This window comes from Streptococcus infantis, assembly GCF_047465525.1.
Taxonomy (GTDB): domain Bacteria; phylum Bacillota; class Bacilli; order Lactobacillales; family Streptococcaceae; genus Streptococcus; species Streptococcus infantis_R.
The window spans coordinates 1-57,671 of record NZ_JASGZS010000006.1 but is presented as its reverse complement, the minus strand read 5'-3'; the positions used below and the strand labels follow the sequence as shown (position 1 = coordinate 57,671).

The following is a 57,671-nucleotide window of genomic DNA, read 5'->3' as shown; positions in this document are numbered from 1 at the left end:
TAAAACTGAGAGGGCTAGAGAAATTCCTAGGACAAAATCAAAACTAGAAATCCTTGGCAGAATCCCCACATAGAATAAAATCGTCTCAGCACCTTCACGGAATACGGCTAGAAAACTTAAAGCGAACATAGAAAGGAAAGATCCTGTTTTCGTGACAGTTTGCATTTGTGATTCCATAAAAGCATTCCATTTTTTAACAGAAGATTTGCTATGTAGCCAAATACCGATTAAAATCATCATGATAACCGCAAAAATCCCGACTGCACCTTCGATGATTTCACGGTTAGTTCCTGAGGTGACTGCTGGAAAGGCAATCTGTAGGATATAGGCAATTAAAAGACTGGCTACGATACCCGCAAACGCACCACCATAGACCCACTTGAGGCCCTTTCTCATCTTGGCAGCTTTCAAAGTTGTCACAAGCGCCATGACAATCAAGAGGGCTTCTATACCTTCTCGGAGCAAGATGAGCATGGCGTCAAATGCATTATAGGAAGCGCTAGTATCAATTTGAGATAGCTCTGCAATCAAGCTAGAAAGCTTTTCTTGATATTCCCTTTCCTTTCCCTTAACCATGATGACAGGACTTTCACTTTCAACCTTGGTATAAAGCGAAGGATTGGTTGTACTTACAGAACCCTCGATAGTTGGCCAAATAGTAATAAACTCCTTCATGGTTGCAGCTGCTTCGCTATCTTGATCAGCTTGAAATTGAGCCAAGGCCTTTTTTAAAAGATCAATTCCATCCTTTAGGGTCAGATTCGAAGATGTCGTCGCAACTTCTGTACCTTCAACAAAGTTAGTAATGGCTTTTTTCAAATCATCAAACGATGCCTGAATAGTATCAAAGTTAGTTGGTTCAGTCTCAATGCTACTACGCAAAAAGGAAATTGCTGTTTCCACTTGCCCATAATGAGCTGTACTATGGTCGCGAACCACTGCTTCATTGATGGTCCAGGTTGAATTCATTTTTTTATAGGCTTCTCTTACTGCTTCCAGATCTTGAGAAGCGATTGCCTTGTCTAAGGCTTCAAAACGAGGTTCTAATCGTGAAACAAGTTTCTCTTTTTCTGCATCTAGGTCGACTGGATTTTGCTCTTTCTCAAATGTCAAAATGGCTAAAGAAATCTGAGTTAGCTGGTCTTCAGTAATATCACCAGTTAAGGCTAACTTTTCTTGAACTTTACGTCCTGCTTCAGAGTCAGAATTCTCGACTTTCTCGAAATCTTTGGTCATTTCATCGATTAGTTTTCTTGCCTGATCTTGTTTACCTTCTTTAACAGCTTTAGTTGCATCAGTTATTTTGACAAAGTAGGGACTCAAATTTTCCTTAGCTCCTACCGGAAAAATCAACAGGAAGAAACAAACACATAGGAGGATAATACTTTTAAGGTTCCAATAATTTCTGCCCAATGTAACCTCCCTTCTCTACTCCACCAAAGCAGGCAAAAAGACCACTGCCTATATGGGTAACGTACTCATTCATTTTATCCGTAGCACCTAGATTGGTCTGAACTTTAACAAAGCTATCTGGATCCTTTTGAAAAGAAATAAAGAGTAAACCAGTGTCAAACTGACCAGTCTTTTCATCTATGCCATCAGAATAAGAATAAGAGCGACGCAGGAGAGGTTTATCCACTTCTTTTGCTAAGCGTACATGAGAATCGTCAGGAAGAAGACTCAAGTCCACCTCATCAAATTCGTTTTTCTTACCAAAAGGAGCTCCACTTTCCTTATAGCGCCCAAAGGTATTTTCTTGCTCCTCCAGATTGGTTCGGTCCCAAGTATCAAGGAACATCTGGATGCGACGAACGGCCATGTAGGAACCATTTTCCATCCAGTCCTTACTGTCTGCCCACACAACCTGATCAAATTCTTTCCCAGTAGTGACATTAGCAGTCCCGTCTTTAAAGCCAAAGAGATTTCGAGGAGTTTCCATACGATTACCGATAGCTGCAAAACCTGATTGACTCCAACGAAGAGTAACTGCATTTCTTCCCTTGCGAATAAGGTTACGAATAGCATGAAAGGCAACTTGCTCGTCATCTGCACAAGCTTGAATGACAATATCTCCACCCGTGTACTTTTCTCGTAACTGTTCCTTTGGAAATGGAGGTAAATCTCTAAAAAGTTTTGGACGTTTGTTCTCTAGTTTCATTTTTTCTAGGAAACTAGCCGAAACTCCAAAAGTCAGGGTCAAACGATGAGGATTAAGCCCAACTGTTTCTCCAGTATCACTTGGAGGCAAGAGGCTATTGTTACCATCTTTTTTAACCAATTCTCCCTCTACAAGTTTGGCACTATAATCTGTCCAATCCTTAAATAACTGGATGATTTTCTCTTTGTCAGTTGTATGCAAATCTAAAACCACAAAATAAATGTTTTTCTGCATGACAGTTGTAATGCCAGCTTGGTGTTTGCCATAGAAGGCTATCTTTTCATCCCCGTACGAGATTTTCTCCTGACCATCAAGCTTAGGTGCGAAAAAAGCAGAAGCACCGGAGAGACCAAGTGCGAGACCAGCACCTCCAATACCTGCTTTTTTTAGAAATTCTCGACGGTCCATTTTTCGTTCAAAAAATTTTTCGCCTTTGTTTGTCATATTACTTATTCTCCACCAAGAAATTTACCCATTTGTGATAATGGTTCACCAAGTTTTGTGACTGCTTCAGACAATTCTTTGGTATCCTCTTTCGTTAAGTCTGTATAGAGCTTATAGTGTTCCTTATCCGTCATGTGTTTGTCTAACAAACTATTGACATTTTTGAAATCTTCCTCTAGCTCTTTCACCAAGGATGCATCTGATTTTTCAAGCAAGGGCTTAAAGAGCTGGAAAATCTTTTCAGCACCTTGGATATTGGCACGAAAATCATACAAGTCAGTATGAGAATAAATCTCCTCTTCACCAGTAATCTTACTTGTCGCTACTTCATTTAAAAGGTCAACAGCCCCAGTTAGCATAATCTTGTAATCAACATCTACAGTCGCAATCTTAGCCTTCAATTCCTTGATATCATTTACCAGTTGGTCACCATAAGACTCAGTTCCTTTAGTTGTGTTTTCTTCCCAAAGGATGCGCTCAATACGGTGAAAACCTGACCAACCTTCTTCAGTCTTATTTTCATCTAAGTAGTCTGCCAAACGAAAGTCAATCTTCACATCGGATTCACCGAAACTCTCTGCAATTGGCTCTGAACGTTCATAAGACATACGGATTAAAGGGTAGGCCTTTTTAGCTTCTTCTAGCTTACCATCCTTCAAGAGTTGAACAAAACCTTCTGTATCCGTTAAAAGTTTATCAATCTGTTCTTCCACAAAGGTTTTGTAGTCGCTAGTTGCCTTATCCAATAGTTTTTGGTTATCTTCTGATAATTTTGCGACCTGAGATGAATCACTTGTAGTTGACGATTGTTCAAAACGAACTGCACAAGCAGATAACAACAATGCCGAAGATAAAAGGATAAAACCAAGTTTTTTCATATAACACTCCTATTAAATCATGGGAATCCCATTTTTAAAATTTATTATATCATAGTTTTTCTAATTATTCAATAAATTGTCAGAAAATTTAATGTTTACTCCTTTAAAATTAGAATAGACTTTTCTAGTTAAAATTGTTAAAATAATAGGGAAAATAAAAGAAAAGGAAGCTATTTACCACCATGATGAATATGCAAAACATGATGCGTCAAGCTCAAAAACTTCAAAAACAAATGGAGCAAAGTCAGGCTGAACTTGCTGCTACAGAATTCGTTGGAACTTCTGCCCAAAACCTTGTAACTGCTACACTAACAGGAGACAAGAAAGTTACAAAAATTGATTTCAATCCTGCGGTTGTTGACCCAGAAGATATTGAAACTCTATCAGATATGACTGTTCAAGCAGTCAATGCTGCTCTTGAACAAATTGATGAAGCAACTAAGAAGAAACTAGGTGCTTTTGCTGGTAAATTACCATTCTAATAGCATAAAAAGAGGCTGATGTTCAATTCAGCCTCTTTTGTCTTACCTAGAAAGTAAATATTTCTGCTGCTTTCTTGAGAAGCAAGTCCGTATACTCAGGATCTTCCTGAGCGGTCTCAAGCTCTTCTTTGATTCTTTCCAGATCATCTGTTATCATACCATCAACTCCCAAACGTAGGGACTTATCAAAGGATTCCGAACTATTGATTGTCCATACATAGAGTTTTTGTTTTGTATTCCAAAGCTTGGTTACAAAATATTCATCTAGGGTAGAATATTCCATGGTATAGCCTGTAGCATTCGTTCTTGGAAAAACGGAATTGTAGGGCAGAATGAAATAGACCGGAATTTCCTTATCATACTGAGTTACCTTCTCAATAACATGATAATCCAAAGATTGCATCTGATGCCCATAGACTTTAATCTTTGCCCCATATTGATCTAGAAAATGATCCATCATTTGGGCACTATCTTTTCGACTCGTTTTAATTTCGATCAGCAATTTCTGATGAAGGTCATTGGCACGATTTATATAATCATCAAAGCTGGAAATTTTGGTCTGATAACCATTTTCATAAATATCTAATTGCTTCAACTCATCTAAAGTTAAGTCTTGCGGTGTTACATTTAATCCCGCTAAACTTTTTAGGTTAGCATCATGCATCATGACAAACTGACCATCCTTGGTTTCCTGCACATCCATCTCAACTAAATCTGGTTTTAACTGAGCTGTTTTTTCTAAGGATTCAACTGTATTTTGGACACCATTTCCATTTGAGACACCTCTGTGAGAGATGACAAGTGGAGGATTGACTACGGGTGCTTCTAGATAAACATAACCCTCAATCGCAAAGAAGACACTGGCGCACCCCATTACACCCCATCTCATAATATGATCTTTCTTTCGTCTTGGCATAATATCCAACTCCTCACCAGTTAAAAAGGAGGTAAACTTAACCAAGAAGTAAGTCAAAGCCATATAGTGGATATTTTTAATCAATATATAGTTCGAAATAGCAAGAATCAAAGATTCTCGATGTGTGAGACCATCTACTAAAAACTGGCCAACCAATAGTGGGATTAGAAGTAAGTAAAAGAAAAGATTTGTTTTGACAACAATGAGAAAAAGATGCCAAGCGTAAAACCAAAAATGATTTCTGGTTTTTTCTAGACTGTAGACCACAGCATCCTTAACCGTCATCTTTTCAAAAAAGATTTTTGGTAGAACAAAAACCAACTTAACAGAAACGTATAGGAAGAAGATTGACAAGATGATAATACCAAGCCACCATATCCAATACTTGTCTTCCATGTAGGTCTGAATAAAATCAGGTATCACTATTTTATTAAAATAATAAATTTTAAAAATCTTCCTGATAAACGGAAAAATCATAGCGATATAAACGAAGATAAACAAGGCCTTGGAAAGAGTCAGACGTTTCATGAAGGCTATACTTTCACGAAATACCTTGCGACTATACTCAATCAAGGTTCGTTTTTCATGATAGAGAAGATGTCGAGCCCCAATGAAGAGGAGACTAATTTGAAAATAAGCCACTAAAAGGTTAATGGCTATTAAGATTAAAAAACCAAAGCTTACTAAAGGCGCATGTTTTAAAATTTCAAAAATATTGTTATAGGAAATAAACAAATAGCCCGTCTGATTTAGTAAAAAACCAGCTATCAATGAGTTCAGTGGCAACCAAATATAATCTACCAGCATGAAGATTAGAAAAAATAGAAAGAGGATTTTATCCAGATTCAGGTAAATCTTTTTAAATCCCAATTTTTTAGGTTTTTCAGGTTTCATAAAACCTCCTAATCAAACAGCTGTGATAAATCTAAACCACCGAAAGGATTAGAGTTTAGACTACTCTTGGAGTCCAGTAAGATTCTACTTTCATCAGATTCTAGGAAAGCTTCATAAACACGCGCAGTCATTCGCGCATCCTCTAAACTGTTATGAGATTGGCCCTTGAATCCTAGAAATTCAGCCACAGTCTGTAACTTGAGATTGGCAATACCATGAAGATCAGAACTACGTCGCTCAAAAGCTTCATCATAGAGATCGACTAGATATTGGCTACTATAATCCAAACCATGTTCCAACAAAATCGGTAAATCACTCTTGGCTGCATTATAGCCAACGATAGGCAATTGACCAATAAAGGCTTGAAAATCTTTGAGAACATCTTCCACCTTCGGAGCATCCTTCAAGGTTTCAGATGTGATACCCGTTAAACCGTTTATAAAACTTTTCAATGGTACATCCGTATGAACATATGAGTCAAATGCTCCTACTTCTTCACCATCTTTAAAACGGACTGCAGATACCTGAATCAAGTGAGTTTTATCTTGGTGTTTATTAAATTCCAAATCAAATGAAATATAATCTCTTAATTTTTCCATCTTATCCATTCCTTATTGTATTTGAAAAAGAAACTACTTGGTTATACCTAGAAACCAAGCAGTTTCTTTTTATCCTCCAAATAAGCGAGCAAAGAAGCCTTTCTTCGTTGCTTGTACTTCTTGCTTAGCCTGATCCAACTCCAACTGAAGGGTTTCTTGGTCCTTCATGGCTTGTAGGGTTAACTGTTGTTGTTGATCCAATTGCTTATCTTTTTCTGCGATTTGACGGTCTTTGACACGCATCTGTTCATCTTTTTCAGCTAACTGTTTGTCTTTGGCTTTTAATTGCTCATAAAGACGGATGATTTCAGCGTTCTTTTCATCAACAAGAATCTCCATCAACTCACGTTGCTTCACATCATCACTAACAGGTTCATCTTCAAAAATAGTTTTTTTGTAGATTTCTTCAAGCTTAATCAAGCCACTGCGAGTTACCACAGTGACTCCTTTATCATTTTTAGTCGTATCTTCTTCAGGTAATTCCTTGACACGGTTATTGATTGCTTGGCGGGACAAGCCCAAGACCTCAGCAATCTCACTAACAGTCATCTCAATACTCATAATATCCTCTGAAAGTTTTCTAGCTTTTCTTTATTTAAATATTATCATAAGCAAGCAAAACTGTCAAATATCACCGTGTTTTCAACCCTTTTTCAAAACAATCTCTCTTCTAAACTAAATTGTCTTTCAGCTTTTTCAAGTTAAACATTAGTCTGCAATTTTACCACCAGCTCTAATCAATTGAAAACCTTTCTTGGTTTATAAAGATAATCCCGTTTCTCTAAAATGGCTAATAACTTATCACCTTCAAAACCAGCCAATTCCTTCTCAGTTTGCTCCAATTCAATAAAGCGACCAAAACGCACTTCTTCTGCCTGTTCTGGAGTCAAATACACCTTAACTAAGTCACCTGTACCAATCTCTAAAGGATGAAGAAAGTCTAACTCACCAGTTTGAACCTTTTCCTCAATTTCATTCAAGGTCAAAGCATCATCTAACTGCAAGCCCGCAGCACTTGTTCGTGTTAAATGAGACATATGAGCTGCATAGCCAAGTTTTTCTCCCAAGTCAACTGACAAGGTACGGATATAAGTCCCTTTGCTACATTTTACACGAAAGCTAAATCGAGCAAGATTCTCCATATAGGAAATGGGACTGGTTCTTTCGAAACTATAAATCGTCACCTGACGTTCTGGACGCTCCACTTCCTGACCAGCACGCGCATATTCATAGAGTTTGCGACCATTGACCTTGACAGCCGAGTACATAGGTGGAATCTGAGTGATTGGACCTGTCAGACTGGCAATCGCTTGATCAACAATCTTTTCATCTAAAGGAGACAATACTGGTGTCTCTGCAACAACTTCACCACTAGCGTCTTCAGTTGTTGTAGAATATCCAAGAGTTATTTCTCCTTCATAGACTTTACCCTCGTCCTGCATAAACTCGACCATGCGGGTTGCCTTACCGACGGCAATGGGTAAAACACCGACAACATCAGGGTCTAAAGTCCCTCCATGACCAATCTTCTTAGTTCCTAAAATCCTACGCAGCTTGAAAACTGCATCATGCGAGGTCATCCCCGCCTCTTTTTTTAAGTTGATAATACCGTTCATTTATTAACTTTCTAAAAATACTAAAACTCTTTTTTGGAAATCCTTATTCTGTTCATAGAGTGCATGTCCACACCCTGGTAATATAATCAGTTGACTACCTCTGATATGATGATGCAATCCAAACGAATCATCTACGCCAAGAACATCATCTTTTTCTGCTCCAATGATTAACGTAGGGCAGTTGATTTTTTCCAAAAAATCTAGACTATCATGTTTCAAACAAGATACAGACTGAATATCAATACGTTGTTTATCTTTAATATGACCAAAAATTCCCATTATTCGATAAAGGTATTTAAATTTTCCAAAGGATTTAGTCGTGTAAGAATGACGAGCGATATCAATCATCAGATCTTTATAATTTCCTATTTGACTCAGGTTCAGCCAGCGACTAATTCTCTCCCCTGCCTAGATTACTTAGTTTTGCAGTGGTCACGGCTAAAATGAGCTTTTGAACCTTTTCTGGAAAGTTTACAGCTAGCCATTGGGCAATCATCCCACCTTGTGAAATCCCCATAACATAGGCACTGGTAATATTCAATACCACCATTGCTTCTGCAACATCTGCTGCCATATCCCGGGTGGTATAACCCTGCCTCAACTCATTGATTCGAGAAAAAACATAAATTTTGTAACGTTCGGCAAGTATACGGTATGTGATTGAAAAAGACATAGCCATACCTTTAACCGTTTGTAGTCCATCGCCCAATCCTGGTATAATTACCAGAGGTTGATTCCCTTTTCCAAAGGTCACATAATCCATGCTCTTATCGTTAAAATATAATGTTTTCCCTTTTGTTGAAGACATTACTTCGTTCCCTCTACTATTTTTTCATGATTTATTTATGTTGAGTTTTTAAATGCAAGGCAAAGCCGGCAGTCACTTTTTCAAATCCAACTGCCTGATAAAACTGATGTGCAGCATTTCGTTCAGCGGTTAATCCACTATTTAGAGCCAGTGCCTTAACTCCTTCTTTTACTGCTTGTTTTTTCAATTCATCAATTAGCCTACTAGCAATTCCTTGTCGTCTTGTTTCTTTTGCAACTGACAAAGCTAAAATACGATAATAAGATCCATCTGTTTCAAAAAAGAAGAGCTTTGCATAACCTAAGAAACCTAAAATTTCTCCGTTTCTTTCAGCTAGAAGACAGCCATAATGTGGTTGAGAAAGAATCATTTCTAAACGTCGAGACAGATTAGAAGCGGTCGTTGGATAGCCCAAGTCTTCGTATAAAGACAGTAGGGCTTCAGCATCTTTCATGGTTGCTTTTCGTATCTGCATAGGATCCTCCTAGTCTTCCTTCAAGGCTTCAAATTTTGCTTTCATAGTCGGATTCTTCCGAGTCAATTTTTTAACGGAAACATCATCCAATTTGTTGTTAGCAAGGCGGAGTTGGTTTTCTGATGTTGTTAGGAATTTCTTGACTTCTTCCATGCGTTTGATAGCCTTGTCAATTTCGTCAATGGCCTTACCAAAGTTAACAGAAGCTGAATTATAGTTCTTTGCAAAGGCTACCTTAAAGGCATCCAAATCTTCCTCGAAATGCGTAATGTCAATATTTTGCTCGCGAACCAAAGCCAATTCCTGCTTGTATTTGAGAGAATTCAGTGCAGCATTGCGCAAGAGTCCAATCAAATGGATAAAGAACTGGGGACGAATGACATACATCTTATCATATTCGTGACTAACATCGACAATCCCAGTATTGAAGTAGTCGTTATCAGCCTCAAGCATACTTACCAAAACTGCATACTCACAGTTTTTCTCACGACGATCCTTATCCAACTCTTTATAGAAGTCTGCATTTTTATGTTTCTTCTCTGTCCCGTCTGCTTCATTTTTCATCTCAAACATGATGGAAATGAATTCTAGTCCATTTTCATCAAAATCACGGAAGATAAAATCGCCCTTAGAACCACGTGCTGAAACCTTATTGTCCTTCTCAAAGTATGCATTTGGAAAGGCAAAGCTTCGAACCTTGTTAAACTCACTTTCTGCATAGTGTTCCAAACTTTCACCGATTGCCTTGGTTGATTGTTGGGCCTTGAAATTCTTGTAAAATTCAACCTGTTCACTAGCTGCCTTAAGCTGGGCTTCGTAGTTTTGTTTAACAGAAGCAAGAGAAAGTTCGTTTTCTTTTTCTTGTAAGAGGAGCTGATTTTTGACCTGATCACGTTCTTTTTCAAGATCAGAAAGAGTTTTTTGTAGTTGATTTTCATGCTCCAAGCGCAAGGTAGCCAATTGATTTTCGAGAGCTTGGACTTCTTTTTCTTTCTCTAGCAAGCTTTGACTAGCAGTTTGCTCTACTTCTCTTTTTGCCAATTCTTTTTCTGTATCAAAGTTGTTAATTTGACTTTGAAGCTGGGCAATTTCTTGGTCTTTTTGAGCCAGTTTTGCCTGTTGTTCATTTAAAGCTTTTTGCTCTACTAAAGTCAATTCTTGCTTGATCCGCTCATGTAATTCTTTGTCAAACTCTACAGTTCGAACTTGAGAAAGCAGTTCTGCATATTGACTTTCATTGACTGTAAATACTTCGCCACAATTGGGACATTTAATCTCGTTCATGTTATTCCTCTATATTTATCTATTCTACATTCATTATAGCATGGATAAACAAAAAGAAAAAGTTGGAATAAATCCAACTTTTAATCTACATATGTATCTTCGTTTTTGTTTAAGAAGGCGTAAGGCAATCCCATCAGTAGACCACCACCAATAAAGTTACCAATAAAGGTTACACCCCAGTGACGAAGAATATTTCCAATACCGAAGTTTGCGATTGAATCAGCAGCAACACTGAATTTCACGATAGCAAATGATGCAAAGTTTGCGGCGATGTGTTCATTTGTTAAGAATACAAACATGTAAATAGCTGAAAGAACTAACCAAAGTTTAGCTCCCCCATCTTTGACTAAAACAAATGAAAGAATTGCGATATTTACAAAGACATTAGCCAAGATAGCTTCAAGCAAGATAAGTTCATTTGAACGGCCCAACTTCATTTCCACAACTCCAGAAATAAAGCTATCATGGGTAAGGTTTGCATAAGCTGCTGAATGGGCGAATCCCCAACCTGCTATAAGAGCACCGATCAAATTAAAGAGTGTACAATATAGAAGAATTTCAGCTGTTTTTCTCCAGCTAATTTTTTTCAAAAAGCTACCAGCTGTCAAGAACATCATGTTAGATGTTACTAACTCAGCATTCAAGAAGACAATGTAAGCCAATCCCCAAGCGAAAACAAATGGGAAGAGGAAACGTCCACTACCAGGAGCAATCTTATTAATCAAGTCAGCTCCAACTGCACCAGCTGCTGTACTAAATGTTAAGAATGCACCAGCAAACATTGAACGGATAGCGTACTTGAATTTACTTTGACTGTAAAGACTTTCCTTTTTCTTACAAGCAAACTCAATTTTTGAGATAAATTCTGAAGAAACCATATAAACTCCTAAAACTTTTATTTGTGAATATTATAACATAAAATCGAAATTATGGGAAGGCTTTCTTAATTCTATTTACAATATTTTGATCACTTTTAGCAATCGTTTCCATTTACTTTGTATCAGCATCTTTAATGTTTTCAACTCTTTATCTTCAAATTCTCTACTCTATATATTTAATATACGTTTTTATTTTGTTCTATATGAATTTACAAAAGAGTCTCTTTATTTTTCAGCAAAAGTCCATGCACTAATAATTTGTTTGAATTTATAGACAGAGAAAATAACGTTTTTATCAAAAAGTTCTTTAGAAAAAAAATCGAGGTCTGGATTTTTAGTCCCGACCTCCTCTATTATTGATTTTCATTTTATTTAGTAAGAGCTAAGTGCTAATCAACATAAGTCTCTTCATTTTTATTAAGATAAGCGTATGGTAAACCTATTAGGAATCCTCCACCAATCAAGTTAGCAATGAAGGTAACACTCCAATGACGTAGGATATTTGGAATATCAAAGTTAGCAATTTGATCAGAAACAATGCTGAATTTAATAATGCTAAAAGATGAAAAGTTAGCTGCAATATGCTCGTTAGATAAGAAAACAAACATAGAAATAGCTGACAAGATAATCCAGAGTTTGGCATTGCTATCCTTAACCAAAATTGAAGATAGAATGGCAATATTTACGAACATATTTGCCAAAATCCCCTCCAACAAGACCAACTCACTAGGTCGTGCCAACTTCTTAGCTACAATCTTTGGAAGATAACTGTCGTGTGTCAGGTGTGAAAAAGCCGATGAGTTAGCAAAGCACCAACCTGCTAACAGAGCGCCAACTAAGTTGAAAAAGGCACAATAGAGTAAAATGATAAAGGCTTTTTTCCAATCAATCTTCTTCAAAAATGTTCCAGCTGTCAAGTACATCATATTTGACGTCACCAACTCGGCATTCAAGAAAACGATATAGGCAAGTCCCCATGCAAATACAAAGGGAAATAGGAAATAACCAGCACTTGGAACGATGCTATTGAGTAGATCAGCACCTATGGCCCCAGCGGCTGTACTAAAGGTTAAGAAAGCACCTGCAAACATCGAACGAATGGCATATTTAAACTTACTTTGGTCAAATAAACTTTCTTTCTTATGGCAATAATAATCAATCTTTGAAATAAATTCTGAAGAACTCATATAAACTCCTTAAAATATAATTGTTAATATTATAACATAAAATATTTTAAGTGGAAATAAATTTTTGTTCTTTACATTTGATTGTATTTAGTGCTAGCAAAAGCTACAATTTCTTCTGCAGTCAACCCTACCAGCTCTGAAACCCACAAGCCGACAATATCTGACAAAACAGAATCGCAGACATATTCATTCTCACCATGACCATATTTACAAGTAAATAGTGGAGTTCTTATCGCTGATTGATAAAAATTGAAGGCTAACTCTTGCAGTTTTTCTGGCTGAAATTCAAGTCCCAACTCTTGTGCAAGTAGAGTTCTCACTTTGTCCCACTTTTCGCCTTTTGACTGGTAATTTTGTCGTGCTTTGTTGATAAATCCCTGACAGAATTTTGCCAACAAATCCTTGTTTTGGTAGAGTAACCGACAAGAAAAGTCTGAGATAGAACCAGCATGAATTAAGAAAGTAAGCAAGTTATCAAGGCTTTCTGCTACCCGACCAACTTGGCCTTCACTCCCTATAAAGCCGATACTCTGATCTTCAAGAATTACATATTCTCCCCCGCTGCCGTCTTTAGCAAAGGCTATGTGCGAAAGAGAATAAACTTCATTGTTCTGAGAAAATTCAACCTCTTTCAACTGGTCATAAAAGAGAATATCGCATTCTTGCATCAATAAAATTCTTAGTTGTTTATCTTCTCTTATTACTTGTAGTTGAAGCATATTAGCTACTCTCCTGGCTTTGACAATTGTCACAAGTGACAACAATTCAATTTTAGCAATCGACTCTTAATAATAATAATAGATTTTAATATGGCACTTCTTGGCCACATTGGCAAGATTTTTCACTAACTCCTCGTTTCTTTTGCTTTTCCCAAAATGAAAAGTAAAAGATTTTCCATCTTTCCTTGTAAAGTACAGATGATACCTGTCCCCATTCATTCTTCTCCCTCGAACGTAATCAATATCAATCTGTCTAATTTCAGCTAGAGGAACAATCCTTTTTCTAAAAAGAATAATCGTGTGAATGTATAATCTTCCCTTTGCAATATGAAAAGGATCCAACATACTCCCACCACTTTTTAAAGATGTCTTAACTCTTTGGAAAAAAAGATAGAAATAAAATAGTGCTAAAAAAATTAACAAAAATCTAATGACCTGATTTTTCCAAAGGACTTCAAAAACTGAAATACGATAACCATACATATTAAAATAATCCCTTTTTTCTTTATTATACCACTTTTGTTGAGCTTCTAGGTTCATGGATAAAGAAAAAAACTGAACAAAGTTCAGCCATTTTCAATAATATTTCATGTGATATCTTTATCTAGTCAAATCAAGACGTTTACCGATTTTTCCGATAAGAATAGCACCAACAATGAGTGAAGCGAATTCTCCGATAGCAGTTGTAAACCAAGTTAAGAAGAAAGGTGCTTCTGCTACGATGTTCAATTCAGCAGCAATGGTGATCATTGAAATCGAAAAAAGAATTGAAAAGAAGAAATGATCTTTACGAATCAATCCATTAAAAAGATAGTCTTTTTTATATTTGCTAAACAACCATACGCCTAAACTTAGGAAGACAAGAGTTGATCCTCCACCAACCGCAACATCGATGATTCCAAAACTGAAGAAATTAGCAATCATACAGCCAAGAGTAACACCGATAATGTACTTAGGATTGTAAAAAGCAAGAAAATTCATCATTTCAGAAATACGGAACTGATAAGCACCGTAACTGATAGCATTAAGGGGTGGTGTGATTGTCAAAACCACATAAATTGCTGCGACAATGGCAATATCTGCCAAATCACGGACAGTAAGTTTTTTCATCTATTATTCTCCTTTAGCGATTAACCCGCGTATAATATGCTTGGTGAAAGAAGCTAAGCACCAAGGGTTGAACAAGTCAACCTTTCAAGTATAGCACATTTATATCCTTTATGCTATACTATTTTTATGAAAACTTCCATAAAAAAATTCTTCGACAATGAAATTCTGTCCTATTTATTTTTCGGTGTTGCAACCACTCTTGTTTCTATCATTGTTCGTATCACTATTTTTTACTTTTTCCAACAAGAATTATGGGCGACTGCTCTGGGAAATATAGCTGGAATTCTGTTTGCTTTTTTCACCAATGATACCATTGTTTTTAAACAGAAACGAAAACATTGGTTCAAGCGTCTGATAAAATTTACGACCGCAAGATTCATAACTTTCCTATTAGACCTGCTCCTGACCTTTATTTTTGTGACATGTTACCCTCATATTATCGGTCAATTTGTAGGTGATGATCCCAATACTATCAACACAATTGAGACTATTTTTGCACAGGTCACCATCATAGTCCTCAATTACATCTTCAGTAAAGTTTTTGTTTTTAAAAAACACTAAGCATATTTCTTGCATTCAACAGATGATTAAGTTATAATTTAGAATGTAAAATTACGAAAGGAAAAAGAAAATGTTAAAAGATCTTAAAGAATTTTTGCTCCGCGGTAATGTTGTAGACCTTGCTGTCGGTGTGATCATCGCTTCTGCTTTTGGTGCTATCGTAACTTCATTTGTTAATGATATCATCACTCCACTCCTATTGAACCCAGCCTTGGAAGCTGCGAAAGTACAAAACATCGCTGAGCTTGCATGGAATGGTGTTACATATGGTAAATTCTTGAGTGCTGTTATCAACTTCCTTGTAGTTGGTACTGTTCTATTCTTTGTGATTAAAGCTATGGAAAAAGCTCAAAACCTTCGTAAAAAAGAAGAGGTTGTTGAAGAAGTACCTGCTGGTCCAACTGAGTTGGAAGTTCTTCAAGAAATCAAAGCTCTTCTTGAGAAAAAATAATCATATAGAGGATTCGTTTCAATACTGAATCCTTTTTTTATTCACCTTTTGCTGAGTTTAGAAAAAACTTGAGTTCAGCTCTCTTTTTTGATATAATAATTAAAGTTTCCACCCTTAGTGTAATGGATATCACGTAAGATTCCGGTTCTTGAGATGGGGGTTCGATTCCCTCAGGGTGGATATTTTATAAAGAACTTATCAAAATTTGTAGATAAAGCTGTAAGGATTCAGGCTCTATAATATTTCTAGTGGATAAATTCCCTATAGATATTATGGAGTCTATTTTTATTGTTGAAAAGGTTTACTTTTACCTAGGCTTCAGTCTAGTTTTTTTATAATCGGAAAAGCTTCTGTAAGGACGTCTATCCCAAAATTAATTCCCTGTACTTGGTAGTGATAGATGGGGTCAGGATAAAACTTTTGAACTCTGTTTTTAAGGTGACTATCTATCATTTCAAGTAAAATCCCATCTGATAAACAGGGAAATTCTGGTCCGCTGAGTAAATCTTCTTCTAGTAAATTCAGGTCCCATCCCTGATCGATAGATCTGCAGAAAAGAATCTTACCAAAATCGATACAGTATTTTAGCTTTTGATTCTTTAAGCCCTCAAGAAAAATTTGTAGGTAATTTTCTTGAGAAAGTTGACACCGTAATTCATACCAATCATACTCTATTTCCTCTCCAATATGAACCCACTTCATCCTTGAACGACCTCTTCTATCCTTATATCACTCTCTTGATTTTTATAGAGAACTAAGTCAAAAACTAAATTCTTTGCACAAATACGAAAATGAACCAAGTCTTCTTCAGCCAAAACTCCACCCGCCCTATGAATCACTTCTGTAATCAGGCTACTGGTCTCTAGCTTACAAATAGGGGATTCAAACTCTGGCGAACTAGGAATCTGATGAAGAGTATCAAATAAGTTTCTATCTACGATTTGGTAAAAATGACAGAAGGGAAATTTCAATCGAATCAGATGTTTCTTACCCTTCAAAGTCATCGTAGAAATCTCGTAATGACTATTCTCACTAAAAGCTGCACTAGCTTCATATTCATCTTCTGGAATAATAAATTTCCACTCTAGCATTAAATCTCTCTCCACTATTTTCTCATCTCACACGCTTTCTCTATAAAAATCTAAAGTAGTTTGAAAAACGCAGTATTGATTTACTGTTAAATCCAGCCTTTTTCCTTAAATTCAGCAATACGAGCTAAATCCTCATCTGAAGGTTTATTGGAAACAATTTCTTTTGTAATAACCGAATACTCTTTGTTCCATTTTTTAAGAATTGCAATAATAGAATCTGAAATCCTGATATCTCTTTTCGAAATTGACTCTAAATTCCACTCTTGAATTTCAGAAAGTCCCATAACTTTTGTGATTTCGATTTTAGAAGCTGCATATTCTTTTTTCTTTTTAGCAAAGTAACAATTTCCTGCTATAATATTTAACTTCTTTTCAAATGGTAATTTATTGCCTATATGCTCGATTTTCTCTCGGATTTTATTATCTGATTCATCGATAAAGTAGTTAGTTTGCCACTTTTGAGGGAAAATATGCTCGATTTCCCATTTACTTGGTAATAATGAATCCTGATGTTTATAAGCAAGTGTTTTAAGCAACATTCTCACCACATTACGGTGAGGATTTTGGATTCCTGCTTCAAGTTGAGCTTGGTCTAGTTCTTTGAAATCAAATTTAGGAATATCTGATACAACAATTGCTGAATTTAATTTCAAAATATCACCTTTAACAGCATTGATAGTTGGAATAAGAATGTATTTTGTCATTAGTTCAGCGAGTAATTTGTTTAAGAATCTTGCAAATTTATCCTCAAAGTTTTTATCCTTACGATAACAAATATAATATATAATCACCGGATATTTCCAGAACTCATTAGGATATGAAGTAAGTGTATCTAATGTTTGTTTTATCTGTATATTTGATGACCAACTCTCATCTTCCAGCACTTCACCTTTATTAATTACTTTCCATAATTCGATCATTACGAATAAATTATCTAATAATTCAGATTGATAAAGGCGCTCAAATTTGTTACTCGAATAGTATTTTCTGACACCAGGTGTAGTACTTTTAGTATCTTTTTCCAAAGCTCTAAGATAGAACATATAGTAATAGAATAATTGTTGGATACTTTCATTAGCTGCTGTAGCTTGTTCATCAAGCTCTTTCCAGCGTTCAATAAATATTTCCTTATCTTTTCCCTCAAGATGGTTATAAATCTTAGCTTTAAATATATCAGCATCAGATAGCGGTAAACCTCTGTCATTTAAAGTAGAGAAAATAGTCAATGCTGTATCTTGGGTATCAGCAGTTATTGGTAAAAGAATAGCTTGATTTAATAGGGAATAAATGAACTGATAAATCATCAAGGGATTATCACTTGAATGTTTATCAAGTAACTCCTGAAAATGAATATAATTTCTAGAATAATTATCTTTAGAATCTTTATTTGCTCTTCCAGTTTCGAGAATTTTACGAAGAATTTCATTACCTTCATTATTAACAACACGTGATGTTAGAAGAGTAGTCTTATAATCAACTGTTCCAGTCAGTTTATTAGTTCGCCAGATTGAAGGTTCAATCTTACCAATAAAATTGTTCGCTTCTGGAGTTCGTTCTGATAATGGAGAATTAAATAGCTTTGTGTAAATCGCTCTTAACAATAAAAACAGAGAGGTAATACGTTGCTGACCATCAATAATTTCCTGTTCACCATTATCATTTTCATACGAAACGATACTTCCAAGAAAATACGAACCTTCGCGTTCAGTACCACCATTACTGACGGTAAATTCCCATAAATCTTCAAACAGTGTTTCAACCTGCTCATCTGTCCAAGCATAAGGACGCTGATATTCTGGAATAACAAATGGTTTTGTTCTTCCACTACCAAGTAGTGCCTCAACACTCTGCTTATTAACTTCTATTGTAGTTGGCATCTTAAACCTCCATATTATATTTGCTAAAATACTACATTTTTTTATTGATTATTTTAAAAACTATATCAAATCGCTTTAACTGGCAATCCTACAAACCCGACGGTTCGGACCGGCCTTATCATTTCGTCGGTTTCCCTCCTCATTCTACGACTCCTATCGCATGGGCGGAGCATCTACTTCTACTTTGCTACTCTGTACCTCGTACAAGCAGTGATACTGCCTCAACATATACCAATACCTTAATCTGACCCAATTAAGTATCCTTGTTTGAGTATTTATATACAAATTTTAAAACTTTCTAAAATCCATGTCTTATTTAAGTGTTTTTGACTTTTATATTTTATCATTTTATTACTATTCTAGATAACAATTTTTGGTTAAGAGATATATCAAAAGATATTAAGATGATCAGTATACTAAATGATAGTACTTATGGGACAATTCTTTAAAAGACATTCTGAACAAGTTATTCAAGTATCTTTTTTTATTTCTAGTTGAATTTAACTCTTTAATCCATTTATATTTAGATGAAATAAAAAATATTTAAAAGAAGCTAAAGTATATCTAAACGAAATACCAACAGTTTGAAAACAAGAAATCCTTTCCGATAAAACATAAAAGAGATGAATACAGGATTTTAAGAATACTGTATTCGGACAAGAAAAGATAGATATCCCATATTTCCCTTAAATGCACTAAATACGAGTACAAACTGTAAAATTTTTAGAAATACAGTGTAACATTTACTTTTAAAAACGAAAAATCCAAATTTAAGAAGCTCACTTGGATTAAACAGCATATAGAGCAGAATCCATGAAAGAATAATAGTTTGAGTCATAAAAAATCAAAGATGAGATTGAATGATTTTCAATTCATAGAATAATATTTTTTACAAACTATTTTAGTTTATTGATACTCGTTCTATATCCACTATGTTCTGTACTAATTTTCTATACAAAACTCTATTTCATCTAAAATTGTAACTTATTGTCTGTAGATTTATTGTATGAGAAGTGATTAACTATATATAAATAATAAAATGGAGGTATCAATGGATATCATTAAGGTTTTTGGAAACAATGTGCGAAAATATAGAAATAGAATCGGATTTTCACAAGAAAAACTTGCAGAAATCTGTAAACTTCATAGAACATATATTAGCGATATTGAACGATTCAAAAGAAAGTATTTCTTTAGAAAATGTACAAAAGATTGCCGATGCACTCAATATTAAAACATATTTATTATTCATAGATGAGGGAGAAGAATCATGAATGAATTAAAAAATATAATCAAACAATTATTACACGATTCAAAGATTGATAAAGCAGATATTGAACTTATTGAAAAAGAAGAATCGTTAGACCCCTTCAGCACAGATGGAAGATTCTTGGCTTTTCTTTTAAGTAAACAAAAACTTAGTCTATCTGAATATAATAAAATTGCAGAAGAATTTTGTGTCAGACATAGAGATATGAACAAGTACCTCTATTTATTTGATATGGCTCCAAGAACATTTGGACAAACTTGAGGAGAGCAACACATAAAAAAATTGTTTCCAGAATTTATAAAAGCAACCAAAAAAAATCTTTCCAATCTATATCCTTCTTTTGATGGAGAATTTGACTTATGGATAGATGGAATCAGAGTTGAAGTAAAAGCATGTAGGGCTAATAGTACATCAACCAAAAAAAGTTTATCAAGCAGAGCATACTCTCATGAAGATGCAATCAATAAATCTTTTAAATATCATTATCAGCAGTTAAAGCCATCATGTTGTGATGTATTTATTTGGATTGGTGTCTGTAAAGATCAGCTACTTTACTGGGTATTGACTAGCAAAGAACTTCAAGAAACAGGAAAGCTAGGTTCTCAACATAGAAATGAAAATACAGGAAAATCCGGAGTGGAAGTATTTGAAGGTCAAGTATTTATGACAGAGGAAGAATTATCTAAATTTGCAGTTAACGAATGTGATATTTTAGAGACTGTCAAAGCTAAAGGAGGAAAATAATAACATATATCTAGTCAACAGTTACTAAAATTATTTGGTATGTGAAAACTCTAAGTAGACATAGCCTGCTAAATCATAATAGAAAAAGAGATTCAACCTAAAATCATAACCACCTGTCTAACGGGTGGTTTGCACTAGGACTATATGCCCAAATTACTAGCCAGCGCCTAAAGACGCTGGCTTTCACGTTATTCATAATCCTTATTACCCTTGACTCGTCACAAGCCTCTCAAAAAGGCATACGTATTACTTCTACTATCCCTGGAGGGAACTTCATATTCTTTTACACTTAACTTGTCATTTTCTCTCTTGTTCCTGAATGTATTTCTTTATTGTGGCTTCATTTAGTCCAACTGTACTCAACCTCCGCCCCAAAATTAGGGTTACCAAACTTATTCTTGAGATTGGCATGTTAGTCAAACATCATGAGAGCAGTCTTACCTTTTAAATCTCTGCAGCAACTTGAGAAATAAATGTTTTTATTGCGCAACTTTTCGTATACAATTGACCAATAAAGAGATTTTTATAGGCTCTAAAGCTATTCAAAGAAGCTAAAGAAAAACTACGTTATCTCTATAGCAGTTTCATCATCTATTTAAGACAGTCTTTAAAACATTTAATAAAGAAAAATATATGATTGTCAACGCTCTTCAACTACCGTACTCTAAATACCAAATTGAAATCAAAGAACAATCTCATTAACCTTATATATAATAGATTGAATACAAAGCAATACATTGTGAATTCTAAAAATTTGCTTGAAATTGACTTAACTTCTCTAGTAAATTTGTTCAGATTTCATTTTACTATATCAATAAAAAAATTCCTTTGGTTAGTCGATGAATAATTTTTTATCTAAACCAAATACCCTATAGACTATATCATCAATTTCTTTTTGTCTGATTTTTCCGTCCATCAGGATTTGTTCTACTATTTGAGTTAATTCATTATCAGTTTGTGAATCAATTTCTGGAAACGGCAGTTCTGATAAATTTCCTTTAAGAACCTTTAATTCTCCAAACAATTTTTCATATAAAAATTGATATAAACTCGAGTTAAGAAAAGCTAAAACAGTCTTTATATTCATACCGGGAATATTTGGAATTAAAATATTTGCACTATTTAAGAATAAACTAGAGGAATCATCATACGCAAACATAAGCTTGTTAGAAACAAATTTATAGACTAATTTTTCTTTTGCTCTATAAATTTCGTCTTTTGCAACCTGTTGAAAAGAATCTCTATCATAATGAATATAATTTTTAGCTTCTTTTAGTAAGAATTTTCCTATTTCTTTTCCAGTATAAATTTTTTCCAATCCGGGTGCATCTAATGTTTTTAATTTCTCTTTGTTATTTCCTGTGACAATTCCTAATGCCCATTGGCTATTAGATAATGAATAAACTGATTGTTCTAAAACCTTTTTTACTATCTGTTCTTCATCAGGGGTTAACAAAGAGAAAACTTTATTATCGGTGTGTTCGAAGGCAGAATAATCTACATAATACTCATCATTTTTATCGACAACTTTTATTTTATCGCTCTTTACTCCTTTAATAAATCTCATACTAATAAAATCAGTTACAACTCCTGTAAAAGAAGAACTATATTTATGAATTTCTTGTAAATCATGGTTTAAAATTATAAACTCACGTACAACCTTATGTGATTTGACATTCAAAATTGATTCCGGAAATAAAAAATTGATTTCACCATCTTCTTTTAATAAATTATAAGATTTTACGAAAAATTGAACGAATGACTCTTTCGAGTCAATCAGCCTCGAATTTATTTTAGATTTATTGCCCCAAGGTGGATTTGTAGCAATGTAATCGAATACTAAGTTTGAGTCCTCAAAAAGTTTATCTAATAAAAAGTCATAACAAAAGATATTTGGTCTAAACTCAATATTTTTATAAAGTAATAATAGATTTATTTTTGCTATGAATGCAGCAATAGGATCCTTTTCAATTCCAAAAAGATTTGAAGGATTTTTAACTGGAACTCCCATCAAGAAAGCACCACTACCACAGCACGGATCGAGAAAATTTACTCCCTCTGTTAGATCAAATTTAGACGTCATATCATTTACAATTTGCTTTGGTGTATAGTATGAACCATTTTTATTCTTGTCTCCCTCAGTTAAAAAACTTTGGTACAGTGCTCCAAGAAAATCGTCTAAATGATTAAATTTGGGTATTGTTACATCAATTTGAATTAAACCAATATTATGTTCTCTTTTAAAATCCAGTAATAGTTCCTGAACGGACTGTCGATTGAAGATTCCCTCTAACTGTAACAGACTAACTGCAATATTATAGATAACTTCAGGTATGCTATTTTCTTTATACAATTCACTAATTCTTTCAATAAGCTTGATTTTATTAGTATCTGCCAAATATTCAACTGGGATTATCTTTTTTAATGATTTTTGCTTATTAGCACGACTCTTTAATTTACCATCTGTATTTACTGATAGTTTATCCCAATTTCGCCGTGTCGCATCTGAAATTATATTTTCCATTTTCCTCCTTTCAGTCGTAAGTATATTACCTTAAGTTAATTTTATTATCAAGTTTTTTAGTTATTACATAATGCTAAGAATAACTAGTTAAGACCTTCATAACTATTCCAACTATAAAACTTATTATCAGATGATATTGAATTATTTATTAAAACTAAATTGTCCTTTTTTCTTATTTCCACAGATCTAATTGGTTGAGTAATTAGCACTATGGAAATAAGCAATTCATTTTGATCCAATTACATCTCTTAAAAAGTCAAGGGTCTAATAATTATATCATATTTTTCAAATCTAAATGGCCCAATAACTTTTTATTCCAATTAAACTTCTTTTCTTTAATAATAAAAACATTCATTATCCCTTTCGTTCCAAGACTTTTACGCTTTTACTAGCAAAGCTACACACTCAACATGATGCGTCTGCGGGACTCAAAAGGTTTGGGTGAACCTTTTGAGGATTAACTGCGTTTTACCAACAAGCTCACACACTCGACGTGGTGCGTTTGCGGGAAAAGATCAACTGGCTGGACTTTCTTCAATTCATAGCCTAGCTCTTGATAGAGTTTGATATCTCGAGCCATGGTTGCTACATTACAAGAGATATAGGCGATGCGATCAGCTCCTGTTTGTGCACTTGCTTTGATGAAGCTTTCGGTCAAGCCCTTCCGTGGTGGGTCAACCAAGATAACGGTTGGTTGGATACCTTCCTTGAGCCAATTCTTCATGGCATTTTCAGCAGTATCACAGACATAGTGGGCATTGGTGATACTGTTTAAGGCAGCATTCTTCTTGCTATTCTCTACTGCTTCTGGTATAACCTCTACACCATAAACTTCCTTGACATGCTTAGCGACGGATAATCCAATAGTTCCAATTCCTGAATAGGCGTCAATAACCACATCATCTACGCTTATCTCTGCAAAGTCAATGGCTGTCTGATAGAGCTTCTCTGCCATTTCTGTATTGACCTGGTAAAAGGCTGGTCCAGAGATTTGGAAATCATTGCCCAACATTTGGTCAGTAATGTAATCTCGACCATAAAGCGTACGCCATTCTTTCCCGAAAATCGCATTGGTATTCTGGTCATTGATATTCTGCATAACAGACACAATTTCTGGAAATTGCTTGATCAGTTGTTCAATCACCTGTTCTACTCTGAAAACTTTAGGACGAGTTGTTACCAAAATGACCATTATTTGTCCTGAATGATGACCACGACGGACTACAAGATTGCGAATCAAACCAGATTGTTCTTTTTCATCATAAGGCTTCAAATCATAGTGGCGAAGCAAATCTCGTAAAGCCACAATAACCTGGTCAATAACTGGATCCTGAATGTAAAAATCCTCCAGTGGCATAAGGTCATGAGAATTCTTACGGAAGAAACCAGTCTCCAGAACACCATTAACGCGACGAACAGGAACCTGAGCCTTGTTGCGATACTTGATAGGATTTTCCATACCAAGAGTATCAGCAACCTCTACATCCCTGATTCCTGCAATTTTATAGAGGCTATCTTTTACTTGCTTGGTTTTGAACTTGAGTTGTTCTGGATAAGCTAGATGTCCCAAGTCGGCGATCCCTGAACGCAGGTAAGCCAAATCTAAATCTTGGTTGCGATGTGGTGATTGCGTAAGGTATTCCTCGACTTTACCAAAGCCAATCTTCTTGTTGACTTTAAGGACACGCATAAGGATTTTCTCAGTCGGTAATACATTTTCTACAAAAAAGACCAAGCCATCGACCTTGGCAACACCTGCTCCTTCATGGGTCAAATCGACAATCTCAACTTCTACAATATCATTTTTCTTTAACATAATTTTCACTTTCTATGAGCCGAAAAAAAGACGGCAACTGTTCTGTTACCATCTATTATACCATGAATTAGCCTAAGCACCAAAACTCTTGAAAAAGTTTACAATTGCTTGCCAAATAGCACTGAGGATATTGCCACCGTCTTGAATAGCTTTATTAGCATCAAAGTTAAGGTCGATATTGCTAAAACTGTCACCAGCTTGCGCCACGATACTTTGTTTCAGATCCTTTAAAGTCTTTGTAAAGTCTTCGTTATTCAAAATATCGCTCTTAGAAAGATTGAAGGCAAAGTTGATGATGATATTGATCTGGTTCCCTGTTATAACCTGATCCAGTTTATAATTTTTCAATGTGTCTTCTACAATCTTACGAACATCATCTTCAGTAAGCTCACCCTTGGACTCTTTAGCCTTAGCGATAGCAGATTTGATATCGGCAAGGGCTACATTGAGTTTATTGGCATCATAGCCTGATTTGTCCTTGTTTTCATCGTTAATATCTGATAAGGCCTTGAGCTCTTCTTGAGCTAAGTCTTTATTTTCCTGAGGAAGTTGAACACCATTAGCTTCTAGCGAATAGTAAATACCTGCTAGGGCACTTTCACCTGTTACAGGGATTGGTGCAGCTACGGTTATACGAGCATGTTCCACACCCAAGGTAACGGCCGCATTACGGTACATGTCTTGGGTCACTTTAGTGATATTTTCAGGGGTTTCAATCTTCACTTCAAGTGGAGATTTTTCACCTAATTTTTGAATTTTGGCAGACGAATAGAGCTGGAGACTAGAGTCATTGGCGACGTTCATAATCTTTGAGTAGATATCTGGCGTCATAGTCTTCAGTTCTTTGGTATCTGTAGAGGCGTTATAGCCGAGTTTTTTTAATGTTTGATTTTTTTGATCTTCAGTGAGCGAAGAACCCAAGACGTACTCAGGTTGAACATAAGTTTCATCAATTACTTTTTGAACATCAGTGGCTGCTTGAGCACTTTGCAAAGTTGCAACTGCTAAAAGAACAGCAGCAATAGTCAGAAAGAATTTCTTTCGCATGAGACGTTCCTCCTTTTCCTGTCTAGGATAGTCTATTAGCCTTAAAGAAAGCTTATAAAAACACCTAGAATTTTCTAAGTGCTTAAAATAGATTAAAAAATTTAATAATATAGAGATTTAGTTGAACCTGTCTAGAGTAATAATAGTTTCCACCATCCACATAGAGTTCTCCACCTTGAAAGATGGAAATTGGATTGACATATCGATAGGTTTTTCCAGTTGTATTTCCTAAAATCGGAGCAACGGTATCTCTTGAGTATTGCTTGGCTAGTGCAAGGGTATTTTCTTTCCCATTTTGGGCGATAAAATCGATATAAGCAGGCCCAAAGTTATAGGCCTGTACAGCAGTCCAAACATCTACACCCTTTTCTTGAGCTAAATAAAGATTCTCTGTCAAGGTTTGAATTCCCTGACGAATACTACTCCTATTGTCAGAGATTGTATTTGTAGTTCCGCTGGCAGACTCACTTGACTGCATCACATCACTTTCTTTACCTTTGGTTTCGGTATAAATCATGGCCAGGACTAGTTCTTCATTTGCGGGTGTATCTTGCTCACTTAAAACCTCTCGTACCAAGGATTGATAGGTCATGACCTGCTTCACATCCCGATACATATGAAAAAGTTTATAACCAGTAAATAAGATAAGAACAAGCACCAAGACCCTTCTTATAAATTTAAACATTATTTGCTTTGTATATCCTCGATGTTTTTGATTAAGATAGAGTAGGTACCATTGTCATTTTGGATAAATTCGACCGACTCAGCATCTTGATAAATATTATTGGGTACGATTAACTCAATCCCATTTGACAGAGAAAGTTTTTGGTTTTCAAATTTCTTTAATTGACGACTGGCATCGATTTCATCAAACTGAACTGGCTCTGGCACTGCTTCCTTGACTTGGTCAATAAAGCTAAGACGTGCAGTGAGATTGTTGTCAAAAAGGTCATTTGCCAATTTTTCAGGAGACAATTCATTACTTTCTTCAAGATTATTGAAAATAGCAGACTTGACCTTAGATTGAAATTGAAAATCGTCTGTATTAAATGTTTCAGCAATTCTCTGAGCTGTTTTTTCCAGTTCCTTGATTGACTTCTTAGCTGAAATCTTTGGCTGAGCCTGAATCAGATTCTCAGAAAAATAGTTCAAAAAAGTTCCGTTATACTTGATTCGTTTCTCAATCAGGTGATATTTTCGGCTTTGAAGATTGACCACTAAGGCCTCGTCAGCCCCTGTACCAAATCCAGGCAGGTTATTCTGAGTTAGCTTGATTGGATTATCAACCTCTCCACCGAGGTGGGTCAAGGTCTCACGCAGGGCAATACGTAGAAAAGCAAAATGCTCTACTCCTTCTTTGGAAAACTGCACAAAAATCAAGTCATTGGTCTTGAGATTTTCAGAAATGCTGAACTCCTCTTTCCAGAGATTTGCCAGTGTCACCGATGTCTCCAACAAATCGTCTGTGATGTGATTGAAGAAGGGATTTTCTTCTTCGAAAATCCCAGTCTTGGCTTCATCTGAATACACACGTTCAATTTTCTTACGTAAGTATTCCTCGATTTTTGGAGTGATATTGAGAAATTTATCCGCTAGAAACAACTCTGTGTCATCAGGGCTGAACTGATGGATAATAGCTTTCTTAATATAAATGTCCATAAAAATTTTAGTCCTCGTATAATGGGAAGGCATCTGTCAAGGCTTTGACATCGCTTTTTACTTCTTCTAAGACAGCTTCATTTTCTGCATTCTTAAGAGTTTTAATGATAAGCTCAGCCACTTTACGACTTTCTTCTTCACCAAAACCACGTGCAGTTGTTGCTGCTGCACCGATACGAATACCACTTGTCTTAAATGGTGACAAAGTTTCGTATGGAATTGAGTTTTTATTTAGGGTAATATTGACCTCATCTAGCAAGTTTTGAGCAACTTTCCCATTTTCTACAACCTTGGTTACATCCACTAGGAAGAGGTGATTTTCAGTACCACCAGAGATAATACGGAAATCAGGGTCTTGCAAGAAGACTTCTGCCATAGCCTTGCTGTTCTTAATAACATTTGCTGCATATTCCTTGAAGGCTGGGTCCAATACCTCTTTGAAGGCAACAGCCTTAGCAGCAACAACATGCTCTAATGGCCCACCTTGGATACCTGGGAAAATAGCAGAATTAATCTTCTTAGCGAGGTCTTCGTCATTAGTCAAAATCAAACCACCACGTGGTCCACGAAGGGTTTTGTGGGTCGTTGTTGTTGTAATATGTGCATAAGGGACTGGACTTGGATGAAGACCTGCAGCAACCAAACCAGCAATGTGCGCCATATCGACCATAAGTTTAGCACCAACAGCATCAGCAATTTCACGGAATTTTGAAAAATCAATAATTTGAGAATAAGCTGAAGCCCCTGCTACGATTAGTTTGGGTTTCACTTCTTGAGCTTGTTTCAAGATGGCGTCAAAGTCTAAAAGTTCGGTTTCAGGATCAACACTATATGAAACGAAGTTGTAGGTTTGACCTGAGAAGCTGACAGGAGCTCCGTGAGTCAAGTGCCCACCTGCTGCCAAATCCATTCCCATGACCGTATCACCTGGCTCAATCAAAGCCATGTAAGCTGCACAGTTGGCTTGACTTCCTGAGTGAGGTTGGACATTGGCAAACTTGGCACCAAAGATTTCTTTTGCACGTTCAATAGCTAGACTTTCAACGATATCTACTACATCAGTACCACCGTAATAACGACGTCCTGGGTAACCTTCGGCGTATTTATTGGTTAAGATAGACCCTTGAGCTGCCATAACAGCCTTAGAAACAACATTTTCAGAGGCGATTAGCTCAATATTGTTTTGTTGGCGTTCTTCTTCTTTGGCAATGGCATTCCAAAGATCTGCGTCATAAGCTTTAAAATCATCTTTGTCAAAAATCATAGGTCTTCTCCTTTATAGTGTGACAGGTCCTTTAGTTTAAGAAAATATACTAAAAGATGCGAATAAACCGTTTCTGCGTCTTATCGCAGGTATAACCAACTTTTTCATAGAAAGCATGCGCACCTAAACGATGGTCTGCAGAATTTAAGCGAATAAAGTTATAGCCTCGTTTTTTTGCTTCTTGTTCCAATCCTTGGAGCAAAGTTTTTCCGATACCCTGACCCTGTGTTTGAGGCAAAACAGCTAAAGCTAGGATATTAAAACCTGGTTTTGAATAAAGGGATTCATAAACCTCGGCATGAACATAACCAAGTAAGTCATGGCTGGTTGGTTCCTCAAACCCCAGTAGGTAGTGATGTGAGTCTTGAGATAACTTAGCTAGTTGACTAGCCGTTTCCTCTAAACTAAACGAATAGCCTAAAGTTTCTTTGTTAATCTCACAAATAGCTGCAACATCTCTTGTTTTCAAATCACGTAGCATATCATACCTCCTCAAAAGGAATTGTTGGTATCTTGACAAGGATATCTTCTCGAGTAATCGCTCCTTGGCGTAGAATCTTCACCTTGTCACCAGATAGGTCTAAAATAGTCGAATCCTGACCTGTTAAAAAAGCATCGTCTTCTAGTCCCAAGACCTCTTGGTCAAAATCTTGAAGAATCTTTCGAAAAGTAACCCCACTTGATTGCCCTGAGATATTGGCGGAAGGTCCGATTAAGGGACCAAATTCACGAATCAACTCCAGAGTTATTGGATGACTCGGCATGCGAAATCCAACAGTCGTCAAATCTGAATTGACCCAGTAGGGAACCTTGTCATTAGCTTCTAAGATAATAGTCAAAGGGCCCGGCAAAAAACTTTCAACCAGTTTATTGAGATAAGGTGGCTGATTCTTAGAAAAGTTCAAGATATCGTCTAGACTAGCAACATTGAGATTGAGCGCCTTGTCTCTAGGACGACGTTTGAGCTGGTAAACATGATCAACAGCCTTTTTATCCAAAGCTTTTGCAAAGAGACCATAAACTGTTTCTGTCGGCAAAACTACAGCTCCACCATTTTCAAGCTCTTTCTTAATTTTCTCAATCATCAATGACAACCATCCTATCTTGGCCAAATTGGTCTTTGAGCGTTCGAACTCTCTTCTCGAGAAAATTCTCCTTGAAAAGAACTGGAACGCTTTGTCCTTGTTTGTAGCCAATTTCAAGATAAATCTTACCACTATCATTTAGGAAGTCCTTTGATTCTTCCGCAATTCTGCGATAGATCGCTAGACCATCCTCATCTGCAAAGAGGGCTACATGTGGCTCTGAATGGAGAACATTCAAAGCTACTTCTGCCTCATCTACTCGAGATATGTAAGGTGGATTGGATACAATTATATCATATTTTGAAGAAATTTCGGAGAAACAGTCAGATTTAATAAAGGATAATGTTAGACCTTGATTTTTAGCGTTTTCCATCGCCAAATCCAAAGCATCCTGAGAAATATCGGAAGCTGTGATTGTCCAATCAGGTCTATTTTTAGCTAAAGCAAGAGCGATAGCACCACTCCCTGTTCCAATATCCAGAACTTTGAGATTTTCCTTTGGATTCTCAGCCAAAATGAGTTCCACCAACTCTTCTGTCTCCGGTCGAGGAATCAAGACCCTCTCATCAACCTTTAACTGCATCCCAAAGAATTCAGCAAGACCGATAATATACTGGGCGGGTATATGATTTGCCAATTTCCTGTAAATGTCCTCTACAAACTGTCTTTCTTCCTCTGAAATTTCTTGCTGAAGAGCAAAGACAAAGTCTGTAAAAGATAGATTTTTCAGGCTACGATAGACAAAAGAGAGGCTTTCAGCTTCCTCTCCCTGTGCTATCAACTTTTCCTCAAAATCCTTAAAAATTTGAGCTAATTTCATTATTTGTTTAATTCTTCCAATTTTTGAGTTTGGTCGTAAAGAACCAAGGCATCCACAACTTCATCGAGTTTACCAGACAAAATCGTATCTAGTTTTTGAAGGGTTAAGCCGATACGGTGGTCTGTCACACGGTTTTGTGGGAAGTTATAAGTACGGATACGTTCTGAACGGTCACCAGTACCGATAGTAGACTTACGCTCAGCGTCTTGTTCATCTTGAGCAATCTGAGCAAAATGGTCAGCAACACGCGCACGGATGATTTTCATGGCCTTCTCACGGTTCTTCTGCTGGGTACGTTCTTCCTGCATCTCAACCTTGATATTGGTTGGCAAGTGAACGATACGAACGGCAGTTGCAACCTTATTGACGTTCTGTCCACCAGCACCTGATGCGTGATAGATGTCGACACGAAGGTCTTTTGGATCGATATCGTATTCTACTTCTTCCACTTCAGGCATGACAAGAACTGTGGCTGTCGAAGTATGTACACGGCCTTGGCTTTCTGTCACAGGAACACGTTGCACACGGTGGGCACCTGATTCGTACTTAAGCTTAGAGTATACAGACTGACCTGAAACCATGGCAACAACTTCTTTAAAACCGCCGACTCCATTCATAGAGGCTTCCATGACTTCAAAGCGCCAGCCTTGGGCTTCTGCATACTTTTGGTACATGGTTAGAAGGTCCCCAGCGAAAAGTGCTGCTTCGTCTCCACCAGCGGCGCCACGGATTTCAAGGATGATATTCTTGTCATCGTTTGGATCTTTAGGAAGGAGCAAGATTTTCAATTTTTCTTCGTACTCTTCTTTTTCAGCCTTGGCATCTTTGAGCTCTTGCTTGGCCATTTCTTCCAAGTCCGCATCTCCGCCTGATTCCTTAATCATTTCTTCGGCATCAACGATGTTTTGAAGAACTTGTTTGTACTCCCGGTAGGCTGTTACCGTATCACGAGTTGAAGCCTCTTCTTTTGAAAGCTCCATAAAACGTTTGGTGTCTGAAACGACATCCGGGTCACTCAGCAATTCTCCCAACTCTTCATAACGGTCTTCTACAGCTTGTAGTTGATCATAGATATTCATTTTTTCTCCTTATTTCTCAATTGTTAAATCGTATATTGCTACTACTTCGTTCTCAAATATTTCCCCAGTTTCTTTAAATCCATAACTGAGGTAACAAGATCTTGCATGTTCATTTTCTGGTTCATAAGACAACCAAAGTTTATTGGCTAAACCTGCTGGCGCTGTCCGAACATAGTCTAGCACTTTATCCATAATTGGTTTAAAATATCCTTGATCTTGAAAATGCTTATCAATCATGAAACGAAATAGTAAATAATTTCCATTACTAATTCCGATTTTTTTATCATATGCTAACATCACAAAACCTATGATTACATTATTATCGTAAACTACCAATGGAGCTACAAAATCTCCATTTTTTGTGTAGACATATGCTTCAGCTAAACTAATTGCGTTAGTAGCAATAAATTGTTTTTGATATTCCTTAACATCCAAATTCAGAACATCAAAATAATTTTCCATTGTAACATCTCTTAGTTCAATTGTCATAGTCTTATTCCTTTTTAGATGTTATCAGTGGTGCAAAATAATGTTTACGGCAAACCGAGATATAGGTTTCATTGCCACCTATCTGGATCTGCTCACCATCATAAACTGGCAGACCATTCTGCGTACGCAACACCATGGTCGCTTTTTTCTTGCAATACTGGCAAATGGTCTTGATTTCGTCAATCTTATCTGCTAAGAGCAGAAGATATTTTGAACCTTCGAATAGTTCATTACGAAAGTCATTTTTTAAACCAAATGCCATGACAGGTATATCTAACTCGTCCACAACACGAGCTAGGTCGTAAACATGGTGACGCTTTAAAAACTGGGCTTCATCGACAAGTACACAGTAAGGCTTTTCAGGTAAATCTCGGATAAATCCAAAGATATCCGTTGTTTCCTCAATAGCAACTGCTGGTCTTTTCATCCCAATTCGACTTGAAACATAGCCAACACCGTCACGCGTATCCAGAGCCGAAGTCATAATCACAACTCCCTTTCCTTGCTCCTCATAGTTATAGGCTACCTTGAGAATCTCAATCGTCTTGCCTGAGTTCATGGTCCCATAACGATAATACAACTGTGCCATGCTTCTATTTCACGTCCATTTCTAAATTTTTGCTACATTCTAGTATACCATATTTTCTCAAAGCTTTAAACGGCAAATTGTGGTAAAATAAAAGAAATCAAATAACTAGTGGAGGACGCAATTATGCCATTTGTACGCATCGATTTATTTGAAGGACGCACGTTAGAGCAAAAGAAAGCCCTAGCCAAGGAAGTTACGGAAGCTGTTGTTCGCAACACTGGTGCACCTCAATCTGCTGTTCATGTCATTATCAACGATATGCCTGAAGGAACCTATTTCCCACAAGGCGAAATGCGCACTAAGTAAAGCTTAAGCAATATGCTTAGGCTTTTCTTTATAAGTGCCATTCGTTGAATAAAACACTATATTTTGTTACAATTTTAAGAGATATTAGTCTATAAAACAAATAAACTATAAAGGAATTGAAATGATTACACGGGAATTTGATACCATCGCAGCAATCTCGACTCCGCTTGGTGAAGGGGCTATTGGGATTGTTCGTTTAAGCGGAACAGATAGCTTTGCTATCGCCCAGAAAATCTTTAAAGGCAAGGACTTGAGCAAGGTGGCTAGCCACACTCTTAACTACGGTCACATTGTTGATCCTCAAACTGGTAAGGTCATGGATGAGGTCATGGTTGGAGCTATGAAGTCTCCAAAGACCTTCACTCGTGAAGACATTATCGAGATTAACACCCACGGTGGAATCGCCGTAACCAATGAAATTCTCCACCTGGCTATCCGAGAAGGAGCTCGTATGGCAGAGCCTGGTGAGTTTACTAAGCGTGCCTTCCTTAACGGTCGTGTAGACTTGACTCAAGCCGAGGCTGTTATGGATATCATCCGTGCCAAGACAGACAAGGCAATGAATATTGCAGTCAAACAACTAGACGGTTCTTTATCTGACCTCATTAACAATACTCGTCAGGAAATTCTCAATACACTGGCACAAGTCGAGGTGAATATCGACTATCCTGAATACGACGATGTTGAAGAAGCTACCACTGCTGTTGTCCGAGAGAAAACATTGGAATTTGAGCAATTACTAACCAATCTCCTTAGAACAGCTCGTCGCGGTAAAATCCTACGCGAAGGGATCTCAACGGCCATCATTGGTCGTCCCAACGTTGGAAAATCAAGCCTACTCAACAACCTCCTACGTGAAGACAAGGCTATCGTAACCGATATTGCGGGTACTACACGAGATGTCATCGAAGAATACGTCAATATCAACGGTGTTCCATTGAAATTGATTGATACTGCAGGTATTCGTGAGACGGATGATATCGTCGAGCAGATCGGGGTTGAGCGCTCCAAAAAAGCCCTCAAGGAAGCTGACTTGGTACTACTTGTCTTAAGCGCCAGCGAACTTCTAACTGCCCAAGACCGACAACTTCTTGAAATTAGTCAAGATACTAATCGAATCATTCTTCTCAACAAAACTGACCTACCTGAGGCTATTGAAACTGAAGAACTTCCTGAAGATGTCATCCGTATTTCGGTCCTCAAAAATCAAAACATTGATAAGATTGAAGAACGGATTAACAGCCTCTTCTTTAAAAATGCTGGCTTGGTCGAACAAGATGCTACTTACTTGTCAAACGCCCGTCACATTTCCTTGATTGAAAAGGCTGTTGAAAGCCTACAAGCTGTTAATGAAGGGCTGGAACTAGGTATGCCAGTTGACTTGCTTCAAGTTGACTTGACCCGTACTTGGGAAATCCTCGGAGAAATCACAGGGGATGCTGCTCCAGACGAACTCATCACCCAGTTGTTCAGCCAGTTTTGTTTGGGTAAATAACATAAAAACTAGTTCAAAAGAATGCTAGTCACCTAAAAAGAGGCTGGGACAAAAGTCCTAGCCTCTTCTTGTCTTTGGATTGTCGAGCAAGATGCAGTGGTTGAGTGGGCTCTACTACGCTGATTTCATCAGCTTTTACAGCCCTACTCAACTGTACGGAGGTGGGACGACGAAATCGAATTCTAACGAATTACCGATTTCTGTCCCACTCTCTTTTTCTTACAATTTCTAAATTATATCCTACCTTAGCAGATATCTGAAACAAACCTTATACTCAATGAAAATTAAAAAGCAAACTAGCTGCAGGTTGCTCAAAGCACTGCTTTGAGGTTGTAGATAGAACTGACGAAGTCAGTAACATATATACGGCAAGGCGACGTTGACGCAGTTTGAATTTGATTTTCGAAGAGTATAACCAGTTCTTTTCTATTTTCACTTAGTCTTTAGGTAATTTGCCAGCTTTTTCAAGCATTTTTTTGATTAAATAAGGCATCTTGACATTTTCACGACCTTTTTTCTCAATTAATTTTTTAACAAATTCTGGCATTTGTAAGTCTTGTGATTCATCTAAAATGTTCTTAGTTTCATCCGAAGGGACTAATTCATCAAAGGTTTCTTCTTCTGGGAGGAATTCTCTAAATTCTTTATGTTCGTTAGCTCGGACAATATTGACCAAGGCATCAATCAAACGAGAATCTGTATTTGGCATTGGTGGACGATGGTAGTTCACCTCCAATTCCTGACACAAGTCATGACATTCCACATCGTTGTCAAACAAGACTTCAATATGCTCACTGATAAAACTAATAGGCACAAAAATATAATGCTCTGGATGTTCTTCCTGTTCTCTAAGATACTCCAATACATCTGGTTTGATCCAAGGAATACCAATATCACTTTCGCTCTGCCAAGTGTTGGTATATTGCTCTGGTTTCAAGCCTAATTTCTCAGCAATTAACTTGCTATTTTCGAAAATCTGGTCGATATAGGGATCACCAAAATCCAAGGCAAAAATGGGCACACTGTGGGCAGAAAAGATGACTTTAAAGCTATCCTGTTTCACCTTTTCTTTTAAAATCTTATCAATTTCAGCTGTCCAATAATTTAATAGTGCTTCTTCTTGATACCAGTCCTTAATAACTAAAAACTGAATTTGTTTGCTTTCCAGAAACTTTTCGTACCCCATGACAGAGTAAAAGGAATAGTGTGGCTCCAAAATCAAGCAAATACACTTTTCAATTCCATCTGCTTCCATTTGCCGAATTACATCTGGAATAAAAGGGGTTGAAAATTTATTGGCAAAATAGACACTATATTCATTTCCTAACCTAGCTTCTACCAAGGCAACTTCTTCACGGGTAATTCTTTGAAGTGGAGTTCCTCCAATTCGAACATAATTATCATAAAGGGTTTGAATCTCGTGGTCTTGAGGTCGAACTCCTCGACGAATGTTGGTAAAAAAATCGGCTACCCCTTCAAAGGTAATCTCTTCTGGTGAACCAAATGTCATCATTAAAATCGCTTTTTTCATATTTGCATCCTTGTGATATTTTTATCTTTTTTATTGTATCACTAAAGAAGCCATAAGTAAACGCTAACATAAGAATTTTATCTCCTTTCTGACTTTTGTTTTTCTCTTCCTTCTATGATACAATGGTTTTAAAAGAAGTAAAAAAGGAGTTTTTATGAAATACCCAACTTTGTTGGAGCGTTTTTTGACTTATGTCAAAGTCAATACACGTTCTGACGAACATTCAACCACTACACCAAGTACCCAAAGTCAAGTAGACTTCGCAACCAATGTCCTCATCCCTGAGATGAAACGTGTTGGTTTGCAAAATGTCTACTATCTACCAAACGGTTTTGGTATCGGTACACTTCCAGCTAACGATCCTAGTTTGACTCGTAAGATTGGCTTTATCTCCCACATGGATACAGCAGATTTTAATGCTGAAGGTGTTAACCCACAAGTAGTTGAAAAATACGACGGTGGCCTTATCGAGCTTGGGAACTCTGGTTTCAAACTAAATCCAGCGGATTTCAAGAGCTTAGAGAAATATCTAGGGCAAACCTTGATTACAACTGATGGAACTACTCTTCTCGGGGCTGATGATAAATCTGGTATCGCTGAAATCATGACAGCTATCGAATACTTGACTGCTCATCCTGAGATTAAACACTGTGAAATCCGTGTTGGCTTTGGACCTGATGAAGAAATCGGTGTTGGTGCCAATAAGTTTGATGCAGAAGACTTCGATGTCGACTTTGCCTATACAGTTGACGGTGGACCTCTAGGAGAACTTCAATACGAAACCTTCTCCGCGGCCGGTGCCGAACTTCACTTCCAAGGTCGTAATGTTCACCCAGGAACAGCTAAAGGACAAATGGTTAACGCCCTTCAGTTGGCGATTGATTTCCACAATCAACTCCCAGCAGGTGACCGACCTGAGTTGACTGAGGGTTACCAAGGATTCTACCATCTCATGGATGTAACAGGAACTGTTGAGGAAGCGCGTGCTAGTTATATTATCCGTGACTTCGAAAAAGAAACCTTTGAAGCACGTAAAGTTGCCATGCAAGCTATCGCTGATAAGATGAACCAAGAACTTGGTAGTGATCGTGTTACTTTAACATTGACAGACCAGTATTACAACATGAAGGAAGTCATTGAAAAGGATATGACTCCAGTCACCATCGCTAAAGCAGTAATGGAAGACCTTGGTATCACACCTATTATCGAACCGATTCGTGGTGGAACAGATGGCTCTAAGATTTCCTTTATGGGAATTCCAACGCCAAATATCTTTGCTGGTGGTGAAAATATGCACGGTCGTTTTGAATACGTTAGTCTACAAACAATGGAACGTGCAGTCGACACCATTATTGGGATTGTGGCTTATAAAGACTAAAGAGATCGGGAAAGAATTCCCGACCTCTTTTTTATCAGCAACCTACTTTTGACACGGTAGCTGTCTGAACTTTTTATTATTCTGCTACTTTTTCTCTTGTTTCTGGAGAGCTAGTTGCAGGAGTTAAGGTTGACTCAGCTTGTTTATCGTTTGTTTCTTTATTGGCTGTTTCTGTGCTAGCTTCAGCTGGCTTGACTTTGGATTGAAATTCTTGGTTTAACAAAACGATTTCTTGAGCAAGAGCTAAAAGAGCTTGCTTGTCTTTGCTTGCTGCACCAAGCTTATCAAATAAGGCGTCCACTTTTTCAAAGTCAGCATCAGAACCATTATTCATTTCTAAATAAGTATGAAGGGCAATGACACCATTATAAAGTTTTTGGTAGAGAACTAAAACCTCTGGGTCTTGGTTTGCATTTTCACGTTCATTCTGAATAGTCTGTGAAATACGCTTCAGAAGATCTTGAACTTGCGTATTTAATTCATCTAGGTCAGCACCCTCTTTGTCAAAGGCAACTTTCAGATTCTTCACTTCGTCAACAAGTGAAGCTTTAACACCTTCTTCTTTCACTTGGCTTACCAATTCTACAGCTTTTGTTAAAAGTCCTGCCACCTGACCTTTTAAGACATGGTTACTTTGTTCCTCAGGTTTGAGATCATCATACAAACCTTTCAAGAACTCATAGACTGCAGTTTTAGCACTATGTCCATCCACTTTTTCTGTATCTAAGATTGTTTCAGAATTCTTGCTTGCAACTGGCTCATTTTTCAGTGCTTCTTCAACTTCTAGTTTTGTTTGGTAGATTTCTGGGAAAAGTTGGTTTAAGTCAGTCGCCTTAAGGAAGGATTGTGACTGATAAAGAGTCCAAGTTAAGTTAGCAACTTTATTTCTAAGAGTGTCATTTAAACGACCATCTGACAGATGTTGATAGAAATACTTAATGTATTCGACTGTCGTAACACCAGTACGATCATTAAAATCTTGCAGAGCTTGCAACTTGGCTTCAACTGCATCTAAACCAGCCTCATCTTGAGCCAATTTATTTTCTTGGAGTTGAACCAAGAGATCCTTTTTAGGAAGTCCATAAGCATCCGTATCCAAGGTATTAATCTTGTCTACTAAAGCTTGATATTTTTTGTCTAATGGACTGATTTCTGTTGGTTTTACACTAGAGTCAACGTGGATATACTGCTTGTCAAAGAGATCTAAAGCAGCCAGATAACCAGCTGTTGAGTTGGTTGAGAGCTTCTTCATATTTTCAGAGAATTGTCCCAAAGCAAGCTCAATTTGTCTTTGTAAAATTGGTTTATCTTTATAGACTTCACGACTTTCTGCTAGAAGTTGATCAATCTTATACTGGACTGCTTTTTCATCAAAAGCACCAGGTTGGTAAGTTGACTGTAATGCAGGAATTTTGTTTTTCAAAGCCACTTCATAACCTTTAGTTTGAACCTTGATGTAGTGGTTATGGTCACCATGAGGAATGACGAAGCTACCATTTTCAACCTGCAAGCTATAAGGAGAAACACCATCACGTAGAGCAGTTGTATAGAGTTCGTTTAGGAAATCAAGCTCTGCATCACCTGTTTGGAGAGGAATACGAACGTGTTCCTTTCGAACTGCATAAGGGTGAATGTGAGTTGGGTCATAAGCCTGGTCTGGATTTCCAAATACAAAGAATCCATTTGAAATTCGGATTGCTTCAAGCGGAACACCATAGGTTTTAGAGATATAAGCTATCTTTTCTTCATCGCTGGCATCTCGAGAGAAAGCTTCTACATCTTTTGCAAGTGGTTTAACAGGTTCTACCTGATGATGTTCCTTCAAGTGCTCCTGAGCAGCCTTAATCTGCTCTGTTGATAAATCCTTTTTAAAGAAATAGTGATTGTGATCTCCATGAGAAACGACAAAACCTTGCTCATCCTCACTAATCACTCGCTCAGCGGCAAAGCCATGATCATGTTCATCTTCATGATGCTCGTGTTTCGCTTGGTCCTCTTTAGGAGTGTTAGAATTATCGTGAGGAACTTCTGTTTGGCCATGACCATGCAAATGCTCTTGCGCTGCCTTAATCTGCTCTGCTGACAAATCTTTTTTAAAGAAATAGTGAGCATGGTCTCCATGTGAAACCACAAAACCTTGCTCATCCTCACTAATCACTCGCTCAGCTGCAAAACCATGATCATTTTCATCCTCATGATGCTCGTGTTTCGCTTCATTCTCTTTAGGAGTGTTATGATTATCTTTTGGAACTTCTGTTCGGCCATGACCATGCAAATGCTCTTGCGCTGCCTTAATCTGTTCTGCTGACAAATCTTTTTTGAAGAAATAGTGGGCATGGTCCCCATGTGAAACTACAAAACCTTGCTCATCTTCTCTAATCACACGCTCAGCTGCAAAGCCATGATCATGTTCATCCTCATGATGGTTCTTATGAGTTACATTTTCATGGTCACGCTGAACTGTTGGTTTATTTTGATTTTCTAACGGCTTTGTTAGTGTTAGGGCACCTCCAAGTGGTATCAAACGAGCAATTTTTTGCTCCAAAGCAGACATACTACTATAAGGAATGAAATGGTAGTGATTGCCGTGTGGAATCGCAACTCCTGATGGTGTTCGACTGGTAATTTTAGCTGGGTCAAATACCAAACCATCAGATTCTTGATAGCGTTGACTAACTGGTAAAGCATATAACTGAGCAAGAAGACTTTGGAGGCTATCCTCTTGATCTACTGGGATGCTTGTTGCTGGGCTATCGGCTTGAGAACTTGGTGTAACACTTGGATTTGGTTTATAATCCGTTAGGCTTGGTTGACTTCCTCTTCCAGCTAGATAGGCTTGAGCTGCTGCTAATTCACTTGAAGATAGGGCACTCTTTGGAACGTAGTGATAATGCCCACCGTGAGGAACGATATAAGCATCCCCTGTATCTTCAATAATATCTGCAGCATTAAAGACATAACCATCATCCGTTGTATATCGACCTTGTGCTCTGGCAGCAAGAACTTCCTCACTTGCACTACCACTATCTGATGTGTGTTCTTGTTTTTGCTGCTCGATTTGTTCTTTGGTACGGACATTATCAGCATGGCTAGCATCCTTTAGATAGACATAGTATTTGCCGTCCACTTTGATGATATAGCCACCTTTAATCTCATTGACAATATCTTGATCACGCAACTGATAGTTCGGATCTTTCATGACCAGTTCTTCGCTAAAGATAGCATCATAAGGCACCTTACCATTATAGTAATGGAAATGGTCGCCGTGGGACGTCACATAACCTTGATCAGTGATCTTGGTAACAATCTGTTCAGCTTCTATTCCTTCCTTCTTGCTAACTTGGTCTGGTGTCAGAGATTCATTCTTCTTAGCTTCAGATCCTTTACCGTCAACATAGGAAACACGATTGTCATCTTTTTTCTCAGGTGCTTGATGTTGATTTAAAGCATAAACGCAGACACTTAAAGCAAGGACCACTGCAGATCCTGCTAAATATTTTTTATTAATCTTCATAATCTCCTCATTTCAATTCTTCAGCTAAGATAGCCATATTTTCTTCTAGGTTTTCTAAGTAGGACTTGTCATTTTGTGGGTCTGCCTCTAAAGGATTGAGGGTTTTCAGACTCACACCTGTTGATTTGACAAGTGTATCAGCTACCTTTGATGAAGCGTTACTCTCTGTAAAGATGGTTTTGACCTTATAAGTCTTTACAAATTCCTGGATTTCAGTCAATTGTCTTGGACTTGGTTCTTGGTCAGGAGAGATTCCTGCAATCCCAAGCTGATTGAGTCCAAATCGTTTTGCCAAATATGAAAAGGCTGTGTGTTGGGTCACAAATGTCTTTTGATTTGCTTTTTCAAAGATGGGTTGGTATTTCTTAGTTAAGTCATGAGCTTTAGCACTAAGGTTCTGTGCATTTTTCTGATAGGTATCCTTGTTGGCACTGTCCAGTTCGGATAACTTATCAGCAATTATCTGTGCTTCTTCTGCAACCTTTTCAGGATCTAACCAAGTGTGTGGATCGTACAAGGTCTTCTCATCAATCCCATCTCCAGCCTGCATATCTTCTAACCCAGGCACGCGCTCCAAGGTCATACCTTCAGATGCTTCCAACACCTTTACCTTGGACTTTTGTAGGCTTGGATCCAAACTTCCCGCCCATGACTCTAATGTATGAGAATGATAAACAAAAACATCGGCATCATAGATGGCTGCAATATCATTTGCAGAAGGTTCAAAGGAATGGATACCAGAACTAGACTGAATCATCCGAACATCATTTAGATTACCTGAAACCTCTTTGACCATAGCATAGACAGGATAAAAACTGGTCACAATCTTCATCCCCTTAGTTTCATCACTCTTGTCTTGACTGGTCTTTTGTCCACAAGCTCCCAATACAAGAGCAAATATGGCAATCATGAGCCATAGGATAGTTCTTTTTTTCATAACAACTCCTTAACTAGTATTTAACCATTTAATTAACTAGTAAATAGTTTAACTTTATTTAGAAAATATGTCAAGAATTTTTTCACAATTTCATGAAAAAGAGAACAGAATCCATATTCTGCTCCCTTTTTATCTTCTATAATAGTTGTATAATTACTTACTCTCCTTTAGCAAAACTAATAGCTTTTCAGCTTCTGCCATAATAGTATTGTTGTCCTGAGAACCAAATGACAGGTTATTTTTTAATCCTGTGAGAGTTTCGTTGGCATTGGACTTGAGAATTGGATCCTGAATCTTTTTAAGTAACTCTTCCGCCTCTCTCAGTTTTTCTTCAACCTTTTTAGTTTCAACTTGAGGTTCCTCTGGTTCCGATGATGATTCTTCTTCTGATTCCTCTGGTTCTTTTGGTTTTGGAGATTCTGCGTTCTCATTTTTCGTTTTTCCCTCCTCAATTTTTTCTGTCTGAGGTTTCTCCTCTGTTGGTTTCTCTGTTTGATTGTTAGCAGCTTGACTATTGTGGTTTCTTTGAACATGGTCGCTCGCATTGCCCCAACCACTATCTGAATGTGGACGTTCGTTTGGATGTTCGACATAGTACTTCACAGTCGCAAAGAGATCTTCTAGACTATACCCTTTAGGTGCCTCATAGAGTCCTTCGTCAAACCAACCAAATTTAATGTTATGGTAATGGTCGTAATGAGGTATAATTAAGCTACTATTTTTAACTTCAACAGTATGTTGTAGATTGTAAGGAATATGATCAAGTGGAACCTTCTTAGCTGCTTTTACTCGATTGTAAATCGCTTCTGCTCCCTTAGCTTCAGTATTTCCTGAACTTTGATGATTTGTTGAAGGAGGTGTCAAACCTTTCTCTTTAGCATAAGCTTGACCTGCTGCTCTTTCAGCTTCAGACAAACTATCTTTCTTAATCCAATGACTGTGGCTCATATGCGGAGTTACATAGGCCTCCCCCTCATCACTGGTGATATCACGGGGATCAAAGATATAGCCATCTTCTGTTGTATACTTGCCTGCCAACTTGGCTACTTGAATCTCATTATCTGTGTAAGTTATTTGTGCATTTGGTTTTCCTAAACGTTCTGGATGACGAATCGGCGCTAGAAAAGCAAGGATATCATCAACTAACTTGACTTTATCACTTGACTCATCGTTGAGACGTTCCAATAGTCTATCCAAAGCGTCAAAATCAGCTTGGCGCCCTTTATTGGAAATCAAATCTTGATGAACTGTTGCTAGTAAATCATAAACTTTGTTGTAAAATTTTTGATAACCAGATGCAAGATTGGTTTTCTTAGCTCCTAACTCATGAGACAAACTTTCTTGTTTGGCAAGTTTATTATCAATGGCTGCAACAGTTTCTACTGAAAGTTCCTTGGCAGAAATATAACGCGAAATTCCATTCTCTTCGAAGACATAACCATCAACCACCTTTCGAATCGCCTGTTTTACAAATTTTCCATCAATTGGATTGCTTGGAGCTGGTTGAGGATTTGGTACAGGTTGTGGACTTGGTATTGGGGTAGGCTCTGGAGCAGGGATTGGATTTGGAAGACTTGGAGTCGGAATTGGTTTTAATTCTTTACCACCTGCAGTTGTATGATTTCCTTGATAATTTTCAGAAATCATTCTCGCAATCTTCTGCTCTAAATCAGACATTTGAGAATAAGGGATAAAATGATAGTGATCCCCATGAGGTACCGCTACCCCATTCGCAGTTTTTCTTGTAATTTGCGCTGGATCAAATACAAGCCCATCTGATTCCACATGTCGTTGGCTGAGTGGCAAGGCATAAAGTTGTTTCAAAAGACTAGATATGTCTTCACTTGGACTTGCTTGATAACTATTATCCACTTGTGGGCTAACAGTTGGAGCCCATCTTCTAATATTTGTCTCAACATTACTATGATTTGTTTGTCCATATGAACTACTATTCGATGCCTCTGATGAGCTGCTAGAAGAATTTGTTGACGGACGATACCCAACTGAGCTTGTTTGGCCACCTTTACCAGATAGGAAGGCTTGAGCCGCAGCTAATTCACTGGCAGACAAGTCACTCTTAGGAATATAATGGAAGTGATTGCCATGGGGAACGATGTAAGCATCGCCAGTATCCTCAATAATATCACTTGCATTAAAAACATAGCCGTCATCCGTTGTATAACGTCCCTGAGCCCTTGCTAGGGTAACTTCATTGCTAACTTTTGTTCCACTACCATGTCCGTGTTCTTGCTTCTGACGATTGATCTCATCCTTACTACGAATATTTTCTGCATGGGATGCATCTTTGAGGTATACATAATAGCGACCATCAACCTTAATGACATAACCACCCTTGACTTCGTTGACAATGTCTGAATCCTTCAACTGATAATTCGGATCTTTCATCAGAAGTTCTTCACTAATGATTGCATCATAAGGAACCTTGCCATTAAAGTAATGATAATGGTCCCCATGTGAAGTTACGTAACCTTGATCGGTAATCTTAACGACGATCTGCTCAGCATTGATCCCCTCTCGCTGACTAACCTCATCAGGCGTCAGATTTTCAGTCTTAGCACCAGCCTGATTCCCTTCTATATAAGACACACGATTAGACTCTTTGCTAGTCTGTACTGCTTGGTAACGCCCCAATTCATAACTTGAAAGGCTTAAGGCTAAAAGAGCTACCGAACCAAGAACATATTTTTTATTGATTTTCATCTAAACACACTTCCTATTTCATTTATTCGTTAAATAAAGAACTACACTTTTTCCTAAAGAACTTCCTTAACTGGTTAATTATATAATTGAAAAACGAAAACACTTTTAAAACTCCTCCTCCTATTTCTATATTTCAAACAAGATTTGAGCGAGTGAGTTACGTCTTTATGTACTTAACCAGTTATTTAACTAGTTAATAGTTTACTCCTATAACATAAATCTGTCAAGAATTTTTTTGTCTTTCAGGTAAAATCTAGATAAAAAAGAGGAATATCCCCTAGTATGAGATAGATTCCTCTTTATAATATTTTAGTGTTGAAATGGCATAAAATCCGAAACAAAGGAAATGTTATCCTTATCTTCTGCGTTGACAAAATTTAAAAATAGCTTTTGAAATTCTTCAAAGTCATAGTCTGAATGACAAATCCACTCCTTACCCGTCGAGACATACCATTTTCCAAGACTTGCAAGTTGCTCCTTGGTCAAGGATGGTACATGAGAGCAATGTTCAAAGTTAATAATATAAACTTTTTCATAGATTGATTTGATAAAATCTTTGAGCATAAACTTTCCTCGCTTAAATTCTATACCTAATAACTAGTTGTACTATTCAATCACTTGGGTCTCAGCTAGTTTTTTGTACCAATGTGCAGATTTCTTAGGATAACGTTCTTGTGTATCGAAATCAACATAGAAGAGACCGTAGCGTTTTTCATAACCATTTGACCATGAGAAGACATCCATAAGTGACCAGATGAAGTATCCTTTGACGTTTGCACCATCTGCAATCGCATCAGACAATACTTCCAAGTGTTGTTTCACATAATCAATACGGCCATCATCGTAAACAGTGTTGTCCACAAATTCATCTTTATATCCAAGTCCGTTTTCAGTGATGTAGATCTTCTTGTAGTTTGGATAATCTTTCTTAACACGCATGATTTGATCATACAAACCTTGAGGGTAGATGATCCAGTCCCAGTCAGTACGAGGTACATAGTCAGGAGCTACACGACGTCCAACACCTTTGATTTGGTATTTAGAGCTTCCTTTTTCTCCTTTACCATTGTGGATGATCTCAGTTTCACCATCAAAGGCTTCCATCCAGTCACTCATGTAGTAGTTAATTCCAAGGAAGTCGTTCAAATCTTTAGCTGCTTCAAGTGCTGCAAAGTCTTCGTCACGAAGATCCAAGCTACCACCATTTACTGATAAGATGTGGTTTACACCTTCCATGGTTGCATCTGAATAGTGTCCAAGGTATGTAGCATCCAAGATAAATTTGTTGTGGATGATATCTTCCAACTCAGCAGCACGAACGTCTGCAGGATTTTTAGGATCCAATGGATACTTAGTTGGAAGGGCGTGAACAACCCCGATTTCACCTTTATAGCCTTTGTCTTTATACAATTTCACAGCACGAGCATGAGAAACCATCATATTGTGGTGGGATTGGAAGACTTTCGCAAGATCATATTGAATACCTGGTGGGAATTTACCGACCAAGTATTGACCATCACCGATTGGACCAATTTCATTAAAGGTTGTCCAGTAGTTTACTTCTGGAAATTCTTCAAAACAGAATGCAGCATAATCTACAAAGTGTTCGATGTTTTCACGATTTAAGAAATCTCCATTTGAGTGAAGAGCTTCAGGTGTATCAAAGTGATGAAGAGTAACGAACGGTTCTACATGGCGTTTATGACATTCTGCAAATAAGTTATGATAGAATTCTACCCCTTTCGGATTTACTTCACCATAACCAGTTGGGAAAATACGTGACCAAGCAATGGAAATACGGATACCGTTTACCCCATATTCCTCAGCCAACTGCAAATCTACTGGATATTTATGATAGAAGTCACTCGCTGGTTCAGCTGTGTACCAATAGTTATCAGCAAGGTATTTGTCCCAAGCAACAGGACCTTTACCATCTGTATGTGTAGCACCTTCTGCTTGATAAGCTGCTGTTGCGCCACCGAAAATAAAATCTTTAGGAAGTGTTTTTGTCATTTTTTCACCTATTTCTTGATTGGATAAAATGAAAAGTGAGGGGAGAGGAGTTAGTGAGCTATCCATCTCCATCTCACTTCTTGTACCAAGTCACCGAATTGTGACATGAGGAGGTAAAAACGATATTTTTTTACCGATGAATTAACAAGGCGATTAGGAAATTCGCCATAGCGATTTCCGTGATGATAGGAGACTGTTTTACAGTCCCTAAGGTAATTCGAATTGTGACATGAGGAGGTAAAAACGATATTTTTTTACCGACGAATTAACAAGGCGATTAGGAAATTCGCCACAGCGATTTCCGTGATGATAGGAGACTGTTTTACAGTCCCTAAGGTAATTCGAATTGTGACATGAGGAGGTAAAAACGATATCTTTTTACCGACGAATTAACAAGGCGATTAGGAAATTCGCCATAGCGATTTCCGTGATGATAGGAGACTGTTTTACAGTCCCTATCATCAATCGAATTGCGCTTGAACAAAGGCTAGAGCACCTTTACCATCACGAGTCAACTTGATGTATTGAGCTCCTTCAGTCTTAGCCAATTTGATTCCAAGTTTATCTGTTTCAGCCTTCATGTCCTCATAGTTTGATGCTACTTGAGGAGCAAGGATAACAAGGTCAAATTCTGGCAACATTTCACGGTGAGCACCGTAACCACCAGCAGCGGCCTTCACAGGAACATTGTATTCTGCAGCAGCTTTATTCAAAGCATTTGCAAGAAGTCCACTTGTTCCACCACCTGCACAGAGAACGAGTACGTTGGTTTCTTCTGTAATTGTATTTTGTGCTGATTCTATTCCAGCTTTTTCAAGGATAGCATCAGCTTTAGCAGTATTGAAGTTTGCGGCTACTTTTTCTTTTAATTCATCGTTGGCTTTACCAGAACGTTCTTCTTCAAGAATTTGTTCGTCATAAACTTTAAGGAATGGATAGTAGATTGCAATATCCACTACGATTAACAATGCTGCAAGAGCAAATGACAAGAACTGGAAGTTTGTACCAAGAACAATACCTAGAGGCCCAGGTGTAGTCCATGGAAGGTTGGCAGTAAATGAGTTCATGCCGAGAGTTTCGATAAAGAACTTAAAGATCCATACGTTTGCAATTGGTGCAAAGATGAATGGGATAAAGAAGATTGGGTTCAAAACAAGTGGTGCACCAAACAAGATTGGTTCGTTTACACCGAAGAATGTAGGAACTACTGAAGCACGTCCGATGGCACGGTTACGCTTAGACTTACACAACCACATAAACATGAATGGAACTACAAGAGTTGCTCCTGTACCACCCATGGTAACGATAAACATTTGTGTACCAGATGTAAGGATCTTATCAGCGTGCATACCTTGTTGAAGAAGATTCAAGTTGACTTCGGCATTTGCATAAGTGATCGCTGCAATCGCAGGTTCAACGATAGATGGGCCGTGAATACCGACAAACCAGAAGAAGGCAAAGGCACCAAAGATAATAGTAATACCAAGATAACCGTCTGCTGCTGAGAAAAGAGGTGCAAAGAACTTACCGATAGCTTCTGCTACACTAGCTCCAGCATATTGACGTGCAAGTAAATCAAGAGCATAAAGTGAAACAACTGAGAGAGTGAATGGAATAACGTCTTTAAAGACTTGTGAGATATTCGGTGGAACTTCGTCAGGCATGCGAATAGTAACGTTATTCTTCACACAAACCTTATAGATAGCTACAGTTACAAAAGCTGCCAGGAAGGCTGAAAGCAACCCTTTTGTTCCAAGGAAACCAGTTGCAAAGCCACCCTCGATTGGGTCAGCTGCTAACATCAGCAAACCAACAATAGCCGCCAATAGCGTTGACATATAGTTGATTTGGTTGGTTTTCTCCATACTACGATTGACGGAGTCTGTTAAAGATTTAGCAGTGGTACCAGCTACCAAGACTGCTAGAATCCCCATAGAGTAGCTGTAAGGTTTCATCAAAAGTGCTACTACTTCATCAGACCATTTAAAGCCCCAAGAGTTTGGAACAAAAGCAATCAAGATAAAAATACTTGAGAATAGAATGACTGGCATTCCAGCGATAAATCCATCACGAATAGCACGAAGATAGATATTTCGAGATAGTTTTTCAAAGAAAGGCTTTCCTTTCTCGATATAGGCAATTAACTTATTCATTATTTAGCTCCTTTTTTATAAAGTTCAATTAAATGATGCATCAAATCTTTTAGCAAGATTGTTGTCATCAGGTGATCTTGACCATGCATCATGGTCACGCTATAGGCTAAATCTTCACCTGCAGCTTCCTTTGTTAACAAGCTTGTTTGGGCGTGGTGAGCCTCTGCGATGCAGCTACCAGCTTCCTCAACTAAGCTATCCGCTTTCGTAAAATCTCCAGCTTCAGCAGCCTTCAAGGCTTCCAATAATTTTGAACGAGCATCGCCAGCATAGGCAACAATCTCAAAACCTAACAATGTCACTTCTTCTCTATTCACGATAGATTTCTCCTTATATATTTTTTAGTAAAGCGTTATGACAATAAACGTTGGATGTGTAGAACAAGATAAACTCGTTCACTCTTGTAGAGGTCAAGACCAGTTTCCTGAGCAATGACCTCATAAATTTTACTACCAATCTCGAATGCTTCTGGATAGGTATTCTTTATATGTTCTTCCATATCGAGCAAGGATTGATTATCATCGCGACTACGATCCAGATAATCCAAAAAATAATTTAGATGAATCATAAAGCGGTCGTAGAAATTATTATTTTCAGGTGTTCGCTGGATTTTATAACTCTTCAAAATGCTTTCGACCCTCTTTAAAATTTCCTTTCTCTTATCAATTGACTCAACAACTTCGACTGCATTCTCACCTTCCGCGTTGATGAAGTGATAAGCGATACGAATGATTTCATCTTCAGGAAAATTTTCTGTCAGTTTTTGACGATAAATTTCAAAAGCTTCTTGTGCAATTTGAAAAGCGATTGGATATTTGGCAGAAATGTCAGGCAAGTTACTATCCTTATAGCGTCCTTGGCTAATAGCCTGATAAGAACAATAGATATGGTCTGTCAGAGTGACGTATAGATACTCTTGGACAGGATATTGATATTTTTTAGAAAGATTATCAATAATCTCATAAGTGACCGTAATAAAATCAAGCGGTACATCCTTGAGAAGAGCCATAAAGTTTTCTCGCGACTCTTCTGTTTTCATCCGAAAAACTTTTTCAATCTGATCCTCAGAAATCAAATCTCCCTTCTTCTTACCGAATGAAATACCCTTACCAATTACGATCAACTCCTCTCCCTTGCTATTCCGCACGAGAGAAACATTGTTATTCATTGGATTTAATATCCGATACATGGCAACCTCCTTGCCCTATTATTTAAGTTTTGTGAGCATAAAAAATGACCACAAATGAACTCAGAAAATATAGCTCTGAGTCATCTGTGATCATGCCTAATATTACTTAGTAACACTCACTTTGTATTAACTTGTGACTTTAGTATATCACAAGAATGATTTTTTATAAACCTTTACATACAACTTTTTTTAAAAGTTTTTTAGCTAGGTTTTAGGACACAAAAGGGGGGAAATTTAGACACGCTCAGTCCATGAAGTAGCTGTTGTTTGAAGAACTTTATTGAGTTCATCGATGTTTTCAAATCCAGTTGTACGAAGCCACTCACGAGCTGCTGCTTCTCCATCTTTGATGTAAGCTTCAACAGATCCAGCCCATGTTGCACGTCCACAAAGAACGCCGTTGAAGTTTGCGCCTGATTCGTGGGCAAAGACAAGAGTTTCTTGGAATAGTTTAGCGGATACACCTGCACTCAAGTAGATGTATGGAAGGTTAGTTGCTTCGTCTTGCGCTTTGAAGAAAGCAGCTGCTTCTTCACGTGTATGAACGATTTCGCCATCGCCAAATCCTTCAACGTATTTCACGTTAACTGGAACTTCCACTTTCAAGACATCAATGTTAAAGCGTGGGTCTGAGAAGACCTTCATAGCACCGATAACCTTGCGTGGTTTTACTTTAGCGTATTCGGCAGAACCTGCATCCGCAATTTTTTCATCGTAAGCCAAGATTTCAAGGAAGAATGGAATATCTTCAGCTACACACTCAGAACCAATACGTTCAATGTAGGCTTGTTTTTGTTGGTTAAGTTCGTCAGAGCTATCTACGTCATAGTAAAGCAAGAACTTAACAGCATCTGCACCTTGTTCTTTGATACGTTTTGCAGACCAAACATCCAAGCAGTCTGGCAAGCGTTTTGTACTTGTTGTGTCATAACCTGTTTTTTCATAAGCAAGGAGAAGACCAGCTTTTGCATCAAGAGCTTTAGTTGCTGGAAGTCCATACTCAGGGTCAAGAAGCATTGATGAAGCGTATTTAGTCAATTCATCTGCTACCAAGACTTTAAGTTCTTCCATTTGAGCTACTGTTGGCTCTTCTGTTTGGTATTGAGCCATGAGGCGTTTCAACGCACCACGTTGGTCAAATGCAAGAGCTGAGATGATACCATTTTCATCAGAAAGTTTTTCTAAGCGTGCACGTTTTTGTTCTGTTAAAGCCATTTTATACCTCTTTTACAATTAATTGGTCATATAGACCTTGATAGTTGGCCATGTTGACATGACCAGTCATTTTTTCTTGAGCATTAAGCATACCAAGGACATTTGCCTTGATCAACAGTTCTTGATCCGTTTCTTTATGGAAAAGACCTGAAGCAATACCTGCCACTGTAGAATCGCCAGAACCAACTGGGTTTACAACTTGGATTCTTGGAATATCTACTTTATAGAAAGTGTCCCCGTGTTTTGCAAAGGCACCATTAGCACCTAAGGAAACGATGATCCACTCAATTCCTTCAAATAGGGGCTCTTGAAGAACCTCTTTTAATTCATCCAAGTCTTTAGAAATTTCTCTACCCAAAAGTTGAGACAATTCTTCATTATTTGGTTTGATAACTGTTGGTTTATGTGGAGATTCAAGAACAGCCTGAAGAGCAGCACCTGAGCAATCTAGAACAACTGGTTTCCCAGCCTTATTAGCAAGCTCTACCAAGTTAGCATAGTAATCAACAGGAAGACCTGCTGGCAGGCTACCAGAAATAGCGACTACTTCTACAGTCTCTAAAAGTTCTTTGAAATGAGCCAAGAAATCTTGACATTCTTTTTCTTGAACTTCAGGACCTTTTTCTAGGATTTCTGTTTGGTTTTCTCCATGTAGAATTGCGATACAGTTACGAGTTTCACCTTTAATAGAGAAGAAACGTTTGCTTACTTTATCATCAATATTTTCTACTAAAAAATCACCAAGTTTACCACCGACAAGTCCTGTTGCGACTACGGAGTCACCAAATTCTGATAGGACACGAGTAACGTTAAGACCTTTACCACCAGCCGTCTTAGTTACATCTACAACACGGTTGACAGTGTCAATTTTCAATTCATCCAAAGGATAGGAAATATCAATGGATGGGTTCATTGTGACTGTTAAAATCATAGGTCACCTCTTAGTCGTGGTATTCACCGCGATCCCATTTTTCAAGGAATTCTGTAAAGAAGTTGGCATCCGTTTGATAGTCGTTATGAGTTTCAACGTGTTGGATTTTAGCGATCAATTTTTTGTTTTCTTCAGATGGTTTGTATTCAGCATTGATGAAAGCATCAATGATATCACACATGAGCAACTCACCAGTGATTTTACCACCGAATCCGATAACGTTGGCATTCAATTGTTCTTTTGCATAAAGAGCTGTTGTCATATCACGAACCAAAGCAGAACGAACACCTGGAACCTTGTTAACAGCGTTATTGATACCTACACCAGTACCACAGATACATACACCAAGATCAGCTTGGCCACTAACTACTGCTTCACCAACTTTTTTACCAAAGATTGGGTAGTGTGTGCGAGCGTGGTCATAAGTACCAAAGTCGATGACTTCATGTCCTTTTGATTTCAAAAATTCTGAAACCGCCATTTTTTCATTTGTTACGATGTGGTCACATCCAATTGCAATTCTCATTTTTATCTTACCTTTCTTTCAATATAAAAATTAGCACATTTTATTCAACATGTCGACACGGATTTGGTGACGACCGCCATCATACTTACCATTTACAAAGCCTTTAGCAATGTTCTTAGCCAATTCGTCACCAACAAGTTGAGCACCCATAGTAATCATACGTGAGTTGTTGTGACCACGAGTCATATAAGCTGAACGTTCGTCAGATACTTCTGCAGCAACCATTCCTTTGATTTTAGTTGCAACCATAAATGGACCTGCACCATAAGCATCAATGACAATACCAAGGTTTTGTTCTTCTTTTTTAACTTCTTCAGCAACTGCAAGAGTTACATCAACGAAGTCTTGACCTTCAGCTGTAACATCCACAACGTGGAAGTTTTCTTTTTCCAAGAAATCTTTAACGACTTCTTTCAATCTCAAACCTGCAGCATCTGCACCAATAACAATAGACATATTGTATACTCCTTTTTTATAATAGACCAGTAAAAATTTTTTGGTTCTGGAAAGAAAATGACCATCACCAAATAGTTACTAGTAGTTTTGTTGACTATTTTAGATTAAGAATGATTCATCTAATCACTCTTAAAAACTTCTCCTGGGATAAATTGGAAGAATAACTTGTTAAAACAAACACAAATTGTTCTTTCTAAACATAATATACTACTATTGTTTAAAAAAGTCAACAGTTTGTGTTTGTTTTTGTTTATTTTTTAGAAAATTTCTATATCGAAACCAATTTGATCACTTTGACCTGGATTTAAGATTCGAACATTTTTCTTATCTTCTAGATGATCGCCCTCTTCGAGTGAAGTTGACAAACCTGACCAAGGTTCCAAGGCAAGGAAAGGACCTTTGTTAAGCGTTGACCAAACGATTAAATTTGGAAACTCTTTAAAGTCTAGTTTTAATCCCTTATCATGCTTACGTGACCGTAAGGAAACAGAGCGAGAGGCTAACTCATCTAAAGTCACAGCATCATAGCTAAAGAAATCATAGTTTAGATCTAATTCCTTTTGAGCTTTTAGCCAGTCACTTCTATCTTGAAAATCCAACATCCCTGTTTCTGGGAATGGTTTTGGAACCGTGCAAGTTTCAGATTTTTCAAATTCAAGATAGTAATCTTCATAGGCTTCATCATCAAATAAAGGACAGTTAAAACCAGGATGTCCACCAATAAAGTATGGCATTTTTTTATCTGTTTCCTTATTAGTAACTTGATACTGCGTACGAATAGTCTTTCCAGTAACTGTATAAGTTATTTCTAAGCGAAAATGATAAGGATAATTTTCATACATTTCTTGGTCATCTTCAATAGCAAAAGTAACCGAGTTATCCGTTTGATCCACTAATTCAAATTCTTTTTTTCGTACAAGACCATGACGTGGAATTTTACCTTTTACTTGACTACCATCTTCTTGATCATATAGGACAGTATCATTTCTAACGGATCCACAAATTGGAAATAGAACAGGTGCTTGTCCACTCCAGTAAGTTGGATCTCCTTGCCACAAGTACTCAATTCCATCCTTGTCTTTTATTGAGGTAAGAGCACCTCCAAAGGTCTGAAATTGTACATTTAACTGTTCTGATTGTAATTCAATCACTAGGGTTACCTCCATTAATTTTTTCCCTAAAAAAACTAGATTGCCGACTCCATACTTGGAAACTGACAACCTAGTTTTTACAATTTACATTTTTAGGAGCGAATTATTTTGCGTTTGCTGCGTATTCTTCATTACGTTTGATCATTTGTTTTCTGTACCATGTAAAGATACCAACGTAGAATACTAGGAATACTAATGCGCCAAGGATAGCTTTGATATCACCAGTTGTAGCGTTACCAATTGCCCAACCAAATAGTTTTTCGATTGGTCCTTCAAGAGTTGAGTGAGTAATCAATTGAGTTTGGCTTACACCTTCTGGGAAGGCACCTACACCTTTAGCAAGTTCTGTTGCAAATGGTGCGATAAGTGTACCTGAAAGAAGGAAGAGTGGCAACAAGAGTGTTCCGAAGATAATCATACGGAGCAATTTACCACGAGTAACTACCAAGAGAGCTGGAGTTACACCCATTGCGATGATACCAGCAAGTGGCAAGATACCATTTCCGACATTTGAAAGAAGCACAGCTTCAACCAACATGATTGGTGCAAGTACGTTGGCACAAGCCCAGATTTCAGCACGACCAGCGATAAATGGCCAGTCAAGACCGATGTTGAATTTACGTCCTTGAAGACGTTTAGTAGCAACGTTTGTAATACCTTGTGAAAGTGGTTCTACGGCTGCGATGAACCATGAACCGATCAATGAGAAGAGCTCCAAGCAGACACCGGCAGTCAAACCAAGTGACAACCAGCCTTTAATTACATATTCCCATTTTTCAGCCCCTTCAACACCTGCAACCGGATGTGGAGTACCCATCAAACCGATAACGATACCAAGGATGAAACCGATGAAGAATTTAGATCCCCAGAAACCGATTCTCTTGTTCAATTTAGCAGCGTCAAAGTCGTATTTATCAAGACCTGGGAAGAGTTTATCAAAAATCTTATCCAAAACCATGATAACTGGGTTCATCATGTAGTTCATGTGAGTTGAAGTCATTGGTGATGAACTTGGTGCGTTAAGAAGGTCATCAAATGTTGGTTTCATCAAGTCAGAGTTGATAATTTTAAGAACCCCAACAAGGACAACTGCTGCAGTCGCGATGAAGAGTGAAACTCCTTGGCTAACTCCATTGTTGTCAGCGTACCATTTAATCAAAAGACCTGTGATAGACAAGTGCCAGATATCAAAGATATCGACGTCAAGTGTATCAGTTTTCTTCATTGCAAGCATGACAATGTTGACGATCAACATCACAAGCAAGAAGTAAAGTGTCCAAGCTGAACCCCAAGTGATTGTAGCAAGTGGTGCCCAACCAACGTCGGTGATGTTCAATTGAATACCAGTATTTTCAACGAATTTTGCAAGTGATGCTGAGAAAGCACCATTTAACATACCGATGATAGCACCGATACCAGTAAGAGCGATGGCAAGTTTGATACCACCTTCAAGCGCTTTGGAGAATTTCACTCCAAAAAGTAGAGCCAATAGTGTCAAAATGATCAGCATGATGATCGGTCCACCCATTTCCAAGATAGGTTTGAACAGCTTATTGGCTAGTTCGATAATGATATCCATAATTTTCCTCCCTTTATTTTTATGGAATATTTACAAATTAATAATTAGCTTAGACCATGTTCTTTGATAGCTGCTTCAATATTATCATAGACTGGAGCGCTCATAGCTGGAATACGGAACAAGATTGGTCCTGCTTCAACAACTGGAATACCTGGTTCAAAACCTAAATCAGTAGCAGCGATTGGTGTGAAGATATCATAACCTTTAATCAAGTCTTCATTGACATCTTTTACCATAACGGCATCACATTGAACATCGTACCCACGGTTAGAAAGTTCTTCTTCAAGAGCACTTTTAATTTGGTGGCTTGAGTTAACACCTGCACCACAAGCAGCAAGAATTTTAATCATTTGGATTTCCTCCGTTTTTATATAAAAATTATTAACAAATTAAGCAGTCGCTTCTGAGATATATTGGAACAAGGCTTCAGGTTCCTTAATCTTAGACAGCGCTTCAAGATGACCATTGCCTGTAAAGAAGTCCATCAACTGTGCAAGAATATTTGTTTGACTTGAGCTTGAATTGTTGATGATAAAGAAGAGTAATGATACTTCTACTTCCTTATCAGGGGCAATCATATTGTGGAATGTTACTGGTTTTTCCAGACGAACCACGACAACATTTTCAGTTAGATTATGAATGGTATCAGTATGAGGGATAGCTACGTTAGGCAAATCCTTCCCTAAAAACTCCATATCCAAACCAGTTGGGAACGATTTTTCACGTTCAATCAAGGCCGATCGATAGGTATCTGTAACAACTTTCTTTTCTTCCAATAGGGTTGCAACTTGATCGAAAAGTTGCTCTTGATTATCTGCTTCTAAGCAAAAGACTAAGTCTTTTTCAAAGAAATGATCTAATCCCATGACTTTCTCCCTTCATATTTAACTTTTATGGTATAAGTATAACATTATATGAAACCGTTGTCAATGTTTTTTTGTTGTATTTTGTTTGATTTTTATTGTTTACGTTTTAAACATTTGCTAATTTCAAACATATTTTTTATAAATTTCTTGATAAGTAAAACAAAAAACAGGAATGACTCCTGTTTTCACGATTTTAACTTTTTTATTGGTCCAACTTTCTTCCACCATTGGAAGGAGATTTTTTAATACCTCTGGAACACCTTCAAGAGAAACATATCTAAACTTACCATCATCGGATTTAAAAACCCAGATAATTAAATATTTACCATTCTTAGCAATACAGTTTACTGCGTAGGCCTCATAGCCACCGATAGTTGATTTTGACCCCCATACCTTGGAAAATTCTTGACTTTTTTGTTTAGATTAATAAATGCTAGTTGAAATTTGAACAGTTTCTAGCGCTGCATATTCGCTTTCACTAATACCAAACTGCTAAGGTTTAAAGGTATTGAGAGTTACAATATTGACATCCGTCCCATCACAGTACTGAATATCATCTCCACCTTCAATTTCTTTGAAATGAACCCATGATTTAGGAATTTTTACATAGCCATAATCATCTGAACCTACTATTTGAGTTTCTTCTGTCTGGCTAGATAAGAAAGGCGATGATTAAGTGCCACTGGTCTGGACGTGATTCGCAACCACGTAAAAGAAGCCTCAGCATTCGTACAAGCCCACTGAAAAAGTAACTCTCTTACTTTTAATAAAATGAAAACCGAGGAATCACTCATCAATTTGAGCGAATTCCTCGGTTATTTTGTATTTATTAAGGCCATAATTCGTTTCATATTGACCACGAAGATGCTTGTGGCTGCCTGTAACTCCATGTTGAA

General features: G+C 37.4%; 54 protein-coding genes, 1 tRNA gene, 6 pseudogenes and 1 riboswitch (1 of these 62 running past the window's edge). Of the genes and pseudogenes, 11 read left to right on the top strand and 50 right to left on the bottom strand.

What is annotated here, in order from left to right; all coding sequences use genetic code 11:
• The 3 genes in view from QM374_RS03275 to efeO are tightly spaced (at most 5 nt apart) and all read right to left on the bottom strand, a layout consistent with a single transcriptional unit that may run on beyond the window.
• Positions 1 to 1,413, bottom strand: the 5' portion of a protein-coding gene (locus QM374_RS03275; protein WP_414310850.1) for an FTR1 family iron permease. The gene continues 276 nt to the left of window position 1, outside the view; the window shows 1,413 of its 1,689 coding nt (coding positions 1-1,413); its start codon is at positions 1,411 to 1,413; its stop codon lies beyond the left edge, outside the window.
• The gene (efeB, locus tag QM374_RS03270; RefSeq protein ID WP_414310849.1) at positions 1,388 to 2,602 is read right to left on the bottom strand and encodes an iron uptake transporter deferrochelatase/peroxidase subunit; all 1,215 of its coding nucleotides are present in this window, start codon (positions 2,600 to 2,602) and stop codon (positions 1,388 to 1,390) included. Before efeB ends, QM374_RS03275 begins: the two co-directional genes overlap by 26 nt.
• Positions 2,603 to 2,607: 5 nt before the next feature.
• A complete protein-coding gene (gene efeO, locus QM374_RS03265) occupies positions 2,608 to 3,480 on the bottom strand; it encodes an iron uptake system protein EfeO (protein ID WP_414310848.1) in 873 nt (290 codons plus the stop codon).
• 182 nt (positions 3,481 to 3,662) lie between these two features.
• Between efeO and QM374_RS03260 the strand changes: the two genes are divergently transcribed.
• Positions 3,663 to 3,962 carry a YbaB/EbfC family nucleoid-associated protein gene (locus QM374_RS03260; RefSeq protein WP_000981533.1) on the top strand — a complete coding sequence of 100 codons (300 nt, stop codon included), beginning with the start codon at positions 3,663 to 3,665 and terminating at the stop codon, positions 3,960 to 3,962.
• Between the two features lie 46 nt (positions 3,963 to 4,008).
• Here QM374_RS03260 and QM374_RS03255 read toward each other — a convergent pair whose 3' ends face one another.
• From QM374_RS03255 to QM374_RS03200, 12 genes and pseudogenes are all read right to left on the bottom strand, one after another.
• Entirely contained in the window at positions 4,009 to 5,772 is a 1,764-nt protein-coding gene (locus QM374_RS03255) for a glycerophosphoryl diester phosphodiesterase membrane domain-containing protein (RefSeq protein ID WP_414310847.1), read from the bottom strand.
• 8 nt (positions 5,773 to 5,780) lie between these two features.
• Positions 5,781 to 6,371, bottom strand: a complete 591-nt coding sequence (locus QM374_RS03250) for a 3'-5' exonuclease (RefSeq protein ID WP_414310846.1) — start codon at positions 6,369 to 6,371, stop codon at positions 5,781 to 5,783.
• Positions 6,372 to 6,440: 69 nt separating this feature from the next.
• On the bottom strand, positions 6,441 to 6,932 hold the full coding sequence (locus QM374_RS03245) for a DUF536 domain-containing protein (RefSeq protein ID WP_049504976.1): 492 nt from the start codon (positions 6,930 to 6,932) through the stop codon (positions 6,441 to 6,443).
• A 176-nt stretch (positions 6,933 to 7,108) separates the two neighbouring features.
• Positions 7,109 to 7,987, bottom strand: coding sequence for a tRNA pseudouridine(55) synthase TruB (gene truB / locus QM374_RS03240; protein WP_414310845.1), 879 nt, complete (start codon positions 7,985 to 7,987; stop codon positions 7,109 to 7,111).
• Between the two features lie 3 nt (positions 7,988 to 7,990).
• Positions 7,991 to 8,795: pseudogene (locus QM374_RS03235) on the bottom strand (alpha/beta fold hydrolase).
• A 31-nt stretch (positions 8,796 to 8,826) separates the two neighbouring features.
• Positions 8,827 to 9,270, bottom strand: a complete 444-nt coding sequence (locus tag QM374_RS03230) for a GNAT family N-acetyltransferase (protein WP_045763273.1) — start codon at positions 9,268 to 9,270, stop codon at positions 8,827 to 8,829.
• A gap of 9 nt (positions 9,271 to 9,279) precedes the next feature.
• Positions 9,280 to 10,554 (bottom strand): DUF2130 domain-containing protein, encoded by a 1,275-nt coding sequence (locus tag QM374_RS03225; protein WP_414310844.1) that lies wholly within the window; start codon positions 10,552 to 10,554, stop codon positions 9,280 to 9,282.
• A gap of 80 nt (positions 10,555 to 10,634) precedes the next feature.
• Complete coding sequence (locus QM374_RS03220) at positions 10,635 to 11,432, bottom strand: formate/nitrite transporter family protein (RefSeq protein ID WP_060955659.1); 798 nt, start codon at positions 11,430 to 11,432, stop codon at positions 10,635 to 10,637.
• Between the two features lie 389 nt (positions 11,433 to 11,821).
• Positions 11,822 to 12,619 (bottom strand): formate/nitrite transporter family protein, encoded by a 798-nt coding sequence (locus QM374_RS03215; protein WP_060955658.1) that lies wholly within the window; start codon positions 12,617 to 12,619, stop codon positions 11,822 to 11,824.
• A 71-nt stretch (positions 12,620 to 12,690) separates the two neighbouring features.
• Positions 12,691 to 13,338: a hypothetical protein gene (locus tag QM374_RS03210; protein WP_414310843.1), complete on the bottom strand. Its 648-nt coding sequence runs from the start codon at positions 13,336 to 13,338 to the stop codon at positions 12,691 to 12,693.
• A gap of 66 nt (positions 13,339 to 13,404) precedes the next feature.
• Complete coding sequence (locus QM374_RS03205; protein ID WP_316108346.1) at positions 13,405 to 13,821, bottom strand: hypothetical protein; 417 nt, start codon at positions 13,819 to 13,821, stop codon at positions 13,405 to 13,407.
• Positions 13,822 to 13,938: 117 nt separating this feature from the next.
• Positions 13,939 to 14,448, bottom strand: coding sequence for a QueT transporter family protein (locus QM374_RS03200; RefSeq protein ID WP_045763277.1), 510 nt, complete (start codon positions 14,446 to 14,448; stop codon positions 13,939 to 13,941).
• Positions 14,449 to 14,546: riboswitch (PreQ1 riboswitch) on the bottom strand.
• Between the two features lie 28 nt (positions 14,547 to 14,574).
• Between QM374_RS03200 and QM374_RS03195 the strand changes: the two genes are divergently transcribed.
• The 3 genes from QM374_RS03195 to QM374_RS03185 all read left to right on the top strand — a co-directional run bounded on the left by QM374_RS03195 (position 14,575) and on the right by QM374_RS03185 (position 15,640).
• Positions 14,575 to 15,009, top strand: a complete 435-nt coding sequence (locus tag QM374_RS03195; RefSeq protein WP_414310842.1) for a GtrA family protein — start codon at positions 14,575 to 14,577, stop codon at positions 15,007 to 15,009.
• Between the two features lie 70 nt (positions 15,010 to 15,079).
• Positions 15,080 to 15,460, top strand: a complete 381-nt coding sequence (gene mscL, locus QM374_RS03190) for a large conductance mechanosensitive channel protein MscL (RefSeq protein WP_414310841.1) — start codon at positions 15,080 to 15,082, stop codon at positions 15,458 to 15,460.
• Positions 15,461 to 15,568: 108 nt separating this feature from the next.
• A tRNA-Arg gene (locus QM374_RS03185) sits at positions 15,569 to 15,640 on the top strand.
• Positions 15,641 to 15,778: 138 nt separating this feature from the next.
• Here the strand turns inward: QM374_RS03185 and QM374_RS03180 are convergent.
• The 3 genes from QM374_RS03180 to QM374_RS03170 all read right to left on the bottom strand — a co-directional run bounded on the left by QM374_RS03180 (position 15,779) and on the right by QM374_RS03170 (position 18,428).
• Complete coding sequence (locus QM374_RS03180) at positions 15,779 to 16,162, bottom strand: hypothetical protein (protein WP_414310840.1); 384 nt, start codon at positions 16,160 to 16,162, stop codon at positions 15,779 to 15,781.
• Positions 16,159 to 16,551: a hypothetical protein gene (locus tag QM374_RS03175; protein ID WP_414310839.1), complete on the bottom strand. Its 393-nt coding sequence runs from the start codon at positions 16,549 to 16,551 to the stop codon at positions 16,159 to 16,161. Before QM374_RS03175 ends, QM374_RS03180 begins: the two co-directional genes overlap by 4 nt.
• Before the next feature lie 86 nt (positions 16,552 to 16,637).
• Entirely contained in the window at positions 16,638 to 18,428 is a 1,791-nt protein-coding gene (locus QM374_RS03170; RefSeq protein WP_414310838.1) for a DUF262 domain-containing protein, read from the bottom strand.
• Positions 18,429 to 19,479: 1,051 nt separating this feature from the next.
• Between QM374_RS03170 and QM374_RS03165 the strand changes: the two genes are divergently transcribed.
• From QM374_RS03165 to QM374_RS03155, 3 genes are read left to right on the top strand one after another with little or no spacing between them, the layout of a single operon-like run.
• Positions 19,480 to 19,662, top strand: a complete 183-nt coding sequence (locus tag QM374_RS03165) for a helix-turn-helix domain-containing protein (RefSeq protein ID WP_414310837.1) — start codon at positions 19,480 to 19,482, stop codon at positions 19,660 to 19,662.
• A gap of 36 nt (positions 19,663 to 19,698) precedes the next feature.
• Positions 19,699 to 19,959: a hypothetical protein gene (locus QM374_RS03160; RefSeq protein ID WP_414310836.1), complete on the top strand. Its 261-nt coding sequence runs from the start codon at positions 19,699 to 19,701 to the stop codon at positions 19,957 to 19,959.
• Positions 19,960 to 19,980: 21 nt separating this feature from the next.
• The gene (locus QM374_RS03155) at positions 19,981 to 20,442 is read left to right on the top strand and encodes a hypothetical protein (protein WP_414310835.1); all 462 of its coding nucleotides are present in this window, start codon (positions 19,981 to 19,983) and stop codon (positions 20,440 to 20,442) included.
• 218 nt (positions 20,443 to 20,660) lie between these two features.
• Here the strand turns inward: QM374_RS03155 and QM374_RS03150 are convergent.
• Positions 20,661 to 20,917: pseudogene (locus QM374_RS03150) on the bottom strand (IS200/IS605 family transposase); the annotation flags it as partial.
• Between QM374_RS03150 and QM374_RS03145 the strand changes: the two are divergent.
• Positions 20,905 to 21,151, top strand: a pseudogene (locus QM374_RS03145) (ISL3 family transposase); the annotation flags it as partial. The pseudogenes QM374_RS03150 and QM374_RS03145 sit on opposite strands and share 13 nt — an antisense overlap.
• Positions 21,152 to 21,274: 123 nt before the next feature.
• Here QM374_RS03145 and QM374_RS03140 read toward each other — a convergent pair.
• The 12 genes from QM374_RS03140 to QM374_RS03085 form a co-directional block, all read right to left on the bottom strand.
• A complete protein-coding gene (locus QM374_RS03140; RefSeq protein ID WP_414310834.1) occupies positions 21,275 to 22,966 on the bottom strand; it encodes a TaqI-like C-terminal specificity domain-containing protein in 1,692 nt (563 codons plus the stop codon).
• Between the two features lie 457 nt (positions 22,967 to 23,423).
• Positions 23,424 to 24,782 carry a 23S rRNA (uracil(1939)-C(5))-methyltransferase RlmD gene (gene rlmD, locus QM374_RS03135; RefSeq protein ID WP_414310833.1) on the bottom strand — a complete coding sequence of 453 codons (1,359 nt, stop codon included), beginning with the start codon at positions 24,780 to 24,782 and terminating at the stop codon, positions 23,424 to 23,426.
• A gap of 72 nt (positions 24,783 to 24,854) precedes the next feature.
• Positions 24,855 to 25,829, bottom strand: coding sequence for a DUF1002 domain-containing protein (locus QM374_RS03130; RefSeq protein WP_414310832.1), 975 nt, complete (start codon positions 25,827 to 25,829; stop codon positions 24,855 to 24,857).
• A gap of 82 nt (positions 25,830 to 25,911) precedes the next feature.
• Complete coding sequence (locus tag QM374_RS03125) at positions 25,912 to 26,514, bottom strand: lysozyme family protein (protein ID WP_414276585.1); 603 nt, start codon at positions 26,512 to 26,514, stop codon at positions 25,912 to 25,914.
• Positions 26,514 to 27,488, bottom strand: a complete 975-nt coding sequence (locus QM374_RS03120; RefSeq protein ID WP_414310831.1) for a nucleoid-associated protein — start codon at positions 27,486 to 27,488, stop codon at positions 26,514 to 26,516. Before QM374_RS03120 ends, QM374_RS03125 begins: the two co-directional genes overlap by 1 nt.
• A 7-nt stretch (positions 27,489 to 27,495) precedes the next feature.
• Complete coding sequence (gene glyA / locus QM374_RS03115; RefSeq protein ID WP_414310830.1) at positions 27,496 to 28,752, bottom strand: serine hydroxymethyltransferase; 1,257 nt, start codon at positions 28,750 to 28,752, stop codon at positions 27,496 to 27,498.
• 49 nt (positions 28,753 to 28,801) lie between these two features.
• Positions 28,802 to 29,233, bottom strand: a complete 432-nt coding sequence (locus QM374_RS03110; RefSeq protein WP_414310829.1) for an N-acetyltransferase family protein — start codon at positions 29,231 to 29,233, stop codon at positions 28,802 to 28,804.
• A 1-nt stretch (position 29,234) separates the two neighbouring features.
• Positions 29,235 to 29,837, bottom strand: a complete 603-nt coding sequence (locus QM374_RS03105) for an L-threonylcarbamoyladenylate synthase (RefSeq protein ID WP_414310828.1) — start codon at positions 29,835 to 29,837, stop codon at positions 29,235 to 29,237.
• Positions 29,830 to 30,657, bottom strand: a complete 828-nt coding sequence (gene prmC, locus QM374_RS03100; protein WP_414310827.1) for a peptide chain release factor N(5)-glutamine methyltransferase — start codon at positions 30,655 to 30,657, stop codon at positions 29,830 to 29,832. The genes QM374_RS03105 and prmC overlap by 8 nt, the downstream gene beginning before the upstream one ends.
• Complete coding sequence (gene prfA / locus QM374_RS03095) at positions 30,657 to 31,736, bottom strand: peptide chain release factor 1 (protein ID WP_001028815.1); 1,080 nt, start codon at positions 31,734 to 31,736, stop codon at positions 30,657 to 30,659. Before prfA ends, prmC begins: the two co-directional genes overlap by 1 nt.
• Positions 31,737 to 31,745: 9 nt before the next feature.
• Positions 31,746 to 32,225, bottom strand: coding sequence for a GNAT family N-acetyltransferase (locus QM374_RS03090; protein WP_414310826.1), 480 nt, complete (start codon positions 32,223 to 32,225; stop codon positions 31,746 to 31,748).
• Positions 32,226 to 32,229: 4 nt separating this feature from the next.
• A complete protein-coding gene (locus QM374_RS03085; RefSeq protein WP_414310825.1) occupies positions 32,230 to 32,814 on the bottom strand; it encodes a thymidine kinase in 585 nt (194 codons plus the stop codon).
• 123 nt (positions 32,815 to 32,937) lie between these two features.
• Between QM374_RS03085 and QM374_RS03080 the strand changes: the two genes are divergently transcribed.
• Positions 32,938 to 33,120: a 4-oxalocrotonate tautomerase gene (locus QM374_RS03080; protein ID WP_001117401.1), complete on the top strand. Its 183-nt coding sequence runs from the start codon at positions 32,938 to 32,940 to the stop codon at positions 33,118 to 33,120.
• A 121-nt stretch (positions 33,121 to 33,241) separates the two neighbouring features.
• Positions 33,242 to 34,615 (top strand): tRNA uridine-5-carboxymethylaminomethyl(34) synthesis GTPase MnmE, encoded by a 1,374-nt coding sequence (mnmE, locus tag QM374_RS03075; RefSeq protein ID WP_414310824.1) that lies wholly within the window; start codon positions 33,242 to 33,244, stop codon positions 34,613 to 34,615.
• 436 nt (positions 34,616 to 35,051) lie between these two features.
• Here mnmE and hemH read toward each other — a convergent pair whose 3' ends face one another.
• The gene (hemH, locus tag QM374_RS03070) at positions 35,052 to 36,146 is read right to left on the bottom strand and encodes a ferrochelatase (RefSeq protein ID WP_153225375.1); all 1,095 of its coding nucleotides are present in this window, start codon (positions 36,144 to 36,146) and stop codon (positions 35,052 to 35,054) included.
• A gap of 154 nt (positions 36,147 to 36,300) precedes the next feature.
• Between hemH and pepT the strand changes: the two genes are divergently transcribed.
• Positions 36,301 to 37,524, top strand: a complete 1,224-nt coding sequence (gene pepT, locus QM374_RS03065) for a peptidase T (protein WP_414310823.1) — start codon at positions 36,301 to 36,303, stop codon at positions 37,522 to 37,524.
• A gap of 76 nt (positions 37,525 to 37,600) precedes the next feature.
• On the opposite strand, the pseudogene QM374_RS03060 reads toward pepT, so the two are convergent.
• The 18 genes and pseudogenes from QM374_RS03060 to QM374_RS02975 form a co-directional block, all read right to left on the bottom strand.
• Positions 37,601 to 39,952 (bottom strand): annotated as a pseudogene (locus QM374_RS03060) (pneumococcal-type histidine triad protein); the annotation flags it as partial.
• Between the two features lie 159 nt (positions 39,953 to 40,111).
• Positions 40,112 to 41,038, bottom strand: a pseudogene (locus tag QM374_RS03055) (pneumococcal-type histidine triad protein); the annotation flags it as partial.
• Positions 41,039 to 41,045: 7 nt separating this feature from the next.
• Positions 41,046 to 41,975, bottom strand: a complete 930-nt coding sequence (locus QM374_RS03050) for a metal ABC transporter solute-binding protein, Zn/Mn family (protein ID WP_414310822.1) — start codon at positions 41,973 to 41,975, stop codon at positions 41,046 to 41,048.
• Positions 41,976 to 42,128: 153 nt separating this feature from the next.
• Entirely contained in the window at positions 42,129 to 44,696 is a 2,568-nt protein-coding gene (locus QM374_RS03045) for a pneumococcal-type histidine triad protein (RefSeq protein ID WP_414310821.1), read from the bottom strand.
• Positions 44,697 to 45,005: 309 nt separating this feature from the next.
• The gene (locus tag QM374_RS03040; RefSeq protein WP_414310820.1) at positions 45,006 to 45,260 is read right to left on the bottom strand and encodes a DUF3884 family protein; all 255 of its coding nucleotides are present in this window, start codon (positions 45,258 to 45,260) and stop codon (positions 45,006 to 45,008) included.
• Between the two features lie 42 nt (positions 45,261 to 45,302).
• Positions 45,303 to 46,709: a 6-phospho-beta-galactosidase gene (lacG, locus tag QM374_RS03035; protein WP_371558989.1), complete on the bottom strand. Its 1,407-nt coding sequence runs from the start codon at positions 46,707 to 46,709 to the stop codon at positions 45,303 to 45,305.
• 461 nt (positions 46,710 to 47,170) lie between these two features.
• Complete coding sequence (locus tag QM374_RS03030) at positions 47,171 to 48,862, bottom strand: lactose-specific PTS transporter subunit EIIC (RefSeq protein WP_414310819.1); 1,692 nt, start codon at positions 48,860 to 48,862, stop codon at positions 47,171 to 47,173.
• Positions 48,862 to 49,179 carry a PTS lactose/cellobiose transporter subunit IIA gene (locus QM374_RS03025; protein ID WP_414310818.1) on the bottom strand — a complete coding sequence of 106 codons (318 nt, stop codon included), beginning with the start codon at positions 49,177 to 49,179 and terminating at the stop codon, positions 48,862 to 48,864. Before QM374_RS03025 ends, QM374_RS03030 begins: the two co-directional genes overlap by 1 nt.
• 35 nt (positions 49,180 to 49,214) lie before the next feature.
• Positions 49,215 to 50,051: a PRD domain-containing protein gene (locus QM374_RS03020; protein WP_414310817.1), complete on the bottom strand. Its 837-nt coding sequence runs from the start codon at positions 50,049 to 50,051 to the stop codon at positions 49,215 to 49,217.
• A gap of 234 nt (positions 50,052 to 50,285) precedes the next feature.
• Positions 50,286 to 51,266 (bottom strand): tagatose-bisphosphate aldolase, encoded by a 981-nt coding sequence (gene lacD, locus QM374_RS03015; RefSeq protein ID WP_414310816.1) that lies wholly within the window; start codon positions 51,264 to 51,266, stop codon positions 50,286 to 50,288.
• A gap of 1 nt (position 51,267) precedes the next feature.
• Positions 51,268 to 52,197, bottom strand: coding sequence for a tagatose-6-phosphate kinase (locus QM374_RS03010; protein ID WP_414310815.1), 930 nt, complete (start codon positions 52,195 to 52,197; stop codon positions 51,268 to 51,270).
• A 10-nt stretch (positions 52,198 to 52,207) separates the two neighbouring features.
• The gene (gene lacB, locus QM374_RS03005) at positions 52,208 to 52,723 is read right to left on the bottom strand and encodes a galactose-6-phosphate isomerase subunit LacB (RefSeq protein ID WP_414310814.1); all 516 of its coding nucleotides are present in this window, start codon (positions 52,721 to 52,723) and stop codon (positions 52,208 to 52,210) included.
• Positions 52,724 to 52,753: 30 nt separating this feature from the next.
• Positions 52,754 to 53,179, bottom strand: coding sequence for a galactose-6-phosphate isomerase subunit LacA (gene lacA, locus QM374_RS03000; RefSeq protein ID WP_000029280.1), 426 nt, complete (start codon positions 53,177 to 53,179; stop codon positions 52,754 to 52,756).
• Positions 53,180 to 53,436: 257 nt separating this feature from the next.
• Positions 53,437 to 54,345, bottom strand: coding sequence for an aldose 1-epimerase family protein (locus QM374_RS02995; protein ID WP_414310813.1), 909 nt, complete (start codon positions 54,343 to 54,345; stop codon positions 53,437 to 53,439).
• Positions 54,346 to 54,433: 88 nt separating this feature from the next.
• Positions 54,434 to 55,909 carry a PTS transporter subunit IIC gene (locus QM374_RS02990; protein WP_414310812.1) on the bottom strand — a complete coding sequence of 492 codons (1,476 nt, stop codon included), beginning with the start codon at positions 55,907 to 55,909 and terminating at the stop codon, positions 54,434 to 54,436.
• A gap of 44 nt (positions 55,910 to 55,953) precedes the next feature.
• The gene (locus QM374_RS02985; RefSeq protein ID WP_000590576.1) at positions 55,954 to 56,259 is read right to left on the bottom strand and encodes a PTS sugar transporter subunit IIB; all 306 of its coding nucleotides are present in this window, start codon (positions 56,257 to 56,259) and stop codon (positions 55,954 to 55,956) included.
• A 39-nt stretch (positions 56,260 to 56,298) separates the two neighbouring features.
• Positions 56,299 to 56,775, bottom strand: a complete 477-nt coding sequence (locus tag QM374_RS02980) for a PTS sugar transporter subunit IIA (protein WP_414310811.1) — start codon at positions 56,773 to 56,775, stop codon at positions 56,299 to 56,301.
• Positions 56,776 to 56,898: 123 nt separating this feature from the next.
• Positions 56,899 to 57,423, bottom strand: a pseudogene (locus QM374_RS02975) (hypothetical protein); the annotation flags it as partial.
• Positions 57,424 to 57,671: the final 248 nt, after the last annotated feature.

Excerpts from the sequence above, each read along its gene's own strand:
- QM374_RS03250 (WP_414310846.1), bottom strand. The coding sequence starts at position 6,371 with ATGGAAAAATTAAGAGATTATATTTCATTTGATTTGGAATTTAATAAA.
- QM374_RS03030 (WP_414310819.1), bottom strand. The coding sequence starts at position 48,862 with ATGAATAAGTTAATTGCCTATATCGAGAAAGGAAAGCCTTTCTTTGAA.
- prfA (WP_001028815.1), bottom strand. The coding sequence starts at position 31,736 with ATGAATATCTATGATCAACTACAAGCTGTAGAAGACCGTTATGAAGAG.
- mnmE (WP_414310824.1), top strand. The coding sequence starts at position 33,242 with ATGATTACACGGGAATTTGATACCATCGCAGCAATCTCGACTCCGCTT.
- QM374_RS03220 (WP_060955659.1), bottom strand. The coding sequence starts at position 11,432 with ATGGTTTCTTCAGAATTTATCTCAAAAATTGAGTTTGCTTGTAAGAAA.
- QM374_RS03205 (WP_316108346.1), bottom strand. The coding sequence starts at position 13,821 with ATGTATGGTTATCGTATTTCAGTTTTTGAAGTCCTTTGGAAAAATCAG.
- QM374_RS03170 (WP_414310838.1), bottom strand. The coding sequence starts at position 18,428 with ATGCCAACTACAATAGAAGTTAATAAGCAGAGTGTTGAGGCACTACTT.
- QM374_RS03020 (WP_414310817.1), bottom strand. The coding sequence starts at position 50,051 with ATGTATCGGATATTAAATCCAATGAATAACAATGTTTCTCTCGTGCGG.
- mscL (WP_414310841.1), top strand. The coding sequence starts at position 15,080 with ATGTTAAAAGATCTTAAAGAATTTTTGCTCCGCGGTAATGTTGTAGAC.
- lacA (WP_000029280.1), bottom strand. The coding sequence starts at position 53,179 with ATGTCTATTGTTATTGGTGCAGATGCTGCAGGTTTGAGATTGAAAGAA.
- QM374_RS03110 (WP_414310829.1), bottom strand. The coding sequence starts at position 29,233 with ATGCTACGTGATTTGAAAACAAGAGATGTTGCAGCTATTTGTGAGATT.
- lacG (WP_371558989.1), bottom strand. The coding sequence starts at position 46,709 with ATGACAAAAACACTTCCTAAAGATTTTATTTTCGGTGGCGCAACAGCA.
- pepT (WP_414310823.1), top strand. The coding sequence starts at position 36,301 with ATGAAATACCCAACTTTGTTGGAGCGTTTTTTGACTTATGTCAAAGTC.
- hemH (WP_153225375.1), bottom strand. The coding sequence starts at position 36,146 with ATGAAAAAAGCGATTTTAATGATGACATTTGGTTCACCAGAAGAGATT.
- QM374_RS03040 (WP_414310820.1), bottom strand. The coding sequence starts at position 45,260 with ATGCTCAAAGATTTTATCAAATCAATCTATGAAAAAGTTTATATTATT.
- QM374_RS02980 (WP_414310811.1), bottom strand. The coding sequence starts at position 56,775 with ATGGGATTAGATCATTTCTTTGAAAAAGACTTAGTCTTTTGCTTAGAA.
- efeO (WP_414310848.1), bottom strand. The coding sequence starts at position 3,480 with ATGAAAAAACTTGGTTTTATCCTTTTATCTTCGGCATTGTTGTTATCT.
- QM374_RS03125 (WP_414276585.1), bottom strand. The coding sequence starts at position 26,514 with ATGTTTAAATTTATAAGAAGGGTCTTGGTGCTTGTTCTTATCTTATTT.
- QM374_RS03215 (WP_060955658.1), bottom strand. The coding sequence starts at position 12,619 with ATGAGTTCTTCAGAATTTATTTCAAAGATTGATTATTATTGCCATAAG.
- QM374_RS03260 (WP_000981533.1), top strand. The coding sequence starts at position 3,663 with ATGATGAATATGCAAAACATGATGCGTCAAGCTCAAAAACTTCAAAAA.
- QM374_RS02990 (WP_414310812.1), bottom strand. The coding sequence starts at position 55,909 with ATGGATATCATTATCGAACTAGCCAATAAGCTGTTCAAACCTATCTTG.
- QM374_RS03140 (WP_414310834.1), bottom strand. The coding sequence starts at position 22,966 with ATGGAAAATATAATTTCAGATGCGACACGGCGAAATTGGGATAAACTA.
- QM374_RS03245 (WP_049504976.1), bottom strand. The coding sequence starts at position 6,932 with ATGAGTATTGAGATGACTGTTAGTGAGATTGCTGAGGTCTTGGGCTTG.
- QM374_RS02995 (WP_414310813.1), bottom strand. The coding sequence starts at position 54,345 with ATGGAGGTAACCCTAGTGATTGAATTACAATCAGAACAGTTAAATGTA.
- QM374_RS03105 (WP_414310828.1), bottom strand. The coding sequence starts at position 29,837 with ATGATTGAGAAAATTAAGAAAGAGCTTGAAAATGGTGGAGCTGTAGTT.
- lacB (WP_414310814.1), bottom strand. The coding sequence starts at position 52,723 with ATGAGAATTGCAATTGGATGTGACCACATCGTAACAAATGAAAAAATG.
- QM374_RS03090 (WP_414310826.1), bottom strand. The coding sequence starts at position 32,225 with ATGACAATTGAACTAAGAGATGTTACAATGGAAAATTATTTTGATGTT.
- efeB (WP_414310849.1), bottom strand. The coding sequence starts at position 2,602 with ATGACAAACAAAGGCGAAAAATTTTTTGAACGAAAAATGGACCGTCGA.
- QM374_RS03165 (WP_414310837.1), top strand. The coding sequence starts at position 19,480 with ATGGATATCATTAAGGTTTTTGGAAACAATGTGCGAAAATATAGAAAT.
- QM374_RS03180 (WP_414310840.1), bottom strand. The coding sequence starts at position 16,162 with ATGAAGTGGGTTCATATTGGAGAGGAAATAGAGTATGATTGGTATGAA.
- QM374_RS03010 (WP_414310815.1), bottom strand. The coding sequence starts at position 52,197 with ATGATTTTAACAGTCACAATGAACCCATCCATTGATATTTCCTATCCT.
- QM374_RS03050 (WP_414310822.1), bottom strand. The coding sequence starts at position 41,975 with ATGAAAAAAAGAACTATCCTATGGCTCATGATTGCCATATTTGCTCTT.
- rlmD (WP_414310833.1), bottom strand. The coding sequence starts at position 24,782 with ATGTTAAAGAAAAATGATATTGTAGAAGTTGAGATTGTCGATTTGACC.
- prmC (WP_414310827.1), bottom strand. The coding sequence starts at position 30,657 with ATGAAATTAGCTCAAATTTTTAAGGATTTTGAGGAAAAGTTGATAGCA.
- QM374_RS03080 (WP_001117401.1), top strand. The coding sequence starts at position 32,938 with ATGCCATTTGTACGCATCGATTTATTTGAAGGACGCACGTTAGAGCAA.
- QM374_RS03085 (WP_414310825.1), bottom strand. The coding sequence starts at position 32,814 with ATGGCACAGTTGTATTATCGTTATGGGACCATGAACTCAGGCAAGACG.
- QM374_RS03160 (WP_414310836.1), top strand. The coding sequence starts at position 19,699 with ATGAATGAATTAAAAAATATAATCAAACAATTATTACACGATTCAAAG.
- QM374_RS03230 (WP_045763273.1), bottom strand. The coding sequence starts at position 9,270 with ATGCAGATACGAAAAGCAACCATGAAAGATGCTGAAGCCCTACTGTCT.
- QM374_RS03200 (WP_045763277.1), bottom strand. The coding sequence starts at position 14,448 with ATGAAAAAACTTACTGTCCGTGATTTGGCAGATATTGCCATTGTCGCA.
- glyA (WP_414310830.1), bottom strand. The coding sequence starts at position 28,752 with ATGATTTTTGACAAAGATGATTTTAAAGCTTATGACGCAGATCTTTGG.
- QM374_RS03255 (WP_414310847.1), bottom strand. The coding sequence starts at position 5,772 with ATGAAACCTGAAAAACCTAAAAAATTGGGATTTAAAAAGATTTACCTG.
- QM374_RS03120 (WP_414310831.1), bottom strand. The coding sequence starts at position 27,488 with ATGGACATTTATATTAAGAAAGCTATTATCCATCAGTTCAGCCCTGAT.
- QM374_RS03130 (WP_414310832.1), bottom strand. The coding sequence starts at position 25,829 with ATGCGAAAGAAATTCTTTCTGACTATTGCTGCTGTTCTTTTAGCAGTT.
- QM374_RS02985 (WP_000590576.1), bottom strand. The coding sequence starts at position 56,259 with ATGATTAAAATTCTTGCTGCTTGTGGTGCAGGTGTTAACTCAAGCCAC.
- QM374_RS03175 (WP_414310839.1), bottom strand. The coding sequence starts at position 16,551 with ATGCTAGAGTGGAAATTTATTATTCCAGAAGATGAATATGAAGCTAGT.
- QM374_RS03225 (WP_414310844.1), bottom strand. The coding sequence starts at position 10,554 with ATGAACGAGATTAAATGTCCCAATTGTGGCGAAGTATTTACAGTCAAT.
- truB (WP_414310845.1), bottom strand. The coding sequence starts at position 7,987 with ATGAACGGTATTATCAACTTAAAAAAAGAGGCGGGGATGACCTCGCAT.
- QM374_RS03195 (WP_414310842.1), top strand. The coding sequence starts at position 14,575 with ATGAAAACTTCCATAAAAAAATTCTTCGACAATGAAATTCTGTCCTAT.
- QM374_RS03045 (WP_414310821.1), bottom strand. The coding sequence starts at position 44,696 with ATGAAAATCAATAAAAAATATGTTCTTGGTTCGGTAGCTCTTTTAGCC.
- QM374_RS03210 (WP_414310843.1), bottom strand. The coding sequence starts at position 13,338 with ATGCTTCAACTACAAGTAATAAGAGAAGATAAACAACTAAGAATTTTA.
- lacD (WP_414310816.1), bottom strand. The coding sequence starts at position 51,266 with ATGGCTTTAACAGAACAAAAACGTGCACGCTTAGAAAAACTTTCTGAT.